Origin of the sequence: Caulobacter sp., assembly GCF_049283275.1 — a bacterium.
In the GTDB taxonomy this organism is placed as follows: Bacteria; Pseudomonadota; Alphaproteobacteria; order Caulobacterales; family Caulobacteraceae; genus Caulobacter.
Map to the genome: position 1 here is coordinate 1 of NZ_JBAPVS010000296.1, position 56,641 is coordinate 56,641.

The following is a 56,641-nucleotide window of genomic DNA, read 5'->3' on the forward strand; positions in this document are numbered from 1 at the left end:
CGACGAGACCGGCCTGCGCATGCGGGTGCTGACCGGCGAGGAGGAGGCGCGCTACGCCGCCCTCGGCGTCTTGGCCGGCACCCCCGACTCCACCGGCGTGGTCGGCGACCTGGGCGGCGCCAGCCTGGAGCTGATCCGGCTGGAGGCCACCGGCGCGGGCCTGGGCGTCACCCTGCCGCTGGGCCCGTTCAGCCTGGGCCTGCCGGACGGGTTCGACCTGGAGAAGGTGCGTCGGCTTTGCGCCCAGCGCCTGGCTCCGGCGGCCGAGGCCTTCAAGACCGACGTCTTCCACGCGGTCGGCGGCGCCTGGCGCAATATGGCCCTGCTGCACATGCGCCTGAGCGGCTACCCGCTGCATGTGGTCCACCAGTACACCATCGGCCGCGCCGAGGCCCTGGAGGCCGTGCGGCTGGTGGCCCATCAGTCGAAAAGCTCGCTCGAGCGTATCGAGGGCATGAGCAAGAAGCGCTCGGAGACCCTGCCCTACGCCGCCGTGGTGCTGGAGCAGCTGATCGAGAGCCTGGATTGCAAGCGCATCGAGATCTCGGCCTACGGCGTGCGCGAGGGCCTGCTGTTCGAAGCCATGCCGCCGGGCGTGCGCCGGCTGGATCCGCTGATCGAGGGCTGCGCCTCGTTGGGGGCGCGACAAGGCGTGGCCGACGAGCTGGGCGCGGCGCTCGACGCCTGGCTGGCCCCGGTCCTGGCCCAGCTGCCGCCCTGCTTCGGCGAGCGCGACGCCGTCTTGGCCTCGGCCGCCTGCCGTCTGGCCGACCTGGGCGCGCGGCTGCACCCCGACCATCGCGCCGATCTGGTGTTCGAGCAGGTGCTGCGCGCCCCGATCGCCGGCCAGACCCATCCCGAGCGCGCCTTCCTGGCGGCCGCGGCCTTCGCGCGCCACGCCACCGCCTTCACCCCGCCGGAGATGGATGTCCTGGAGCGGCTGCTCTCGCCCGCCCGGTTGAAGCGCGCGCGAGCCGTCGGGGCCGCCATCCGGCTGGGCTGCGATCTGTCGGGCCGAAGCGCGCCGCTCCTGGCGCGATCGAGACTCGCCATAGACAAGGGCGACCTGCTCCTGACCGCCGAGCCGGGCTACGCCGACCTGCTGCTTGGCGAGCAGACGGCCAAAAGAGCGGGCGCCTTGGCGTCGCTCCTGGGCCTGAAGCTCAAAATTACCGCACTGTGACAATTTAGCAGCGACAACCCTAAGGTTGTATATTTTCGACTTTTGCGCAGAATTTATCGATAAGCGTGATTGCGCATATCGAAAAGCGGCGACAATCACGCGTCAGCGTTGTGGAAATAACTTTCCAATTTGTAATGAAATAACGACGTTACATTTCAGCAATGTGATGATTGTTGACCGATATTCCCAATTGTCTGTAGCCCTCCTGCAACCGCGTTCAGAAAACCTGGATCGCTGGTCATCGAACACCGTCGGACGGCGTTCAGAAACAACGGGGACCATAATCTTGATCACTAAGCCTATGCGTGCGCGCCTCATGGCGTCGACGATGATCTGCAGCGCCGCTGTTGCTCTCCTCGGCGCCACCTCGGCTGCAGCCCAGACCGCTCCGGCCGCGCCGGCTGACGACACCGAAGTCGAAGCCATCGTCGTCACCGGCTCGATGTTCCGCCGGACCGACACCGAGACGCCTTCGCCGGTTACGGTCCTGACCTCCGAGACCCTGGCTCACGCCGGCATCAGCACGGCGGCCGACGCCATTCGCTCGATCTCGGCCGACGGCGCCGGCTCGATCCCCACGGGCTTCCAGGGCGGCTTCAGCGCCGGCGGCTCGGCCGTCTCGCTGCGCGGCCTGGGCGTCTCGTCGACCCTGGTGCTGGTCGACGGCCTGCGTTCGGCCAACTTCCCGCTGAATGACGACGGCCACAACGCCTATGTCGACCTGAACTCGATCCCGTTCAGCCTGATCGACCGCATTGAAGTTCTGAAGGACGGCGCCTCGTCGTCGTACGGCGCCGACGCCATCGGCGGCGTTGTGAACCTGATGCTGAAGAAGACCTTCGTCGGCGTCGCCGGCAGCATGGAAGCCGGCCAAAGCTGGAAGAGCGACGCCGAACACAAGCGCGCCGACCTGACCCTGGGCTACGGCGACTACGCCAAGAGCGGCTGGAACGTCTATATCAACGGCGAATACCAAACCGACGGCCGGGTCACGAACCACAGCCGCGGCTTCCCCTATAACACCCTCGACCTCACCCCGATCGGCGGAGTCGACAACAACACTGCCGACAGCAGCCTGACGCCGACCACCGGCACGCCGACCGCCGTCGTCACCCGCGTTGGCCAGACCGACCTGAACAACCCGCTGGCGGGCGCCGCCGGCGCTCCGTTCACCAACCAATACCAGGCGCTGAACCTGAACTGCCCGGACGGCACGTTCACCATCGCCTCGGGTTCGGCCCAGGGGACGAGCTGCAAGTACAATCTGGCTGACATGTACAACCAGATCGCGCCGCTGCAGAAGCGTTACGCGGTCAACGGCCGCCTGAGCGTCCGTCTCAGCGAGAACATCGAAGCCTACGCCACCGGCAGCTACTCGCGCAGCGACGTCAGCATCAAGGGCCAGCCGCAGAACACGCGTCTTCGCCAGCCGTTCGGCGCCCCCGCCTCCGTGGCCTCCAACAACCCGGGCATGGTCCTGCCGGTGTGGATCTGCCCGACCGGCGTGAACTGCGCCGATCCGGCCACCGCCGGCCGCACCCTGAACCCGAACAATCCGTTCGCGGCCGCCTACGCCAACGACCCGGCCAACGGCGCGGCGCGCATCTACTACGTGTTCGGCGACATCCCGTTCAGCAGCGATCGCACCAACGAAGTCATCCGCGGCACCGCCGGCCTGAGCGGCAGCTTCGGCGATGACTGGAACTGGCGCGTGGACGGCGTCGCCGCCCGGGACAACCTGCGTCTCGAGCAGCACGGCTATCTGAACATCGCCAACACGCTGCACGCCATCAACACCGGCGCCTACAACTTCGTGAACCCGTCGGCCAACACCGCGGCGGTCCGCAATTCGATCTCGCCGGACATCATCACGCCCTCGCACTCGTCGCTGGTCTCGCTGGAAGGCTCGATCACCAAGCGCCTGTGGACCCTGCCGGGCGGCGACATGCAGCTGGCCGTCGGCGGCCAGGTCCGTCGCGAGGAACTGGAAAACAACAACCAGAACGCCCGCCTGGACACCTGGACCCTGACCACCTCGTCGGCGTTCGGCAAGCACACCGTGTCGGCCGGCTACTTCGAAGTTCTGGCCCCCGTGCTTGAGAACGTTGAAGTGAACGTTTCGGGCCGTTACGACCACTACTCCGAAGGCTACGGCCACTTCTCGCCGAAGATCGGCGTGAAATATACGCCGATCAAGCAACTGGCCTTCCGCGGCACCTATGCCGAAGGCTTCCGCGCCCCGACCTTCGCCGAAGCCAGCCCGCGCTCGCAATATGCCGGCTTCTCGAACTACACCCCGCCGGTCAGCTTCCAGAACGCTCACGGCGGCACGGTCACCGGCGGCAACAAGAACCCCTATGCCGGCCAGTACTCGATCGGCGGCGGCTACAACGGCAACCCGGACCTGAAGCCGGAAATCTCGCGCAGCTTCACCGCGGGCGCCATCTATGAGCCGACCCGTTGGCTCAGCATGACGGTCGACTACTACAACGTGAAGAAGGACGGCCTGATCGTCGCCGGTCCGCTGCTCGCCCAGGCGCGCGCGGCCTACTACAGCAAGACGAACCAGACCGACGCCTGCGCCGCTGTCGCGGCCGTGGGTCCGGGCTATTCGTGCAACGTCGTCGACGGCGTCGATCCGCTGTTCCCCTCGGCTCTGCCGCGGGTGCTGATCATCAACGCCCCGTTCGTCAACGCCAACTACCAGATCACCTCGGGCGCCGACTTCGCCGTCACGGCCAAGGCTCCGGTCACCGAAGGCGTTCGCCTGGTCAGCCGTCTTGAAATCACCCACGTGTTCAACTCGGACCTGCACACCGCCGACGGCAAGGTGCAGAAGTACGCGGGGACCCTGGGCCCGAACGGCCTGTCGGCGGGCAACGGTACGCCCGATTGGCGCGGCAACTGGCAGAACACGTTCGAGTTCGGCGACAAGTACACCCTGTCGGCCACCGCCTACTATGTCGGCAAGATCAAGCAGGTCGCCGCCGACGTGTATGAGGACACCAGCTGCGCCAAGGGCAACCTGTACAACAACGGCGACGCGGCGATGGGCGAGAAGTTCTGCTACATCAAGAAGTTCATCAATGTGGACGTGAACGGCACCGCCCAGGTCAACGACCAGGTGCAGCTCTATGCCAACATCGGTAACCTCTTCGCCGAAAAGGCCCCGGTCGCGCCGGGCGCCTATACGTCCAACCCGAACTACCTGAGCGCCTTCCACTATCCCGGCCTGATCGGTCGGACCTTCAAGGTGGGCGTCCGCTTCCAATACTAAGCGAAGCGACCGTTACGAGAGATGGGGCCGGTTCCGAAAGGAGCCGGCCTTTTCTTTTGGAGCGCCCCCGCGACACCCCGCCGCACTGAACGCCGCTCGATGACGCACGGTTTGTTATCCACGGGCGTCGCAAGCTCCGCCATTCAAAGGGAGCTCATCCATGCAGAAGCAGCGGATCGTCGAAGTCGAATACGTCGAAGACCCTATCGTTGTCTCTTCTGCGCCGCTTGAGCGGTCCAGGCTGAGACTCGCCAACGAAAGCGACGTGTCCGTCGTCGGCCCGGCCCGCCGCCTGCAGAACGATCTGGCCCAGGCGTTCGCGGCCGAAGCCGGCTGGTCGGTCAAGCGCACCGTGATGGTCGGCTTGATCTTCCACGCCGTGATCCTGGGCTCCTTGGCCTTGGCGGCGAGCAACCTCATCCCACACATCAAGCCGTAGAAGCTTGAAACAGGTCTGATCGAACGGTGTTACGAAGCGGCGCGACCTTTACCGTTTCAACACGCGCGCATGCAAATGGGGGGCTATGGGCAGGGGGAATGGCATCTTGAACGGCCTGCCGGCGGGACGCCGCGCGGTGCGCAGCCTGCTGACCTTGGGGGCGATCGTCGTGACGATCGTCGTCTTGGGCGGCTGCGCCCTGCTGGCCTTCGCCGCCGTCTCCGTCGACCGTCTGCAGGCTCGCGAAGAGCGCGTCGTCGTCGAGCAGGCTCTTGAGCGCGCCCTCGACCGAATGGATAGCGATGTCGCCTCCGCCGCGGTCTGGAACCAGGCCTTCGACATCGTCCGCCCGGGTGTGGACCCGGCCTGGATGGACGCCGAAATCGGCTCCTACTACGCCAATAACCGCGGCGACGACCTGTCCGTCATCCTGGATTCCGCCGGCAGGCCCTTTTACGCGTGGTTGGAACAGGCGCGCACGACGCCCGAAAGCCAGGCCAAGATGGTCGCCGCGATCGCGCCTCTGATCGCCAGCGTCCGTCGCCAGGAGCGGCTCGCTCATCTCGCCCCAAAGCCGACTGATCCGACCGCCGCCACGGTGGCCGAGACGGCCCATGGGATCGTCTCGGTGGACGGACGGATCTATCTGGTCGCCGTTTCGACCATCTCACCGGAAACGGCCGGACGGCCGCGTCGCAAGACCCCGGCGATGATCGCGCTCTGCGCCCGGCGGCTCGACCGGCACCTGCTGCCCGCGCTCGCCAGCGAGATGCATATCCGCCAGCCGCGCCTGGTCCCGACCCCACCGAACGGCGCCGCGGCGGTCGCCCTGCGCGGCTCCGACGGCAAGCCCGTGAGCTGGCTGGCCTGGTCGCCCAAGCAGCCGGGCCTGGAAGCTGTCCGCCAGGCCGCGCCCCTGGTCTTGCCGGGCGTCCTGCTGCTGATCGTCGCCGGTCTGGCCCTGGCCCTGCGCATCCGCCAGGTGCTGCACGAACTGGACGCCTCGGAGGCCGGCGAGAAGGCGGCCCTGGCCGAGGTGGTCGAGGCCCGCGACCGCGCCCAGAGCGCCAGCCTCGCCAAGTCGCAGTTCCTGGCCAATATGAGCCATGAGATCCGCACGCCCCTGAACGGGGTGCTGGGCATGGCCCAGGTGATGGAGCAGAGCGACCTGGGCTCTCCGCATCGCGAGCACCTGAAGATCATCCGCGACAGCGGCGAGACCCTGCTCGCCATCCTCAACGACGTGCTGGACCTATCCAAGATCGAGTCCGGCCATTTCGAGCTGGACGACCACGTCTTCGACCTGGCCCAGACGGTGGCCGCCGCCTGCCGCCCCTTCGCCCTGCTGGCGGCCCAGAAGGACGTGGACTTCGTCACCGAGATCGCGCCCGACGCTGAAGGCGCGTGGTGCGGCGACAGCGTGCGCCTGCGCCAAGTGCTGTCGAACCTGGCGTCCAACGCCGTGAAGTTCACGCTCGGGGGGCGGATCCGGCTGAGCGTGGAGGCCGCCTCCCCGGGCCTGAGCTTCACCCTGACCGACACGGGCATCGGCATCGCGCCCGAGCGCATCGCCGCCCTGTTCGAGAAGTTCGTCCAGGCCGACAGCTCCACGACCCGTCGCTTCGGCGGCACGGGTCTGGGCCTGGCGATCTCGCGCGAGCTGGTCGAGCGGATGGGCGGGACGCTGCGCATGGACAGCGCGCCTGGCAAGGGCTCGACGTTCAGCTTTCGGCTGCCGTTCGTGCGGGCCGACGCGGCGGACCATCCGGATCCCGCGCCCAGCGAGGGCGACATCCGGTCGCTGCGCATCCTGGCGGCCGAGGACAACGCCACCAACCAGTTCATCCTGCGCGCCCTGCTCGAGCCGACCGGCGTGAAGCTCCACACCGTGGCCAACGGCCGCGAGGCGCTGGACGCCTTCCATGCCGACGACTTCGACCTGATCCTGATGGACGTGCAGATGCCGGTGATGAACGGGGTCGAGGCCGCGCGGGCGATCCGCGAGTGCGAGAGCGCCCACCACCTCTCCCCGACCCCGATCCTGGCCCTGTCGGCCAATGTCATGAGCCATCAGGTGGCCGAATACGCCCAGGCCGGCATGGACGGCGTGGTCGCCAAGCCGGTGGACGCCGGCAAGCTGATCGAGGCCATCGCCGCGGCGATGGAGCGCGGCGCGGCCTGATCTTTGTGGGCTAGTCCGGCTTGGGAGCCGCGCGGCGGACTTCGACGACCCGCACGCGGGCGCCGTCCAGCACCAGGGCCAGCTCGCCGCGCTTGATCTTCAGGGCGTCCGAACCGAAGGCCTCCAGACGCCAGCCCTGCAAGGCCGGCGTGTTGGCTTCATCGTCGGCGGCGATCTTTTCCAGGTCCGAGACCGTGGCGATCAGCTTGGAGGCCACGCCGGCTTCCTCGGCCCGGGCCTTCAGCAGCACCTTCAGCAGTTCGACGACCGCGCCGGCCGAGGCGGGCGGCGGCGGACCGGACTTTTCCAGCACCGGCGCATAGCCTTCCGGGTCGGCCAGGGCGGCCTTGATGGCGGCCAACAGGTCGGGACCGAACTTGGAGCCGCCGAAGCCCTTGGGCACGCTGCGCAGGGTGTTGAGGCCCTCCAGCGAGGTCGGGGCCTGGGTCGCCAGCTCGTCGATGGCCTCGTCCTTGAGGATGCGGCCGCGCGGCTGGTCGCGGGTCTGGGCGGTGCGTTCGCGCCAGGCGGCCACGGCCTTGAACACCGCCAGGTACTTGGCGGCGGTCTTGCGCGGACGCAGGCGGCGCCAGGCCTTTTCCGGATCAACGTCGTAGGCGGCCGGATCGTTGAGCGCCTTCATCTCCTCTTCCACCCAGGCCAGACGGCCGGCCTTGTCCAGGCGGTCGCGCAGGATGGGGAACAGGGTGGCCAGGTGGGTCACGTCGGCCACGGCGTAGGTCAGCTGGGCGTCGCTCAGCGGACGGCGGGCCCAGTCGGTGAAGCGGCTGGACTTGTCCAGCTCGATCTTCAGCATCTGGCGGACCAGGGCGTCATAGGCGATCTGTTCGCCGAACCCGGCGGCCATGCCGGCCACCTGGGTGTCGAACAACGGGGTGGGCATGGCGTTGAGATTGTTGAAGATCTCGACGTCCTGGCGAGCGGCGTGGAACACCTTCAGGACCGAGGGATCGCGCAGGATCTCGAGCAGCGGCTCCAGGTCCATGCCATCGGCCAGCGGGTCGATGCAGGCCTCGATGTCCGGAGAAGCCACCTGGATCAAGCACAGCTTGGGCCAGTAGGTGGTTTCGCGCATGAACTCGGTGTCCACCGCGATGAAGGGCTGGCCCTTCAGCTCATTACAGAACGCCGCCAGCGCGGCGGTAGTGGTGATCGTCGTCATCGGCTGCTAATAGCCTCGCGCACCCCCGAGTCTGCAAGCACAAGCTTGAGGTGTGCGGCAAGTTTCCTTTCAAAAACGGCCCGTTGGCCGTCTTCGAGCCAGAGCGAACGCATGAGCGACCCCCAGAACGGCCTCACCTACGCCCAGGCCGGCGTCGATATCGATGCGGGCGCCGCCCTGGTCGAGGCGATCAAGCCCCTGGCCAAGGCCACGCGCCGCCCCGGCGCGGACGGCGGGCTGGGCGGCTTCGGCGCCCTGTTCGACCTGAAGGCGGCCGGCTACGACGACCCGCTGCTGGTCTCGACCACCGACGGCGTCGGCACCAAGCTGCGCATCGCCATCGATGCCAAGATGCACGGCACGGTCGGCATCGACCTGGTGGCCATGTGCGTCAACGACCTGCTGGCCCAGGGCGCCGAGCCCCTGCTGTTCCTCGACTACTTTGCCACCGGCAAGCTGGACCTGGAGGTCGCCAAGAGCGTGGTCGCCGGCATCGCCGAAGGCTGCAAGCTGGCCGGCGCGGCCCTGGTGGGCGGCGAGACCGCCGAAATGCCCGGCATGTACAGCGACGGCGAATACGATCTGGCCGGCTTCTCGGTCGGCGCGGTCGAGCGCGACGGCGTGTTGCCCAAGCTGGACAAGCAAAGGGCCGGCGACGTCATCATCGGCATCGGCTCGTCGGGCCCGCACTCGAACGGCTACAGCCTGGTGCGCCGCGTGGTCGAGCGCTCGGGCCTGGCCTGGGACGCCCCCGCCCCGTTCGCCGAGGGCCAGACCCTGGCCGAGGCGCTGATGGCCCCGACCCGCATCTATGTGAAGTCGATCCTGCCCCTGCTGCAGTCGGGCCGGGTCAAGGGCGGCGCCCACATCACCGGCGGCGGCCTGATCGAGAACCCGCCGCGCTGCATCGCCGAGGGCCTGGTCCCCGAGTTCGACTGGAACGCCTGGCCCCTGCCCCCGGTCTTCGACTGGCTGCAGCGCGAAGGCGGCATTTCGGACCACGAGCTGCGCCGCACCTTCAACTGCGGGATCGGCTTCATCCTGGTGGTCGCCGCTTCGGACGCCGAACCGGTGCTGGCCGCCTTGCTGAACGCCGACGAGGACGCCTTCATCTGCGGCCAGCTGGTCGCGGCGTAGGCCTTGCGTGAAATCCTCGTCCTTCGACAAGCTCAGGATGAGGATTTCAATTCAGGCTTCCAGCAGCCGGCATCTCCGGTAGCCCTCATCCTGAGCCTGTCGAAGGACGAGGGCGGCCCCACGGAGCTTTCCGCATGACTTCGAAAACCAAGGTCGCCGTCCTGATCTCCGGCCGGGGCTCCAACATGGAGGCCCTGGTCCGGGCCGCCCAGGATCCCGCCTGCCCGTTCGAGATCGCCCTGGTGGTGTCGAACAAGCCCGAGGCCGGCGGGCTGGTCACGGCCGCCGCTGCCGGGATCGAAACCCTGGCCGTCGACCAGAAGCCCTACGGCAAGGATCGAGAGGCCCACGAGCGGGCCATCGACGCGGCCCTGCGAGAACGCGGCGTCCAGGTCGTGGCCCTGGCCGGCTACATGCGCATCCTGACGCCGTTCCTGGTGAACGCCTGGGAGGGCCGGATGCTGAACATCCACCCGTCCCTGCTGCCCGCCTATCCGGGTCTGGACACCCACGGCCGCGCCCTGAGCGCCGGCGAGGTCGAGGCCGGATGCACCGTCCACCTGGTCACCGCCGGCGTCGACGAAGGCCCAGTCCTGGGCCAGGCCCGCGTGCCGATCCTGCCGGGCGACACCGAGCACATGCTGAGCGATCGCGTCCTGGAACAGGAGCACAGGCTCTATCCGGCGACCCTGGCGGCGTTCGTTCAGGACCTCTGACGGCCGAACTTGCACCAGGACGAACTCGCGCGCGCTGGGCGCCGCGAAAAGCGGCGCGGGTTGCGTTTCGAGACGGCGCCTCGATCGGACGCGACCGCCAAGCCCCCTCGTGAATTGACGCAACATCGGTTGCGGATCTGAATAGCCACGCTCTCGCGGGAGAGATCGGGCTCAGGCCCGGCGCTGAAGGCGAAACCGCCCCGGAAACGCTCAAGCAAAAGGACCGCGACGGCCTCGAAACGCTGGAAAGCAGGGCGCGTCTGCGTGCGCCCTCGCCGAAGGAGCAAAGCGCCTGTTCGTCTATGGGACGAGGGTGCTGAATCTCTCAGGCGCCAAGGACAGCGGGGGTGCGGAAGGCGAGCCATCACGGTTCGCCACGACCCTCGCGTGGACCTTCATGACCTGAATCTCAAATCGGATATCGTTGTTTCGAATGCAAAGAGGTTTTGCGTGATAGTTTCCGTAACTATCGCGCCGAAATCGTTTGTGAGTATAAATATAGTATATGATCAATGGTCATAATTTATACATGAATGCGCCAATTTTGACCGTGCATATACATTTGCAAGTCCAAGAGTCTTTCTAAGTTTACCGAAATGGGCGGACCGTCGAGCTTAGCCTCAGTCAAAAGATTGGGGATAATCATGACGAACACGCGTCTTTCACCGGCTTCACGCCACTTCCGGGCCCTGCTGCTGGCCGCTTCGGTGCTTGGCGGCGCCACGCCCGCCCTCGCCCAGGAGACCTCGACCGTCGAAGAACTGGTCGTCACCGGGTCCCGGGTGTCCGAGGCCAGCGTCGCCATCGGCACCGACCACGCCACCGCCACGGTCTCGATCACCCGCGAGGCGCTGCTGTCGGCGCCGGCCGGCGTCACCGGCCTGAAGATGCTGGAGAGCCTGCCCGGCTTCAACGTCCAGGCCAACGACGCCCTGGGCATGTACGAGTTCGGCAACTCGGTCTCGGTGCGGGCCTTCAACTTCCAGCAGATCGGCTTCCTGCTGGACAACATCCCGATGGGCCGCAGCGACCAGTTCGGCGGCAGCCCGATCTATCGCTATGTCGACAACGAGAACCTGCTGCGGGTGACCGCTTCGGCCGGGGCCGGCGACGTCTCGCTGCCCAGCTACGCCTCGCTGGGCCCGATTGTCGACTACTTCACCCAGAAGCCGTCGGAGACCGCAGGCGGCTCGGCCAGCTTCACGCTCGGAAGCGACGCCCTCAAGCGCGGCTTCCTGCGCCTGGAGTCGGGCAAGGTCGGCCCGCTGTCGGGCTATGTCAGCGGCTCGTGGATCAAGGGCGACCTGTGGCGCGGCCCGGGCACGATCGATCGCAAGCACTATGAAGGCAAGCTGCGCTACGACCTGCCCAACGGCGGCGACCTCAGCTTCCAGACCGTTCACAACGACTACTACGACTTCGACAGCCCCTCGATCACCAAGGCTCAGTACGCAGGCACGGCCAACGATGCGTTCGGCCGCAAGGGTCGCGACTTCGCCTATCTGGGATATGTGCCGGCCGGCTTGGCGCCGGCCGTCTACAATGGCCTGACAGGGCCGACCTATTCCAACGTCGGCCATGCCCAGTACTACAAGTTTGCGGTCAACAAGCGGAAGGACCACCTCTACGGCCTGACCCTGAACACCCCGGTCACCGACGCGATCGACTTCACCACGACCGCCTATTACGAGGACAAGTCGGGCTACGGCGTCTCGCCCGAAGCTTGGGCCACCTCGCGGGCCAGCTACGAGGCCGAACTGGGCAAGGTCGCGGGCCTGACCGCGCCCAAGGGCATCCAGTACGGCCTGTCGGGCATCGACGGCACGCGCAAGGGGATCACGGCGAAGGGCGAGTGGCGCGTCGGCTTCAACACCTTCGAGGCCGGCCTCTGGCTCGAGGACGACGACTATCACCGCACCCAGGCGCGCTACAACGTCCTGGACGGCAATCCCGACGGGGCGCCGCTGCTGAACGAACCGGTTCACCTGCAGCGCAACTACGTCTCAACCCGTCAGACCACGCAGATCTTCGTCAAGGATACGCTGAGCCTGGTCGACGACAAGCTGAAGGTCGAGCTGGGCTTCAAGTCCACCGACATCGACTACAAGATCAGCGGCTACCGCAATCCGGCCGACTATATCAATCTGCGGCAGCCGACGATCAAGGATAACTGGAAGGACAACTTCCTGCCGCAGGTCGGGGTGGTCTACAACCTTAACAGCCGCGACCAGATCTTCTCGTCCTATTCGGAAAACATGGCCCTGCCCCGCGGCGCCGACGACGTGTTCTCGGCCGCCAGTCCGACGGTGGCCGGACCCAAGCCGGAGACCTCGAAGAACCTGGAACTGGGCTATCGCGCCAACCGCCCGACCTTCAACGCCTCGGTCGTGGCCTACAAGACCACCTTCAAGAACCGTCTGCAGCAGTTCAACACCGAGGTGCCGGGCGGCGGCGGCGCGGTCGAGAGCTTCTTCCAGAACGTCGGGGCGGTCGACGCCCAGGGCGTCGAGTTCAGCGGCCAGTGGAAGCCGAACCTGCTGGGCGGCAAGATCTATTTCAACGCCAACGCCTCGTACAACAAGTCGGAGTTCCAGGACGACGTCCCAGGCTACCGCTCCAGCGCGACGGCGACGCCGGTCACCCTGGCGATGAAGGGCAAGTCGGTGCCGGACTTCCCCGAATGGCTGTTCCAGGGCGGGGTGACGGTCGAACCGACGGACGGGTTCGTCTTCAATGTTTCGGCCCGCCACATCGACGACCGCTTCACCAACTTCGTCAATAACGAGACCACCAAGGGCTACACCATCGTCAACGCCTATCTCGACCTGGGCGACGGGTTCGGGGCGGGTCCGTTCGAGCAGATCAAGGCGCGGGTCAATGTCGATAACATCTTCGACAAGGACTATCTGGGCACGATCAGCACCACGGTGAACACCCCGGCCAGCTTCCGGCCCGGTTCGCACCGCACGATCCAGTTCACCCTCTCCGCCGACTTCTAGGTCAACGATCCGGCCGGTCTCGAAAGGGGCCGGCCGGACAGTTTCAGAGTATCCGCATGACCCGCACCCTGCTCCTGGCCGCCGTCTCGGCCCTGGCCCTCGCCACGTCCTCGCCCCCCTCTTCAGCCCGGGCCGCCGAAACCGCCGCCTCGGTCCGCAAGATCCACGAGGGCCTGCTGACCCTCGACACCCACCTGGACACCCCGGCTCATTTCAGCCGCCCTGGCTGGGACATCCTGGATCGCCACGACACGGCCAAGGACGGCTCGCAGATCGACTATCCGCGCATGGTCGAGGGCGGTCTGGATGGCGGCTTCTTCGCCATCTACACGCCCCAGGGCCCGCGCACGCCCGAGGCCACCCGCGCCGCGCGCGACGGCGCCCTGATCCGCGGGGTCGAGATCCGCGAGATGGTCGCCAAGCACGGCGACAAGTTCGGCATGGCGCTGAAGGCCGACGACGCCGCCAGGATCGCCGCTCAAGGCAAGCGGGTGGTCTTCATGAGCGTCGAGAACAGCTATCCGATGGACGGCGACGTCACCCTGCTGTCCAGCTTCTACGCCTTGGGCGTACGGATCTCGGGGCTGGCGCATTTCAAGAACAACGACATGGCCGACAGCGCCACCGACAAGCCGGAATGGAATGGCCTGTCGCCGCTCGGAAAGTCGTTCGTGGCCGAGGCCAACCGCCTGGGCGTGGTGCTGGACGGCTCGCACTCGTCCGACGCGGTGCTGGACCAGCTGATCGCCCTGTCCAAGACCCCGGTGATCCTGACCCATTCGGGCTGCAAGGGGGTGTTCGACCATCCCCGCAACGTCGATGACGCCCGCATCAAGGCTCTGGCCGACAGCGGCGGAGTGATCCAGATCGACGCCTATTCCAGCTATCTGATCGACACGCCCAAGAACCCCGACCGCGAAGCCGCCATGGCCGCCCTGATGGCCAAGGTCGGGGCGCGCAACAAGATGACCGAAGAGCAGCGCGCCGCCTTCATGGCCGAGCGCAACGCCATCGACGCCAAGTGGCCGATGACCAAGGCGACCTTCCAGGACTTCATGAACCACCTCAACCACGCCCTGAAGGTGGCTGGGGTCGATCACGTGGGCATCGGCATCGACTTCGACGGCGGCGGCGGCGTGACGGGCCTCAACGACGCCTCGGACTACTGGAAGATCTCCCAGGCCCTGCTGGCCGAGGGCTACACCCCGGCCGACCTGGAGAAGATCTGGAGCGGCAACGTCCTGCGCCTGCTGCGCGCCGCCGAGGCGGCCAAGGCCCCGACGGGGTGAGGCGTCAGGCGTTCGTCCATTCCCGCCAGGCCTTGACGGCGGCCAGGAGCGCGACCAGCGCCGCCGCCGCCCACAGGGCCAGGACGCCGACCCGCAGATAGGCGCCCGCGCCCAGGGCGCCGCCCAGGCTCAGTCCGGCCCACAGCAGCGCATAGGGCCCCCAGGCCCAGCGATCGCCGCCGGTCAGGGCCGCGGCGATCCGCTGTCCGGTCTTGACCAGGGCCCCGGTCATGTAGGTCAGCCCCACCCCGACATCGCCGTCGCGCTGGAACACCGCGTTCTCGGCGCCCATGGCCAGGACCATGGCCGCGACGCCCGCCGTGTCGAAGCCGCAGGAGATCAGTCCGGCGGCGGCGGTCAGCAGCCCGGCCTCCAGCGCCAGGATCACCGATCGCCGCCCCTCGCCCGCCTTGCGCACGACGAGCGCCCCCAACACCACGCCGACGACGAACAGCCCGATCAGCGCCAGGGCCGTACGGGCCATCGCCCACTGCCCCGTGGCGATGCCCACGCCCAGCCGGGTGGAGTTGCCGCTCATGAACGAGACGAAGAACCCGCCCAGCTTGAGAAAGCCGATGGCGTCGACATAGCCGGCGACGCCCGACAGGCCCACCGCCAGGGCGACGTCGCGGCGGCGATAGTCCTTCATGGCGCGGCTCCCGATGACGACCGTGATCGTCGTCGGTCCGAGCGTGTCCTGTCACTCAAAATCTTGAAGCGGGCCTAGACCTCCGACGAAGTGTCGATAGGACGCTTGCCGCCAATCAGGCCATCAAACGAAGATGAAGTCCGACGCGTGCAGTGTGGGGTTGCTGGCCATCTGGGCGATCAGAACCCCCTGGCCGGCGCCGACGCCGTCGATGTCGTACCAAAGAGCGTGGCTGGTGGTGTCGTAGTAGAAGGTGGCCGTCGCGGCGGTCGGGGTGACGCCGGGTCCAGACAGGAAGCCGAGACCCGGGGTCAGCTGAAACCCCGCCGGGGCTCCGAACGCGGCCCCGTTGACGATGATCCGATCACCGTCGGCGCTGTTGAAGTCGATGATGTTGTCGCCGCCCTCGGTCATGTCACCGTAGTAGAATACGTCCGCCCCCGCCTGGCCGATCAATTGATCCGCGCCCGCGCCGCCGTAGAGGAAGTCCTCGCCGGCCTCTCCCCACAGGGCGTCGGCGCCTTCCTGGCCGGCCAGGAAGTCGTTCCCCGTCCCGCCGTAGAGGGCGTCGACGCCATCCTCGCCGAACAGGGTGTCGGCGCCGTCTTCGCCATAGACGGCGTCGTTCCCGCTTCCGCCCATGACGAGGTCCGCGCCGATCCAGCCGTAAATTTGGTCGTTCCCCGATTGGCCATGGACGAGGTCGTCGCCGGCTCCGGCGTAGAGCTGGTCCTGGCCGTCGCCGCCATACAGCGTGTCGTTGCCGTCCAGGCCCTGGAGGTTGTTGTCCAGGGCGTTGCCGGTCAGCACGTTGTCCAGGGCGTTGCCGGCCCCGTTCACCGCGCCGTCCGTCAGGACCAGCGCCTCGACATTGTCGGGCAGGGTCAGGTCGACGCTGGTGTGGATCGCGTCATAGCCCTTGGCTGGGTTTTCGATCACGTAGGTCGCGCTGTCGACGATCTCGTAGGTGTCGTCGCCATTCCCGCCATACAGGGAGCTGGCGCCCGGCCCGGACACCAGCAGGTCGTCGCCATCGTCGCCGAAGAGATCGTCGACGCCGCCGTTGCCGATGATGACGTCGTTCCCCCCGGCGCCGTGGATGAGGTTGGCGTCGCTCGTACCGGTCAGGACGTCCGCCCCTTCCGTGCCGTAGACCGCGTCGCCGGGATCGGGTTGCAGGGTGATGATCTGCCCCTGGACGACTCCCGCGTTGTGGGTCGAGGTGATCAGGAAGCCGCCATCGTGCAGGGCGGTGATGTCGTTCTCGCCCCCCCAGCTGATCTGACCGGCCGCCTGGGCGTCGAGAGAGATGCGCTGGCTGCCTTGGAACGAGTCCAGGTGTTCGCCCTGGGCGTCGGTGTAGTGGATCAGCGTGTTGACGCCGTTGGTCGCCAGCTGGAAGTCCAGATGGGGCGTCTCGAAGTTCGGAAAGGCCACCAGAGTGCTTGTCGACAGGGGCTGGCCAGACGCCGAGATCGTGTCGAGCCTGATGCTGAAGTACGGCGGCAGATGCCGGATGGTGGTCGTGGCGATGTAGGCCACCGAGAAGCCGCCGTCGGCCTGCTGCACCACCTGGAAATCGGTATAGGCGGTCGTGGGCTGGTCGGGATCGGCCGGCGTGGACGGAAGATCGATCAGGGTGATCGCCGCACCCGCCACGCCCGAGGCCGAGTAGGTCTGGAGATAGATGTCGGCGCCGAGGCTGACCACGCCGAATCCCCCATCGTTCAGGGCGACGATCTGGCGGCCGTCTCCGGCGGTCGTCAGGGGGGTGACGGCCAGACCGTTCGGCGCGAACACCTGCCAGCCGGAATTGGAGCCGAGGACATAGTTGCCGCCGGTCAGGGCGAGGGCGACCGCCTCGGGATTCCCAGCGACGCTGCGCACCGATGTTTCACCGCCGACCGTCGTTCCAGCGGCGCTGAAGGCCTGGCTGCGGATCAGCTGGCTGTCCTGATCCCACCAGATCGCCACGAAGCCGCCGTTGGCGAGGCCCGCCACCACCGGCCAGAACTGGTTCCCGACCGTGGTCGAGCTGAGCGTGAACTCCGGCACGGAAACTGATCCGTCCGCATTCAGGATCTTGGCCTTGACGTCAACATCGCCGCCGGCGGTTTCCTGCCAGACGCTGACCGCCCGCCCGTCAACCAGGATCGTGTTCTCCGGGTAGGCCGGCAGGGCCCCTGCGCCGGGATCGATGACGAACGGCGGGCTTTCGGTGATGACGGGCATGACGCTCTCCCTGCTTGCCTTGGCGCCGGCGACCGCGCCGAGCGTCTTGGCCTAAAGCTAGAACCGGGAGATTGATCCTGCCAGCGCTCCTGCGACCGCCCAAACGAAAAGGCCGGCGGATCGCTCCGCCGGCCTCTTGCGATCGGTAAGGCGAAAAGCCTTAGCCAACGATCTCTTCGTCCTTGAAGAACTGGGCGATTTCGATGGCCGCGTTCTCGAGGCTGTCCGAACCGTGGACCGAGTTCTCGCCGATCGACAGGGCGAACAGCTTGCGGATCGTGCCGGCGTCGGCGTTTTCCGGGTTCGTGGCGCCCATCACTTCGCGGTACTTCAGGACGGCGTTGGGGCCTTCCAGAACCTGGACGACAACCGGCTCGGCGGTCATCTGGGCGACCAGCTCACCGTAGAACGGGCGCTCGGCGTGGACTTCGTAGAACTTCTTGGCTTGAGCGTCGCTCAGCTTGACGCGGCGCTGGGCCACGATGCGCAGACCGGCTTCTTCGATGACGGCGTTGATCTTGCCCGTCAGGTTGCGACGCGTGGCGTCAGGCTTGATGATCGAGAAGGTACGTTCGGTCATGATCCGAAAATCTCACAGAGAAAGTTTGTAGATTGGGAGGTTGCGGGCTTATAGCCGGGCGCCTCCTCCCCGCCAACCCGCCGCGTACCTTTAAATCAAATGCTCCAGATCAAAGACCTGACCTTCAATGCCTGGGGTCGGAAGTTCTTCGACCACGCCAGCGTGAGTCTGCCGCCCGGCGCCAAGGTGGGGCTGATCGGCCGCAACGGCGTGGGCAAGTCCACGCTGTTCAAGCTGATCCTCGGCCAGTTGCAGGCCAGCGACGACGAGATCAGCCTGCCCAAGAGCGCCCGGATCGGTTCGGTGGACCAGGAGCACCCGGCCACGCCCTTCACCCTGCTGGAGACCGTGCTGGAGGCCGACGAGGAGCGCCACCGGCTGCTGACCAGCCTGGACACCGCTGAGCCCGAGGACATGGGCGAGATCTGGGCCCGGCTGATCGAGATCGACGCCGACGCCGCGCCGGCCAAGGCCTCGGAAATCCTGGTCGGCCTGGGCTTCAGCCAGGAAGACCTGGCCCGGCCGATGGCCGAGTTCTCCGGCGGCTGGCGCATGCGCGTGGCCCTGGCCGCGGCGCTGTTCGCCGAGCCGGACATGCTGCTGCTGGACGAACCGACCAACTATCTCGACCTGGAAGGCGCCCTGTGGCTTGAGGCGCGCCTGCAGAAGTATCCGCACACCGCCCTGATCGTCAGCCACGACCGCGAGCTGCTCAACAACAGCTGCACCCACATGCTGCACCTGGCCGGCGGCAAGCTGGAGCTCTACACCGGCGGCTACGACGACTTCGAGGAGCGCCGCGCCGAGAAGGCCCGCCTGCAGCTGTCGGCCAAGGCCAAGCAGGACGCCGAGCGCGCCCACCTGCAGGCCTTCGTCGACCGTTTCAAGGCCAAGGCCTCCAAGGCGGCGCAAGCGCAGTCGCGGATGAAACGCCTGGCCAAGATGCAGCCGGTGGCCACCACGATCGAGGAGCGCGTCGCCCCCTTCACCCTGCCCTCGCCGCCGCGCCCGCTGCCGCCGCCGCTGATCCGGCTGGAGCGCGCCAATGTCGGCTATGAGGAAGGCCGCTCGATCCTCAAGAACCTCAACCTACGCATGGACCTGGACGACCGCATCGGCCTGTTGGGCGTCAACGGCGCGGGCAAGTCGACCTTCGCCAAGATGATCGCGGGGGCGCTGGGCGTGCAGTCGGGCGAATTCCATCGCGACCGCAAGATGAAGGTCGGCTGGTTCCACCAGCACCAGATCGAGGCGATGGATCCGGACGACACGCCGCTGGAGATCATCCGTCGGGCCATGCCGGACGCTTCGGAATCCTCGCGCCGCTCGCGTCTGGCCCAGTTCGGCCTCGGCTTCGAGAAGCAGGAGACCACGGTCGCTAATCTGTCGGGCGGCGAACGGGCCCGCCTGTTGCTCAACATGGTGGCGATGGACGCGCCGCACATGCTGATCCTCGACGAACCGACCAACCACCTGGACATCGACAGCCGCCGGGCCCTGCTGGACGCGCTGAACGACTACGAGGGCGCGGTGATCCTGATCACCCACGACCGTTCGCTGATGGAGTTGGTCGCCGACCGCCTGTGGCTGGCCGCCGACGGCACCGTCAAGCCGTTCGACGGCGACATGGACGAGTACGCCAAGTTCGTGCTCGACCGCGCCAAGCAGGCGGTGAAACCCACCCAGGTCGCGCGCGAGCCGGCCAAGGCCGATGTTCCCGCCGCCGCACCGCCCAAGAAAACCGTCGCCATCGAGCCCCTGAAGCGCAAGATCGAGGCCGCCGAGCAGGTCGTCACCCGCACGACCCGTCAGGTGGCCGAGCTGGACGCCCAGTTGGCCGATCCGCAGCTCTACAAGAACCCGACCAAGGTCGCCGAACTGACCAAACGCCGCGACAACGCCAAGGCCAAGCTGGACGAGGCCGAGGCGGTGTGGATGGGTCTGGCCGAGGAACTGACGGCGGCCGAGGCCTAGACCTGCGTCAACGGCCGAGCGGGAACGGGTTCCGCTGAGTCCATCGCGGCTTGGAAGGCGGCCATGGCGGCGCGATACGGCGCCATCACCTGGTCGCGCTTGGCTTGCTCGGCGGCGTAGGTCACCTGCCACTGGGATTGGGTCTGGGCGGTGGCGGCCATCTTGACGGTTCCGCCCATGGCCGCCGCGATCTTGTTGGCGCGCCATTGAGCCAGTTGCGGCCCGCCATCATAGGGTTCGTCGGCGCCCGTGATAATGCCGTCGGCCTTGCCATAGGTCACCGAGCTGCCGCCGTTGTAGAGCCGAGCCACCACCTGGCCGTTCTTATAGACTTCGGCGAACAGCTTGGACGGATCGTCGTCCGACACCACGCCGGCCTTGTCCATCGCTTGGATCAGAGTCTCCGGGTCGAGCGGCTGCAGCATCGGAAAGCTGCGCGGCGTGACCTGAAGCGGCGTCGCGTTCAGCCGCTTGAGCTCGGAAACCGGGATGCCCCCTTCGGGACGGAGCGACGTCGCCGTCGTCATGCGCGCCAGGCCGCTGGTCGAATTCACCGCGCTGATCGTCATCGGTCGCTCTCCGGGTTTCGCTGAGCCGAGGGGAGCAATCCCCATGCCAGAGCTAAAACCGTCGGAAATTCAACGCACGGCCTGGAAGGCTGGCAACCTTGGCGGGCATCTATTGCCCAGCTGCGGCAAAAACGCGCGGGCGGGTTTCGCGCACGGTTTGGTTAAGGGTCGCGAAACCACATCTCTTAGCCATTATGTGAGACAACGGCGATATTTCTGCGCTCATGAGCCCAGGAAATTCATCGCGAAACCACATCGTCGCCAATCCGGAAGGCCTGTCGGCCCACTCGGTGCTGGCGGCCTTCGGTCAATGGCTGGACCAGCGTCTGGCCGAGGCCATGCGGCTGGACATGGACCTGGCCTTCCGCGACCGTCCATTCGACGTCGAGATCGGCCGCACGCCCGCCCTGGTCGGCTGGGAGCACCGCTTTCTGCAGCCTGGCGCCCCGGCTCCGCGCGGCAAGATCTGGACCGTCTATCGGCTGCAAGACCAGCTCGGCCGCCCCGCGCTCCTGCACGGGCATGCCGACGACTATGCCGACACAGTGACCCCACTGCTGGGCGAGCTGGGCTATCTGGGCGTGTTCGACGGCGAACCGGCCTTGTTCCCGGGCGTCGGAACCCGCTAAGCGGCCCGTCCTATCCGCACTTGACCTGCTGGACGACGCCGGTGTCGGGATTGAACAGGATGTTCAGCCGGTCGGGGCGGTAATCCATGGTCACCGGGCAGGTGGTGCAGGCCACCCGCCAGCGCGAGGGATCGACCGGGGCCGGCAGGTCGGTGCGGTTCTTGCCGACGAAGGCCTGGGCCTCCTTCAGACCGCACTGGTCCTTGTCGGGCTCGGACGGCTTGGGAAGGGCGATGGCCGGCGGCGCGGTCCGGGTTTCCGGCGGCGGCATCGGCGCGGGTTCGGGCGCGCTGGAGCACGAGGCCAGGACCAGGACGACGCCCGTCAACAGCAACCGATTCATGCCTGCTTCTCCCATCCGCGTTCGGCGCCCTGACGCCAGTAGGACACGGGATGACCCGCGCCCTTGAAAGCCTTCCATCGACCCCGCGCCAGGCGCAGGGCCTCTTCGTCGCGACCGTCGAACAGCAGGATGCAGCGTTCGAACGCCGCAAGATCGCCCGGCTCGGCCCCGTCGAGCAGGAACAACGCCTGACCGTCGTTCGGGTTGTCCAGCTTGTCGGTCAGCAGCACCGGCTGGCGGTCGGCCATCGGCTCGTCAGCCAGGCCGTGCGGCAGGAAGCTGTCCTCCCGCCAGGTCCACAGATGGGCGTCCAGGGCCCGCAAGCGGGCCGGATCGTCGCTACGCACCAGCGCCCGCCAGCCGCGCCCCAGGGTCTTTTCCAGCAGTCCGGGCAGCACCTCTTCCAAGGGGCTGCGCTCGAGGTGATAGAACCAGATGTCGCAGGGCGCGGCGGTCAAGGTCAGCCTTCGTAGGCGTCGGCTACGAGGCGGTTGAGCAGACGCACGCCGAAGCCGACCGCGCCGTCCGGGACGGTCGGATCGGTCGAGGGCTTCTTCCAGGCCACCGAGGCGATGTCCAGGTGAGCCCAGGGCACGCCGTTGACGAACTTCTGCAGGAACAGCGCCGCGGTGATCGAACCGGCCGGGCGGCCGCCTATGTTCTTCAGGTCGGCGATCGGGCTTTCGATCTGCTTTTCGTAGGCGGCCGGCATCGGCATGCGCCACAGCGGCTCGCGCTCGGCCTTGCCGGCGGCCAGAAGCTTTTCCGACAAGCCGTCGTTATTGCTGAACAGGCCGCCCAGATCGTGACCCAGCGAGATGATGATCGCGCCCGTCAGGGTGGCCAGGTCGACCATGAACTTGGGCTTGAAACGGTCCTGGCAGTACCAGAGGGCGTCGGCCAGAACGAGGCGGCCCTCGGCGTCGGTGTTGATGACCTCGATGGTCTGGCCCGACATCGAGGTGACCACGTCGCCCGGGCGCTGGGCGTTGCCGTCCGGCATGTTCTCGACCAGGCCCAGGACGCCGATGGCGTTGACCTTGGCCTTGCGGCCGGCCAGGGCGTGCATGACGCCGGTCACGGCGGCCGCGCCGCCCATGTCCCACTTCATGTCCTCCATGCCGTCGGCGGGCTTGATGCTGATGCCGCCGGTGTCGAAGGTCACGCCCTTGCCGACGAAGGCCACGGGCTGAGCCGACTTGTCGGACGCGCCCAGCCACTTGATCACCACCAGCTGGCTCTCGCGACGGCTGCCCTGCCCCACGCCCAGCAGGCTGCCCATGCCCAGCTTGGCCATCTGCGCCTCGCCGAGGATCTCGACCTCCAGACCCAGCTTCTCCAGGCCCTTCACGCGAGCGGCGAAGCTCTCGGGATGCAGGATGTTGGCCGGCTCGGAGACCAGGTCGCGGCTGAACAGGACGGCGTCGGCCACGGCTTCCAGGCTTGCGAACGCCTTTTGCGCCTTGGCGGGATCAGCGGCCGCGACCTTGACCACGGTCACGGAGGGCTTCTTCTCGGCCTTCTCGGTGGTGCGGTACTTGTCGAAACGATAGGCCGCCAGCTTGACGCCGAAGGCCGCGCGGGCGGCCGTCTCGGCGTCGCCGCCCAATTTCAGCAACAGTTCGGTGACGCCCGAGGCCTTCAGCGCCTGAAAGGCGTGACCGGCGGCGAGCTCGACCGCCTCGGGCTCGACGGCGCCGTCGCCGTCGACGCCGACCAACAACACCCGAGCGGCCTCCAGGCCGGCGGGGGCGACCAGGTCCAGGGTCTGACCCTTGGCGCCGGTGAAACGTCCGCCGGCGACGGCGCGGGCCAGGGCCCCGCCGGTCGCCTCATTGACGGCCTTGGCTTCCGGCGACAGGGCGGCGGCCTCGTAGGCGAGGACGGCCAAGGCGGCGTTGGCGCCGGCCTGGGTGTCGGCGGTGACGAACTCGATACGCATGACGCGCTCCTGAAAACCGATGGAGCCCTAGCGGGACCTTCAGTCCGTTGGATTGACCCAAACCTGAACCGAAGAAAAGCACCAATCGTCGGGCGCGTCGGCGCGATGGTCGTCCCATGGGAAGCCGCGCCGCTTTTCCGCCTGACTTGAGCGGTTGTGCGCACGCGAACACGCCGTGTAGAAGAGACCGACATTTGGGGGCCGCACCGCGCGACTCCGCCCTTTTTCCCTCCCCGTCGGTCTCCTGCCCCAACCGCGATGCGCCTGATCGAACGCTACCTCTTCCGCCAGCTGCTGGGCCCGACGCTGCTGGCGACGTTGGCCCTGGTCGCGCTCGCCCTGTTGGCGCGCAGCCTGTCGGAGTTCGATGTCATTATCGAGCAACGCCAAAGCGCAGGGGTTTTCCTGAAGATCATCGCCCTAGCCCTGCCCCAGTTGCTGGCCATGGTCCTGCCGATCGCCGTGTTCGTCGCCACCCTCGTGGCCCTGAACCGGCTGCACACCGAGCAGGAAATCGTCGTCTGTTTCGCGGGCGGCATGAGTCGCTGGCGGGTGATCTCGCCGGCTGTGCGGTTGGCGGTCTATGCGACGCTGTTGTCCCTGGTCATGAGCCTGTGGGTGGCGCCGTGGAGCTCCCGGGCGATTCGCGAAACCTTCTTCGACATGAAGTCCGACCTGGCCTCGATCCTGGTGCGCCCGGGCGAGTTCACCGAGCCGGGTCCGAACCTGACGGTCTACGCCCAGACTATCGACCGCGACCAGGTCATCCACAATCTGTTCATCCACCAGGAAAAGGCCAACGGCGGCTCCATCACCTACACCGCCCGCGAAGGCGTCATCGGCGAGCGCAAGGGGTTGCCGGTGCTGATCCTGCGCAAGGGCTCCAACCAGGAGTTTTCCAGCTCGGGCGTGCTCCAGTACCTGTCCTGGGACGAATACACCTTCGACCTCAGCTCGCTGTTTCAAAACGACGAGCTGCTTCACTACAAGATCGCCGATCGCTACCCGCATGAACTGTTCTTCCCCGACCTCACCCAGACCTGGGAGCAAAACAACCAGGTAAAGCTGCTGTCGGAAGGCCACTGGCGCCTGACCAGCCCGCTCTACAACCTGGCCATGATGTCGATGGCCTTGGCGGCGGTGCTCGGCGGATCGTTCAGCCGTATGGGCTACAGTAAGCGGATCGCCGTCGTCGGCGCCGCCGCCGCCATGGTTCAAATTCTGGGCTTTGGCGTGAAGGCGGCCTGCGACAACGACGCCGCACTCAATCCGCTGCAGTACGTCGTGCCGCTCGCAGCGATCTGGTGGGGCCTGAGCCAGATTTTCCGCCAGAAGGTCGGACGCTACATCGCGATCGGCGGACGCACCGCGCTCCAACCGCTGGAGGGGCGATGATCGGCGTCGGCATGATCGAACGCTATGTGCTCAGAAAGACCCTGAGCGGTCTCGCCAGCGCCTTGGCGGTTGTCAGCGTGTTGGTCATGCTGATCGCCTTCGTCGACATTTCCAAGAATGTCGGGACCCGAACCGAGGCGGGCTTCGCCCAACTGCTGTTCCTGACCTTGCTGCAGGCGCCCGCCACGATCTTGGTGCTGACGCCCTTCATCTTCCTGTTCGGCACCTTGGGCGCCTTCGTCGGACTGAACCGGCGCAGCGAACTGATCGCGATGCGGGCCGCGGGTGTTTCGGCCTGGCGCTTCATCATGCCCGCGGCCGTCGCCGCCTTCGTGATGGGTCTGCTGACCCTGACCCTGCTCAATCCCCTGACCTCGGCGATGAGCGCCCAGTTCGAGACCTCGCGCAACGCGCTGATGGAAAACTACCTGAAGTCGGCGCCCAAGGGTCTGTGGCTGCGCCAGGGCGATGATAAGACCCAGGTCGTCATCCGGGCCCGGGCGCGCGACCAGGTCGATGACTCGGTTCGCCTGCGCGGGGTGTCGTTGTTCGTCTATGCGGTGCAGCCCAACGGCGCCCTGCAGTTCTCGCAACGCATCGAGGCGGACGAGGCCCGGCTGGAACCGGGTTTCTGGCGGCTGTCGGGTGTGCGCGTGGCCATGCCGGGCTCCGGCGCGATCCGCTCCGAGACCTACACGATGCCGTCCGATCTGGACGACCGCACCGCGTCCGAGCGGTTCAACAATCCCCAAGCCATCGTTGTCTGGCGGCTGCCCGAGACCATCAAGCGCACGGAAGCGGCGGGCTTCTCGTCGATCCCCTTCCGGCTGCGCCTGCAACAGGTTCTGGCCACCCCGTTGCTGTTCGCGGCGATGTCGGTGCTGGCCGCCGCCTTTTCGCTGCGGCTGATGCGGCTGGGCGGCCTGGCGAGCCTTGCCGGCGCCGGGGTGACGTTGGGCTTTGGTTTCTTCTTCTTTAACGAGCTGTGTGGCGCACTGGGCAAGGCTGATGTGCTGACGCCGGTCATGGCCGCGTGGACGCCGCCGATCGTGGCGCTTTTGGCGGGTCTGACCCTGCTTTGCTATACCGAGGATGGTTGAGTCTGTGTCCGGATCGAGGTCGTTGATGTTGGAGCTTCGCTGGGGGGCGACAGAAAAGGGCCGCGCGGTCCTGCTGGCTGGAGCGGCTTGGCTCGCCCTGGCCGGCTCGGCGCAGGCTCAGCAACCGCTCGCCACGATCCCGGCCGCTCCTGCGCCGCCCGGGGCGCCGGTCAATACGGCCGACGACGCGGGCTATTATCTTGAGTCCGACCTTCTGATCCGCGACGACGTCAATCAGACGATGACCGCCCGCGGGAGCGTGGAGGCTCACTATCAGGGCCGCACCCTGCGGGCCGATGAGGTGGTTTACGACACCAAGACCGACGTGGTCACCGCCCACGGTCACGTCACCCTGATCAATGAAGACGGCACCGCCGAATTCGCCGACGACATGACCATGGACAAGGACCTGAAAGCCGGCTTCGCCCGCGGCTTTTCGGCCCGTCTGGATCAGAACATCAAGATCGCCGCCGACAGCGCCGTGCGCCGCAACGAGCGGATCACCGAGCTGAACAGAGCCGTCTACACCCCTTGCGAGGTGTGCGCCGAAAAGCCCAAGCCGACCTGGAGCATCCAGGCCGACAAGGTCGTTCAGGACAAGAACAAGCACCTGATCTACTACCACGGCGCGACGATCCGCGTTCGGGGCGCGCCCCTGTTCTACATGCCGATCTTCTGGCATCCGGATCCGCAAGCCGAACGCGGCTCCGGGTTTCTGGCCCCCAAGATCGCCATCTCCGACAAGCGCGGCCTCGTCTACCAGCAACCCTATTTGTTCGTGCTTTCGCCGTCTCAGGATCTGGTGGTGGCGCCTCAGTTCCACACGAAGGTCAATCCCTTTCTGAACGCGACGTACCGCAAGCGCTTCTATTCGGGATACGTCGAGGCGCGGGTCGGGGGCACCTATGAAAAGGATTTCGACAACAACGGCGACCGGTTCGGCGAGGCCACGGCCAAGAGCTACATTCTAGCCAGGGGCCTCTTCGATATCGACGACAAGTGGAAATGGGGCTTTACCGCCGAGCGGGCCTCGGACGCGCTGATCTTCGATGACTATGACGTCAGCGGCGTCTACGCGCAGCGCGGCCAATTCTCGGCGGAAGACCATCGTCTGATGTCGCAGGTTTACGCGACTAGGCAATCGGACCGGTCCTACTTCTCGGCCTCGATGATCTCAATACAGGGCCTGCGCGTCGTGCAGGTCGATCCCGGCACCGGCCTGGCCAACAAGTTCGAGAACAGCGGCGCCTTCCCGCTGATCGGGCCGCTGGTCGAGGCGCGGTGGGAGCCGGAATCCCAAGTCCTTGGCGGTCGACTTCGCGTTCAGGGCTCCGGTGTCGTGCTTGGCCGCTCGGAGTCCCAGTTCGGCGAGCCGCCCTACGGCTTTGGCGCCTATAGCGAATACAAGGGCCAGAGCGGCGTGGATTCCGCCCGCGGAACGGTCCAGGGGGACTGGCGGACCAGCATGATCCTGGGGCCGGGCCTGCGCGTCGAACCCTTCGTTCAAGCGCGGGGCGACGCTTATCGGGTGAACGATGTTTTCCTGGCAACGGGCGCTCTGGCCGCTGGGGACAACGGTAACCTGAACTACTCACGCGGACTTGGCGTGGCTGGGTTTGATCTGAGCATGCCGATGTTCAAGCCGCTGAAGAATGGCGGCAGCATCGTGCTCGAGCCGTTGGTTCAAATCGCCTCGGGATCGGATAGCTCGCGGGTGCCTATCGTGGTCGCCCGCGGCCCCGCCACGCCCGAGCATCCCGAGGGTGCGCCGATCTATTTCAACGAAGACAGCACCAGCTTCGATCTCGACGAAACCAACCTGTTCGACGTCAACAAGTCGCCAGGCTTCGACCTTTATGAAGGCGGCACGCGGATGAACGTCGGCGGCCGCGCCACGGTGAAGTTAGCGGACGGACGCAGCGCCAGCGTCTTGGTGGGCCGGAGCCTGCGTACAAAGGTCGATCCCCTGCTGCCGACCCGCGCGGGCCTGGACCAAAAGGCCTCGGACTGGAATGTGGCGGCCACAGCCGTCCCGATCCGCGGAGTCGGCGCCTTCATGCGCGCCCGTTTCGACGACAAGACCAGCAAGCTCAACCGGTTGGAGGCGGGCATTGATGCCTCGATCTCTCGCGGCTACGGCAGCGTGCGTTATCTGAAGGACAACATGGACACTTCGGGTTTCCGCCAGGAAAATCTCGACTTCGGGGGCGACTACAAGATCAACAAAAACTGGGGCGTCACCGCGCTGGGGCGGCTGGCCTATCAGGACGCCCGCGCCTTGGGCCGTCCGGTCAGCGACAGCCAGTGGTCCTGGACTCGGCAGGATCTGGGCGTTTACTATACCGACGACTGCGTTCGACTGGATGTCATCTACCAGAACGAGGATCGTTATACCCAGACCGAGACCGGCCTGAGGCTGAGGTCCGATAAGTCCATAGTGCTGCGCCTAACGCTCGCCACATTGGGCGACACACTGTACACCGATTAGAATGTCATCGCGTCGGGGGACGCGCGGTTAAACGCGCGCCTTCCTTTGGACGCGTCTAGAGGAACGACAATACCGATGCGGTCTGCGCGTAGCGTGACAATACTGGCGGCCAGCGCCGCCTCCATCCTCGCCTTGACCGTGGTGGGCCTCGGTTTGCCGACCCAAGCTCAGGAAGCCTCCCCCGCGAAGGCTCCGCCGGTTGCCGCGCCCGTCAATCCGCTGTCCGAAAGCGTCGCGGCGGTCGTCAATGACGACATCATCTCCAGCTACGACCTGATGCAGCGCATGCGCCTGCTGATGGTGACGTCGGGCATGCAGCCGACCCAGGAGAACCTGCCTCAGCTTGAGCAGGAAGCCCTGCGTTCGCTGATCGACGAGCACGTCCAGATGCAAGAACTGCGTCGGGTCGAAAAGGATCAGAAGACCACGATCATCTCCACCGACAAGGAGGTCGAGGAGCAGATCCAGGACATCGCTCGCGGCAATAACATGACCGGCGAGCAGTTGACCCAGTCGCTGGCGGCTCAGGGCGTCGGCATCGACACCTGGAAGGCGCAGATTCGCGCCGACAGCAGCTGGCAAGCCTGGATCAGCGGCCGCTACGGCTCGCGCCTGCGGATCGGCGACGACCAGATCAAGGCCTTTGAACGCCGCCAGAGCGAAGCCGCCAGCAAGCCACAGTACCAGGTCAGCGAAGTGTTCATTGACGCCTCGCGCGTCGGGGGCATGGAAATCGCCGAGAACGGCGCCAAGCAGCTGATCACCCAGATGCAGCAGGGCGCGCCCTTCCCGGCCGTCGCCCGCCAGTTCTCGGCCTCGCCGACCGCGGCCAACGGCGGTGACGCCGGTTGGATCGGCCCCGGCGAAATGCCGCCCCAGGTCGACGCCGCGCTCGAACAGCTGCGTCCCGGCCAGCTCTCGGCCCCCATACCGGTGCGCGACGGCGTCTACATCATCTATCTGCGCGAGAAGCGCTCGGGGGCCAAGACGGCCCTGGTCGACCTCAAGCAGATCGCCGTGGCCCTGCCCAAGGACGCCCCCCAACCGCAAGTCGACGCCGCCGCCAAGCTGTTGGCCGAGCTGAAGCCCAAGATCACCAGCTGCGAGACCCTCGAGGCCACGGCCGGCAAGGTCGACGGCGTGGTGGCCGGTGACCTGGGCGAGGCCGAGATCACCGACCTGGCTCCGGCCTTCCAGGAGGCCGCCAACAGCCTCAAGGTCGGCCAGATCTCGGATCCGATCCGCACCGACGCCGGCCTGCATCTGATCGCCGTCTGCGGAAAGCGCCAGTCGGGCGCCCAGGCGCCGACCCGCGATCAGATCGAAAATCGCCTGCGCGGCCAACAGCTTGCGCTGATCTCCAAACGCTATCTGCGAGACCTGCGCAACTCGGCGACCATCGAGACCCGGTGAAGACCACGGCTCTCGCCCTGAGCGCAGGCGATCCCGCCGGCATCGGGCCGGAGATCATCGCCAAGGCCTGGTCGGTCCTGCGCGCCGAGGGGCCGACGTTCATGGTGGTGGGCGACGCTCAGCTGCTGGCCTCGGCCGGCGGCGGGGTGAAGGTCCGCACCGTCACGGGGCCGGTCGAGGCGATCAAGGTGTTCGGCGAGGCCTTGCCCGTCCTCGACATCCCGCTGCAGGCGCCCGTGGTGTCCGGCAAGCCCTCCAGCGCCCACGCCGCCCAAGTGATCCGCTGGATCGAGACCGGGGCGGGCCTGGCCCTGTCGGGCGCCGTGGCCGGCCTGGTCACCGCCCCGATCGCCAAGGCGCCGCTCTACGACGCCGGCTTCGCCTTTCCCGGCCACACCGAGTTCCTGGCCGAACTGACCCATGTGGGCGAGCGTCAGCCGCCGCACGGTCCGATCATGATGCTGGCGGCCCGCGACCTGCGCGCCGCCCTGGTGACCATCCACACGCCGCTTTCAGCCGTTCCCTCGGCCTTGTCCATCGAAGCGATCGTCAATGCCGGCCTGGTCACGGCCGAGGCCTTGCGCAAGGACTTCGGCATCGCTGTCCCGCGCCTGGCGGTGGCCGCCCTGAACCCGCACGCCGGCGAAGGCGGCGCCCTGGGCGGCGAGGAAGCGGCGATCATCGAGCCCGCCGTCCGCGCTCTTCGCGCCGCCCTGAGTGATTGGGGCGTCGAGGTCAGGGGCCCCTCCCCCGCCGACAGCCTGTTCCACGCCGAGGCTCGCGCCACCTACGACGCGGTGCTGTGCATGTATCACGACCAGGCCCTGATCCCGGTCAAGATGCTCGACTTCTGGGCCGGGGTGAACGTCACCCTGGGCCTGCCGATCGTGCGCACCTCGCCCGACCATGGTACGGGTTTCGACATCGCCGGTCGGGGCCTGGCCCGGGCCGACAGCCTGATCGCCGCCATCCGCCTGGCGGCCGAGATCGCCGACCGCCGCGCCATTGCCTGAACGATTCAGGCCTAATTTTAAACGACGGTGAACCGCCCCCGTCCTTCGACAGGCTCAGGATGAGGGCTAAGGCGAAGGCCGTTCAGTTGAGATCCTCATCCTGAGCTTGTCGCCCAGACAGTTTTAGGGGACGGGGATTACGGTCCAAGACCTGCGAACCAGAGCATTTTGACATGACGTCGCCCACCCTCGCCGACCTGCCGCCGCTTCGCGAGGTTCTCGCCGAGCATGACCTGCTGGCCAACAAGAGCTTCGGCCAGCACTTCCTGCTGGACCTGAACATCACCCGCAAGATCGCCCGCCTGGCTCAGGTCGGCGACGGCGACGTGGTGATCGAGGTCGGTCCCGGCCCCGGCGGTCTGACCCGGGCGCTGCTGGAGACTGGCGCGCGGGTCGTGGCGGTCGAGATGGACAAGCGTTTCATCCCGCTGCTGGAAGACCTGTCCGTCGCCGCCGACGGCCGACTTGAGATCGTCCAGGGCGACGCCCTGAAGGTCGACATGGCCGCCATCGCCGGCGGTCCGGCCCACATGGTCAGCAACCTGCCCTACAATGTCGGCACGCCGTTGCTGATCAACTGGCTGACCGGCCCCTTCCGGCCGCTGTCGATGACCCTGATGTTCCAGAAGGAGGTCGCCGACCGCATCGCCGCCGATGTCGACGACGACGCCTATGGCCGCCTGGCCGTGGTCTCCCAGACCGTCTGCAGCGCCAAGGTGGTGATGGACCTGCCGGCCCGCGCCTTCACCCCGCCGCCCAAGGTGGCCTCGGCCGTGGTGCGTCTGGTCCCGTTGGAGCCCGCGCCCGACAAGGCGATGGTCGCGGCCCTGGAGAAGGTCACCGCCGCCGCCTTCGGCCAACGCCGCAAGATGCTGCGCTCCAGCCTCAAGGGCCTGGGCGGCGGCGCGCTGTGCGAGAAGGCCGGGATCAATCCGGATGCGCGGGCGGAAACCATCGACGTGGCGGGATTTCAGGCGCTGGCGCGGGCGATAATGGGCTGAAACGCCGCAGACCGCCCCGCGCGAAGGCTGGATGAAGGAGTTAGCCGACCCGCTGCAAAGCACGCGCGGGCTCCGCCCGTCTTGAGGTCGCCGTGCGAGCGCCGTCTTTCACCGTGAAGCGTGACACGACGGCCGTGAGGTCCGACGCCTCCCCGGTCAGGGCATGGCTGGCGGCGGTGGCTTCCTCGACCATGGCGGCGTTTTGCTGCACCACCTGGTCCATCTGGTTGATGGCGACGTTGACCTCCACGAGACCCGTGGACTGCTCCTGGGCCGAGACGGTGATCTCGGCGACCAAGGCGTCGATCTCGGCGACCTTGCCGACGATGGATTCAAGCGCCTTGCCCGTTTCGCCGACGAGGCCCACGCCGCGACCGACCTCTTGGGACGACGCCGAGATCAGCGTCTTGATCTCCTTGGCCGCGTCCGCGGAGCGTTGGGCCAGGGCCCGCACTTCCTGGGCGACGACCGCGAAGCCTCGGCCCGCATCACCCGCTCTGGCCGCCTCGACGCCGGCGTTGAGCGCCAGAAGGTTGGTTTGGAAAGCGATCTCGTCGATCACCCCGATGATCTGGGTGATCTGCCGCGAAGACGCCTCGATGCGCGCCATGGCCTCGACCGCCTGGGCCACGACCTGCCCCGAATGCTCCGCCTCCTCCCGGGTCAACGACACCGCCGCGTTTGTTTCCCTGGCGCTTTGGGCCGAGCGCTTGACCGTGGCGGTGATCTCGTCGAGCGCCGCGGCGGTCTCTTCCAGACTGGCGGCCTGGTGTTCCGTGCGACGCGACAGGTCCTCCGAAGCCCTTGCGATATCATCCACGCCGGCGTGGATCGCCGAGGCCCCTTCCGAGACCTGGGCCAAGGCCGCGTGCAGGGCCTCGGCCGCGGCGTTGAAATCAATGCGCAGCTGATCCAGCGACGGCATCAACGCCTGTTCGACACGCGCCGTCAGATCTCCCCGGGCAAGCCGGGCCAGGGCCGCGCCAACGAAGGCGACGTTGCTCATCCGGGACGTAAGGTCGGTCGCGAACTTGATGATCTTGGTGACCTTGCCATTGGCGTCAAAGATTGGATTGTAGGACGCCTCCAGCCAGACTTCCCGACCGTCCTTGCCGAGGCGGCGAAACTCGTCGGCCAGGAATTCGCCCTTTCGCAGCCGCTCCCAGAACGTCGCGTAGGCGGCGCTCGCCGCATAGGCCGGCTCGGCGAGGATGCGGTGATGGTGGCCGACCAACTCCGGGCGGCTATAGCCCGTGACCTTCTGAAAATTGTCGTTGGCCTCGAGGATCACGCCGTCCAGGTCGAACTCGATCACCGCCTGCGAGCGGAAAATCGCCTGCAGGATGCTGGCGTCCTCGGCGGCCTTGACCTTGGCCTTGGTGATGTCCAGCGCCAGCTTGACGACCTTGACCACCTTGCCGCCGGCGCCGAGCACCGGCGTGTAGGAGGCCTGCAGCCAGACCTCCCGACCACCCTTGCCGAGGCGCTTATATTCACCGGAGTCGAATTGGCCGGCGCCCAGTTGAAACCAGAAATCCTTATAGGCTTGGCCCTGCACGTCGACGGGGTCGGCGAACAGGCTGTGAGGCTGGCCTTGAATCTCCGCCAGGCTGTAGCCCATGGTCTGGCAGAACAACGGATTGGCCGTGTTGATCTTGCCGCTCGGGTCGAATTCGATGATCGCGAAGGATTGTTTCAGAGCGTCGAGCGTCGCACCCGCATCATTCGACCACGGAAAGATCGCCATTTTCGTCCCTCATCCCTGACGCGGCGAGCCACTTGCGCGCCGTCATCGAGCGCCGCCAAGGCCCCGCACCCTTCACAGGACGCCTGAAGCCTTAACAAGCACCGCCGCAAAGGCGGGGATGCGACGGATAGCGCTCCCAAAGCGTCAGCGGCACGATGTCGCAAGGGCGTGGCGGGGCGCGGAAAGCACCAGCGTTCCCTCAGGGGGGCGCCAGCAGGGTCGCGATGTTCGACGACGACCGTCGTGCCTGATGAGGCGCCCCTAGATCTCTTCCTTCAGCAGATCCCCCACCAGGTTGCCGATCCACGGGTTGCGCGTCCGCTTCTGGCGTTCGGCGTGGTAGATATGGGCCAGGTCGGAATAGGCCTTGTCGAAGTCGTCGTTGAGGATGACGTAGTCGAACTGCTCCCAGGCGGCGACCTCGTCCTTGGCGCGGGCCAGACGGCGGTGGATGACCTCTTCGCTGTCCTGGCTGCGCGCGTGCAGGCGGCGGCTCATCTCGGCCAGGGACGGCGGCAGGACGTAGATCAGCACCGAGTCCTCGGGCAGCTGGGCGTGGACCTTCATCGCGCCCTGGAAGTCGATGTCGAACAGCACGCTCTCGCCGCGGTCCAGCGCCTCCATGATCGGCCCGCGCGGGCTGCCATAGTGGTTGCCGTAGACCTCGGCCCATTCCAGGAAGGCCTGGTCCTGGATCATGGTCTGGAACTTGTCGTCGCTGACGAAATGATAGTCGCGGCCGTCGTGCTCGCCCGGGCGCGGCTCGCGGGTGGTGGCGCTGATCGACAGGTGCAGGTCGTTGTGGTCTGCGACCAGGCGGCGGGTCAGCGAGGTCTTGCCGACGCCGGACGGCGCCACGACCATCAGCAGCAGGCCGCGCGTGCGTCCATGCGGATTATTCGACATTCTGAACCTGTTCTCGGAATTGCTCGATCGTGGCCTTCAGATCCAGGCCGTGGGTGGTCAGCGCCGTCAGCGCCGACTTGCTGCAAAGGGTGTTGGCCTCGCGCATGAACTCTTGGCTGAGGAAGTCCAGGCGACGGCCGGCGGCCGCGTCGGCGGCCAGCAGGGCCCGCGCCGCGTCCACGTGGCTGGCCAGGCGGTCCAGCTCCTCGCGCACATCGGCCTTCACGGCCATGGCGGCGGCTTCCTGGACGATGCGGTCCTCTGAGGCGGCCTCGCCGATCAGTTCGGTCAGCTTGCGCGCGTAGCGGTCCTTCAGCACGGCCGGCTGGCCGGCGGCTTCCTGCGAGGCCAGGACGGTCAGGGTCTCGATCCGGTCGACGGCGCCCGCCAGGATCGGAGCCAGGGCCGCGCCCTCCTCCAGCCGCGCCGCCTTCAGCCCGTCCAGGGCCTGGGCGATCGTGGCGGCCATGGCGGCCTCGACCTCGGCGCGGTCCTCGGCGGCCTCGTCCTCCTCGCGGGCGTCGATCACGCCGCGCAGGGCCAACAGGCCATCCAGGGTGGGCTTGGCGACCATGCCGGTGGCGACATAGGGGCCGCCGGCCTTCAGATAGCGCTCCAGCACCTCGACATTGACCTGGGTCGCCACCAAGGTCTCGACTCGCTTGGCCTGCAGGTTGACGGTCAGCTGGCCGCGCTGGAAGCGGGTCTGGGCGCCGTCGCGGGCCGCGCGGTCCAGGCTTTCGAAGCCCGGCGGACCGCGAAAGCGGGTCTCCAGGTTGCGGCCGTTGACGCTGCGCGCCTCAACCGCCCACGCCCAGGCCCCGTGCGAGCCCTCGACGCGGGCGAAGCCGGTCATGCCTGACAGCGCCATCCTAGCCTCCCCATCCCCTCTAAAGACTTGGCGGGGTCTTGGACGTCACGGGGGCCGCCGCTTTCGCACGTTCCACCTGCCGCCACCGGGCGACATTGCGCTCGTGCTCTTCATAGGTCGAGGCGAAGACATGGCCGCCGGTGCCGTCGGCGACGAAATAGAGGTCGTCGCTCTTGATCGGATTGAGCACGGCCTCCAGGGCCGCCCTGCCCGGATTGGCGATCGGGGTCGGCGGCAGACCGTCGATCAGATAGGTGTTGTATGGCGTCTGGCGCTGCAGTTCCGACTGCAGGATGCCTCGGCCCAGCGGCCGCCCGCGGGTCAGGCCGTAGATGATCGTCGGGTCGCTGCCCAGGCGGACGCCCTGGCGCAGGCGGTTGATGAACACCGCCGCCACGTGCGGACGCTCGCTGGCTAGGCCGGTTTCCTTCTCGACGATCGAGGCCAGGGTCACGGCCTGGTCCTTGGTCTCGAACGGGAGACCCGGCTGGCGCGTCGCCCACAGCGCGTCGAGCAGGGCGTCACGGTCGTCCATCATCCGCTGCAGCACCGCCGCGCGGTCTTCGCCGCGCTGGACCTGGTAGGTCTCGGGCAGGATCGAGCCCTCGGGCGGGGTCGGAACGGTGCCGGTCAGCTCGGGGGCCCGCATCAGGATGTCGACCACCATCTCCGAGGTCAGGCCCTCGGCGATCGTCACCTTGTGGCGGACGATCTTGCCGTCGCGGATCTTGATCAACACCTGGCGAAGCGAGGCGTGCGACGGAAACTCGTACTCACCGGCCTTCAGCTTGCGCGCCGCGCCGGTCGTCTGGGCGGCGGTCAGGAACAGGGAGGACGAGCGGATCACCCCGGCCTGCTCCAGGGTGGAGGCGATCTCGGGCAGGCTGGCCCCGCGTCGCAGGACCACGGTGGTGACCTCGCCCGACCGCGCGGCCGGCCCTGGGCCCTGATAGACCCACACCGCGCACAGCACGACCACCAAGGCCACTAGGCCCAGAACGGTCAGCAGGCCCGCGCCCATGGCCGCGATGCGGCGGCCGATGGGAGCCGATTCCCGTCGGCGCGGGCCGGCCCGGCGAGGAGCCCCCGTTTTCGAGGTCCGCCGTTGGGACCCATTCCTGGTCGGAGAGGGCTTGCGGCTCACGAGACTTTGCGGAACACGACGGAGGCGTTGGTGCCGCCGAAGCCGAAGCTGTTGGACACCGCCACGTCGATCTTGTGCGGCACGGCCTTGTTCGGCGCCAGGTTCATGGCGACGTTCACGTCCGGATTGTCCAGGTTGATGGTCGGCGGCGCGATCTGGTCGCGGATCGCCAGGATCGAGAAGATCGCCTCGATCGCACCGGCCGCGCCCAGCAGGTGGCCGGTCATCGATTTGGTCGACGACATCACCACGTTCTTGGCGTGATCGCCCAGGAAACGCTCGACGGCCCCGGCTTCGATGCCGTCGGCCATGGTCGAGGTGCCGTGGGCGTTGACGTAGTCGATGTCCGAGGGCTGCAGGCCCGCGTCCTTCACGGCCGCCGACAGGGCCCGGAAGCCGCCGTCGCCGTCTTCCGACGGGGCGGTGATGTGATAGGCGTCGCCCGACAAGCCGTAGCCGATGACCTCGGCGTAGATCTTGGCGCCGCGCGCCTTGGCGTGTTCGTACTCTTCCAGCACCAGGGCGCCGGCGCCCTCGCCCATCACGAAGCCGTCGCGGTCCTTGTCATAGGGCCGCGAGGCCTTTTCCGGGGTTTCGTTCCAGTCGGTGGAGACGGCCCGGCAGGCGATGAAGCCGGCCATGCCGACCTTGCAGACGGCCGCTTCCGCGCCGCCCGCGACCATCACGTCGGCGTCGCCGTACTTGATCAGCCGGGTGGCGTCGCCGATGGCGTGTGCGCCGGTGGCGCAGGCGGTGACCACGGCGTGGTTGGGGCCCTTGAAGCCGTAGCGGATCGAAACCTGGCCCGAGATGAGGTTGATCAGGGCCGAGGAGATGAAGAACGGGCTGACCCGGCGCGGACCCTTGGCCTCCAGTTCGAGCGCCGTGTCGGCGATCGTCGAAAGACCGCCGATGCCCGAGCCGAGAATCACCCCGGTCCGGTACCTGTCTTCTTCAGTTTCCGGGACCCAGCCCGAATCCTTCACCGCTTCGTCCGCGGCGGCGATGCCGTACAGGATGAAGTCGTCGACGCGCTTCTGGTCGCGCGGGCTCATGGTCAGGTCGGGGTTGAACGCGCCTTCGACATCCGGACCGCCGCCGCCACGACCGTCGACGCGCGGCACTTCGCAGGCCACCTGACAGGCGTATTCGGTCGGGTCGAAGGCCGAGATCCTGTTCGCGCCGGACTTGCCGGCCAGGATGTTCTTCCAGGTGATATCGACGCCCTGCCCCAGAGGGGTCAGGAGGCCAAGCCCGGTGACGACGACTCTACGCATGGATCACTCCTAACCTTCGCATCGCGGACATATGGGGATGCTGGACCCATTCGGTGTCCTGCTGTCGCCCCCATCTGCGCCGCGAATCTCGGCCACATACGAAAACCGCCGCGCGCACGATGGCAAGAGCCCGTGCGACGCGGCGGTTGATAGTCCTGTTCGCGGAAATACGCGAACCCGACGCCTTAGGCGCCGGTCTTTTCCGTGATGAACTTCACGGCGTCACCGACGGTCTGGATGTGCTCGGCGGCGTCATCCGGAATTTCGATGTCGAATTCTTCTTCGAACGCCATGACCAGCTCGACGTTGTCGAGGCTGTCGGCGCCGAGGTCGTCGATGAAGCTGGCCTTTTCAGTGACCTTTTCCGGATCGGCGTCCAGGTGCTCGATGACGATCTTACGCACGCGCTCGAGAATGTCGGACATTCTGTTAGTCCCTCGTTTTGAATCTTGCAGTTCCGCGGACGGCTCGGACGAACCTGCACCCCCCACGGCAATTGTCGGGCCACCGCCTATCACGTTCTTTTTCGAGTGACTAGCGGCACGTCTTCTTAGAAATCAGGGCTTTCGTCTTTCCAAGCAGAAAGGCGAAGGGCCTAGGAAAAGGCGACCCCTCAGATCATGGCCATGCCGCCGTTGACGTGCAAGGTCTGACCCGTGACGTAGCCGCCCTGATCACTGGCCAGGTAAACGCACGCTGCGGCGATATCGCTCCCCTCGCCCAGGCGACCGGCCGGGATTGTCGACAGGATGCCCGCCTTCTGCTGCTCGTTCAGGGCGTCGGTCATCGGGCTGGCGATAAAGCCGGGAGCCACGCAGTTCACCGTCACGTTACGGCTGGCCAGCTCCTGGGCCAGGGCCTTGGAGAAGCCGATCATGCCGGCCTTGGAGGCGGCGTAGTTGGTCTGGCCCGGATTGCCCGTGACCCCGACGATCGAGGTGATGCCGATGATCCGGCCTGACCGGCGCTTCATCATGCCCTTGGCGGCGGCGCGCGACAGACGGAAATAGCTTTCCAGGTTCACCTTGATCACGGTGTCCCAGTCCTCGTCCTTCATGCGGACGATCAGGCCGTCGCGGGTGATGCCGGCATTGGCGATCACGATGTCCAGCGGCGCGCCGGCGGCCTCCTCGGCCTTGGCGACCAGGCCGTCGACCTGTTCGGCGTCCGACAGATTCGCGGCCACGTACGAGACGCGCTCGCCGAACTGGGCGGCCAACTCGGACAGGGCTGATTCGCGGGTGCCCGAGAGCACGACATGGGCGCCCTGCGCGTGCAGGGCCTTGGCGATGGCCCCGCCGATGCCGCCCGTGGCGCCGGTGACGAGGGCGGTCTTGCCGGTGAGATCGAACATGTTGGTTTCTCCGTCCGGAGGATAGTGGGTGAAACCCTCGTCCTTCGACAGGCTCAGGATGAGGGTTTCAAATGAACCGCCGCGTCAGTCGTCCTCATCCTGAGCTTGTCGAAGGACGAGGACGCCACCACGGCGTTGAAGCTAAAGCGACTTGGCGAAGGCTTCGAGGTCGGCCGGGCCGTTCAGGGGAACGGCCTCGGCGTCCGGGGCGATCCGCTTGGCCATGCCGGACAGCACCTTGCCCGCGCCGGCCTCGGCGAAGCGGGTGACGCCGCCTTCATTGGCCAGCCAGGTCATGCTTTCGCGCCAGCGGACGCGGCCGGTGACCTGCTCGACCAGCAGCTTGCGGATGACGTCTGGATCATGGACCGGCGCGGCGGTGACATTGGCCACCAGCGGGGCGCGCGGAGAGATGATCGTGGTCTTGGCCAGCGCTTCGGCCATCTCGTCGGCGGCCGGCTGCATCAGCGGGCAGTGGAAGGGCGCGGAGACGTTTAGCGGAATGGCCCGCGCGCCCAGCTCCTTGGCCTTTTCAATGGCTTTGTCGACGGCGGCCTTGGCGCCGGAGATCACCACATTGCCGTTGTTGTTGTCGTTGGCCACGACGCAGACGCCGACTTCCGAGCCGGCCGCGGCGGCCGCTTCGGCCAGGGCCAGGTCGGTCTTGGGTCCGATCAGCGAGGCCATGGCGCCCTCGCCGACCGGCACGGCGCGCTGCATGGCCTGGCCGCGCAGCTTCAGCAGGCGGGCGGTGTCGGCCAGGGTGATCGCGCCGGCGGCGGCCAGGGCGCTGTATTCGCCCAGGCTGTGGCCGGCCACGAAGGCGGCCCGGTCGATCCCGACGCCGAATTCCTTTTCCAGCACCCGGGTCACGGCCAGGCTGACGGCCATCAGGGCCGGCTGGGCGTTCTCGGTCAGGGTCAGGTCGCCTTCGGGACCCTCGACCATCAGCTTGAACAGCTTCTGGCCCAGGGCGTCGTCGATCTCCTGGAAGACCTCGCGGGCGGCGGCGAAGGCCTGGGCGAGATCACCGCCCATGCCGACCGTCTGGCTGCCCTGTCCCGGGAAAATGAAAGCGATGCTCATGGAAGCTCGCGCCTCTTTCTAAAGATTAGCTTCTCAAAGATTCTGGCGCGGAGGGTTAGGCCATCGAACGCGGGGCGGCAAGTCAGCCCTGCCAGGGTCCGCCCGGCGGTCCCCAGCCCCAGACCGGCATCGGCGGATCGTCGACGGGAGCCTCGACGCCGGGCGCGGAGTTGATCACCGCCAGGCGCGTGCCCCACTCCAGATAGCCGACGAAGGCGGCGCGGAACTCGGGATCGGCCGGCAAACCCACCGCGTCGGCGGTGTCCAGCATCAGCGACACCCAGGCCCGGCGCTGCTGTTCGGTCAGATGTCGCCCCAAGTGGTGGCCGATCATCGAAGCGTGGCCGCCGCTGGCCTCGCTATAGGCCTGGGGGCCGCCGAACACCTCGGTGACGAAGGCGGCCACGTGCTCGGCGTGGCGCGGATTCATGCCGGCGAACACCGGGGCCAGAACCGGATCGTTCGGCACGGCGGCGTAGAACGCCTCGAACAGCGCCCGGAAGCGTTCGGGCCCGCCCGCCCAGGTCGCCAGGGTGGGGATTTCCGTCTCGCCGAGCGCCATGTCCGCCTCCCGTTTACGCCTTTGGTCTTAAGGGCGCAGGTTGACGTTTGGAAGGTCGAGGAATGGCGTTATTGAATTGATGACGCACTTGGCTGCGCCCCCGTCTTCCCCTGGAGCCTACGCATGCAACGCCTGCTTATCGGTCTCGTTCTGAGCGCCGCCCTGATGGCCGCCTCTCCCGCCCTGGCCGCCCTGAAGGTCGGCGACAAGGCGCCCGACTTCACCGCCCCCGCCGCCCTGGCCGGCAAGGACTTTTCCTTCACCCTGTCCCAGGCGCTGAAGAAGGGTCCGGTGGTGCTGTACTTCTTCCCCGCCGCCTACACCTCGGGCTGCACGGCCGAGGCCCACGAATTCGCCGAGGCCACGCCCGAGTTCGAGAAGTTGGGCGCGACGGTGATCGGCGTCACCGGCGGCAATGTCGACCGCATCAAGGACTTCTCCAAGGAGCACTGCCGCGACAAGTTCGCGGTGGCCGCCGCCAACCCCGCCTTGATCAAGAGCTACGACGTCAACCTGCCGCTGAAGGACAACATGTCCAACCGCACCTCCTACGTCATCGCTCCCAGCGGCAAGATCCTGCTGACCTACAGCAACCTGAACTTCCAGGGCCACGTCACCAGCACCATGGACGCGGTGAAAGCCTACAAGGCCGGAAAGCTGAAATAAGTCCGGTTTCGGCCCGTCGGCGCGCGCGGATCATCGGTTCGCGCGCGGCTTCGCAAGCCGCCTGACGCCTACCAGGTGGTGCGGACCAGCTTGACCATCAGCCGGCCGTCCTGGACCCGCTCGTCGGCGGCGCGCAGGCTGACGGTGAACTCGGCGGGGAGATCGAAGGGCCGGGTCAGGCTGATGTCGACGCCCTCCTGGCCCATCGTGCCGCCGCCCAGGGCGATCGAGGCGACCGGACGGCCGTCCAGCGTCAGCTCGGACCGGACATTGGCCCGGGTCACCGGCCCGACGCCGCGCACATAGACCGGCTGAGTGGCGTTCATGTCCATCGACAGCCGCACATAGTTGGCCTTGGGCAGCAGCCCGAAACCGAACGAGCGAGCCAGAGACGAGCGGATCGCCGCCTCGCGGGCGTTCCAGGACGCGCCGACCCCGACCGCGCGATTGGCGGCGGCGTGCTCGTTGGGCTTCTGGTTCAGGTTCAGTTCGAAATTATAGGTCGGATCGTCGATGGCTCCGGCCACCTTGGCGGTGAAGATCGCCTTCTGGGCGTCGCTGGACAGGTCCAGCGTCTGGGCCGCCGAGTAGCCCTGGAAATGGCCGTCCGAAGCCCACACCGACAGGTCGGGCTTGCGAATGATCTCGCCGGCCGTCGCCTGGGCGGCGAAGACGGTGGTCGCGGCGGTCGCCACGATCAGGGATGCAATGGTTCGAAACCCCATGAACGCCCGATAGCACAAGCCTTTGCGCGTCCAAAGGACCTGATCGCCAAATTTGTGTGACAAGTGTTCGCCGGCCGGTTTCCGAGCGGTCCGCGGACGCGCGGCGCCGCTGCGCGGATCGGGCCAGGCGAAACCGCAGGGTTTCCTTGCCTTCTCGCGGCCTTTCGGCTATTAGCGCGCCCTCTCACGGATGGCGGTCTTGCACGCAGCCCTTTGGGTCGGGATTTCCCGCTCGGCATGCAGGATCCATCGTGATCGACGGACTTCCGCCGTCGTTCGCGCCGCCTTCCAAGCCGGAAGAAGGAAAACATGGCGTTCTACGAACACGTGGTCATCGCGCGGCAGGACATCTCGCCGCAACAGGCCGAAGCTCTGAACGAGCAACTCAAGGCCCTCCTGGAAGAAAATGGCGGTCACATCGCCAAGATCGAATACTGGGGCCTGCGTAACCTCACCTATCGCATCAAGAAGAACCGCAAGGGCCACTACTCCCTGCTCGCCATCGACGCTCCGGCCGCGGCCGTGAAGGAGATGGAACGTCAGCTGCTGATCAATGAAGACGTGCTGCGCTTCATGACCATCCGCGTCGAAGAGCTGGACCTGGAACTGTCGCCGGTTCTGGCCCGTCGCGATCGCGAACGTGGCGAGCGCAGCGAGCGCCCGCGCGACGACTTCGCGCCGGCCGCGTAAGGGAGAAGAGAGATCATGACCGATACCACTGCTCCCGAAGCCGGCGCTCCCGCCGCCGGTGCTGGCGGCGCCCGCCGCCCGTTCTTCCGTCGCCGCAAGGTGTGCCCGTTCTCGGGCGCCAACGCGCCGAAGATCGACTACAAGGACGTGAAGCTGCTGCAGCGTTACGTTTCCGAACGCGGCAAGATCGTGCCGTCGCGCATCACCGCGGTGTCGGCCAAGAAGCAACGCGAACTGGCCAAGGCCATCAAGCGCGCCCGCTTCCTGGCTCTGCTCCCCTACGTCGTGAAGTAAGGGAGACACCACGATGAAAGTCATTCTGCTCGAACGCGTCGAAGGCACCGGCGTCCTCGGCGACGTGGTCACGGTGAAGGACGGCTTCGCCCGTAACTTCCTGCTGCCGCGTCACAAGGCCCTGCGCGCCAACTCGACCAACCTGAAGACCTTCGAAGCTCAGCGCGCTGAGATCGAAGCTCGCAACGTCAAGAACCGCGAAGCTGCCGGCAAGTCGGGCGAAGGCCTGGACGGCAAGCAGTACGTGATGATCCGTCAAGCCGGCGAAAGCGGCCAGCTGTACGGTTCGGTCGCGGGCCGCGACGTCGCCGACGCCATCAAGGCCGAAGGCGGCAAGGTCGACCGCTCGATGATCGTGCTGGATAAGCCGATCAAGACGCTGGGCGTCCACGAAGTGAAGGTGAAGCTGCACGCCGAAGTGACCGTCACGGTCACTCTCAACATCGCGCGCAGCCAAGACGAAGCCGATCGCCAAGCGCGCGGCGAAAACGTCATCGCTTCTCAGTTCGAAGAAGATCGCGCCGCTGACGCCGAAGCTGCCCAAGACATGGCCGCGGGCGGCGCCGGTTCGTTCGAAGGCGATCACTACGAAGCCTAATCCGGCTTAGTAGCGTCTAGAAAAACTGGAAAAGCGGCGCGGAGAAATCCGCGCCGTTTTTTTCTGCGCATCCGTCAAGAATTGCTCAGCTTGTGGGCGAACGCACGCATCCCCATCCTCTAGCTAAGGGGGAGACGGGCTCCTCCGCTTCCGGACAAAAAGGCCTAAAGCCGCTGGAAGCCATGCGAGGGGATTTCGCGATGCGTTTCAAAAGTTTTCTGCTGACCGCCACGTCGTTGGCGGCCATCGCCGGCGCCGCCCAAGCCCAGGACGCGCCATCCGCCGATGACGCCAACGCCGTCGAGCAGGTGGTCGTCACCGGCACCCGCACCACCGGCCGCTCGCGCCTCGACACCTTGGCGCCGGTCGACGTCGTGACCGCCAAGTCCCTGCAGCAGCGCGGCGCCACCGACATCTCGACCGCCCTGGCCGCGACCGTGCCCTCGATCAACTTCCCGCGCCCGTCCAACACCGACGGCACCGACGCCATCCGCCCCGTCGTGCTGCGCGGCATGGGTCCCGACCAAACCCTGGTGCTGGTCAACGGCGCGCGCCGGCACACCTCGGCCCTGATCAATGTCAACGGCTCGGTCGGCCGCGGCTCGGCCGCCGTCGACCTGAACGCCATCCCCAGCAGCGCCATCGACCGGATCGAGGTGCTGCGCGACGGCGCCTCGGCGCAGTACGGCTCGGACGCCATCGCCGGCGTCGTCAACCTGCGCCTGCGCGAAGCCGACCACGGCGGCGGCGTGACCGTCACCTACGGCCAGTATGTCACCAGCTTCGACGGCTACTACGGCGGCAAGAACGACATCAGCGACGGCGCCGCGGCCACGGTGGCGGCCTGGCAGGGGTTCAAGCTGGGCTCCGACGGTTTCCTGACCGTCTCGGCCCAGTATCGCGATCTGGACCCGACCAATCGCGCCGACAACGACCCCCGTGTCACGCCGAGCCGCATCACCGGCCGCACCGGCGATCCCAAGACCGAGGACGTCTCGATCTATCTGAACGCCGCCAAGCCTCTGGCCGCCGGCTGGGAGGCCTATGGCTGGTACGGCTATCAGCAGCGCGACGCCAATTCGGCCGCCAGCTTCCGCCTGCCGGGCGACGCCAGCCAGAATATCCCGTCGGTCTATCCCAACGGCTACCTGCCGCTGCTGACCACCGACACCGAGGACGTCACCGCCGCCGCCGGCCTGCGCGGCGAACTGGGCGGCTTCAAGATCGACACCAACCTGGTCTATGGCAGGAACGACATCGACTTCGGCGTCGAGAACACGCTGAACCCGTCCTACGGCCCGACCTCGCCGCACAGCTTCAAGGCCGGCGGCCTCACCTATGACCAGTTGGTCTTCGGCCTGGACGCCAGCCGCGAGGTCGAGGTCGGCCTGGCCGGTCCGCTGAACGTCGCCTTCGGCCTGGAAGCCCGTCGCGAGGGCTTCCAGATCAACGCCGGCGAGGAGGCCTCCTATGCGCGCGGCACGGTCTCGCCCACCCTGGCCTTTGGCTCGCGCGGCTTCACCGGATTCGCGCCCAGCAACGCCGTCGACGAGGATCGCCACGCGGTCGGCGTCTATGTCGACCTGGAAGGCAAGGTCACCGAGGGCCTGACCGTCGGCGTCGCCGGCCGCTACGAGGACTATTCGGACTTCGGCACCAGCACGACCGGCAAGTTCACCGCCCGCTACGACTTCAGCCCGTCGTTCGCCCTGCGCGGCGGCGTCTCCACCGGTTTCCGCGCCCCCAGCCTGCAGCAGCAGTACTACACCGCCACCTCGATCACCTACGTGGCACAGCCCGACGGTTCGGGCGGCACGGTGCTGGTGCCGTTCGAGTCCGGCACCTATCCGTCGATCAGCCCGGTGGGCCTGGCCTTGGGCGGCAAGCCGCTGAAGGCCGAGAAATCGACCAACTACTCGCTGGGCGCGGTCTATCGCAAAGGCGCGTTCGAGCTGACGATCGACGGCTACCAGATCGACGTCGAGGACCGCATCGTGCTGTCGGAGCTGTTCTCCAACGCGGCCGGCGCCTCCAACCCCAACGCCGCCCAGATCGGCGCCCTGCTGGCCCCCTACGGCACGACGGCCGCGCGGTTCTTCATCAACGGCGTCGACACCTCGACCAAGGGCGTGGACATCGTGGCCCGCTACCGGATCAACGACGAGCAGGCCGGCGTGTTCGACCTGACCCTGGCGGCCAACGTCAACGACTTTAGCGTCGACAAGACGCCGGTCACCACAACCCTGGCCACGCCGCAGTCTCTGTTCGCCCGCCAGGCCACTCTGCGCTTCGAGAAGGGCACGCCGCGCGAGAAGGTCACCCTGCAGGGCGACTGGAGCAAGGACCAGTGGGGCGCGACCCTGCGCTCGACCTTCTATGGCGACGTCCTGGCGCCGGGCACGGCCAATGACGGCAGCACCGACTGGAAGACCGGGGTCAGCGGCCTGATCGACGCCGAGGCCCGCTACACCTTCCCGATCGGCCTGACCGTATCAGCGGGCGCGGACAACCTGTTCGACCAGTACACCAACCAGATCCCGCCGAACCTCAACACCAGCGGCGCGGGACCGTTCTCGAACTTCTCGCCCTACGGCTTCAATGGGCGCTTCCTCTACACCCGCCTGAGCTACAGCTGGTAAGCCTCTGAGCGGCTTGAACTAAGCGAAGGAAGGGCGCGGCGAGCGATCGTCGCGCCCTTGCCATGACCGTTTCTGTCGTAATCGGATGCTACAGAACATACACAAAACATCCCCGTTCATCTGAGCTGCGACCGGTCGCTCCCAACGGCTGTTCGCGTTAACTTCCGCCGATGTCTCTCGTGCCTGCTCTAGACCTCCGCCCACCCTCGCCGATGGGCGACGTCGTCGTCTCCGTCGCGCCTCACAACCTGGAAGCCGAACAGGCGTTGCTGGGCGTGCTGCTGTACGACAACGCCGCCTATGAACGCCTGACCGACAGCCTGCAGGGCCGCCACTTCTACGAGCCCTTCCACGCGCGCCTGTTCAGTGCGATCGAGACCCATATCCGCAAGGGTCAGTTGGCCGAGCCGATCCTGCTGGCCGACGAGTTCAAGCACGATGCGGCCTTCGAGGAACTGGGCGGCCTGCGCTACCTGGCCGATCTGGTCGACCGCGCCCCGCCCGCCGCCAATGTCGGCGACTACGCGCGCGCCGTATTCGACCTGGCCCTGCGCCGCGACCTGATCCGCATCGGCGGCCAGATCGCCTCGACCGCCCACGGCGGAGTCGACAAGGACGACGTCAAGCTGCCGGCCCGCGACCAGATCGAACAGGCCGAGCAGCAACTTTACACCCTGGCCGAAAGCGGCGCGGCCAGCTCCGGCTTCGTCAGCTTCGGCGACGCCCTGCGCGGCGCGGTCGAGATGACCGCCGAGGCCTACAGCCGCGACGGCGGCATGTCGGGCCTGGCCAGCGACCTGATCGATCTGGACACCAAGATCGGCGGCCTGCACCCCTCCGACCTGATCGTGCTGGCCGGCCGCCCGTCGATGGGCAAGACGGCGCTGGCCACCAACATCGCCTTCAACGTCGCCAAGAAATACGCCTGGGAGCCCCAGCCCGACGGCAGCAAGAAGACCGTCAGCGGCGGCGTCGTGGCCTTCTTCTCACTGGAAATGAGCGCCGAGCAGCTGGCCCTGCGTATGCTGGCCGACGCCTCGGGCGTGTCGGGCGACAAGCTCCGCAAGGGCGAGATCGACGCCAGCGAGTTCGGCCGGGTGCGCGACGCGGCCATCGAGCTGCAGGAAGCCCCGCTTTATATCGACGCCACCGGCGGCATCTCGATCGCCAAGCTGACCGCCCGGGCCCGCCGTCTGAAGCGTCAGGTCGGCCTGGATCTGGTGGTCGTCGACTATCTGCAGCTGGTCACCGGCTCGGATCTGGGCTCCAACGCCAACCGCGTGCAGGAAGTCTCGCAGATCACCATGGGCCTGAAGGCCCTGGCCAAGGAACTGGCCTGCCCGGTCATCGCCCTGTCGCAGCTGTCGCGTCAGGTCGAGCAGCGCGAGGACAAGCGTCCCCAGCTGTCCGACCTTCGCGAATCCGGCTCGATCGAGCAGGACGCCGACATGGTCTGGTTCGTGTATCGCGAAAGCTATTATGTCGGCCGCGCCGAGCCGCGCGAGGGCACGCCCGAGCACCTGCAATGGCAGGAGGACATGGACCGCCTGCAGGGTCTGGCCGAGGTGATCATCGCCAAGCAGCGTCACGGCCCCATCGGCACCGTGCGCCTGTCGTTCAACAGCGACACCACCCGCTTCGGCAACCTGGCCCGCGACCACTATTTCCACCAGATGCGCAGCGGCAGCGAGGAATAGGCCCTTCATCGCCCCAGCGCGTTTGACGCGGACGGGCGGTCTCGGCCACGGTGTCAGCTCGCAAACGAGGCCGCCCGATGGATTTCACTCCCCTGCCGACCTCGACGGTGGTCGGCGCCTTCCTGCTGGCCTTCCCGGCTCTGTTCTCGATCGTCAATCCGGTCGGCGCCTCGCTGATCTTCCATCAGGTTCTGGCCGATCGCACGCCGCGGGAGCGCCACAGGCTGGCCTTCCGCATCGCCACCTACGCCCTGGCCATTCTGCTGGGGTCGCTGCTGCTGGGCGGCTACATCCTGAATTTCTTCGGCGTCAGCCTTGGCGCGCTTCGCGTGGCCGGCGGCCTGGTGGTGGCGATCCGCGCCTGGGGTCTGCTGATGCAGCCGGAAGCCCATGAGGACCGCAAGAGCGACGCCGCCTCACCGGCCGAGCGAAAGACCGACGACATCGCCTTCTTCCCGCTGACCATGCCGTTCACGACCGGCCCCGGTTCGATCGCCGTCGCGATCGCCCTGTCGTCGCAGCGGCCGGCCGGCGGTCACACCGTTCTCCCCTTCTTCCTCGGAACCAGCCTGGCCGCGGTGGCCGTCGCCCTTATGATCTGGGGTCTCTACCGCGCCTCGGACCGGGTCATGGCCCTGCTCGGCGTGTCGGGCGCGCGGGTCATGTCGCGGCTGGTCGCTTTCCTGCTGCTGTGCATCGGCGTGCAGATCCTGGCGAGCGGCGTCGAGAGCCTGGCGGCCGACTTCCTGGCGCGGGTCGGGTCCCTGAACTGAAACATCTCGGGATCCGCACTGGCTTTGCGCGGCGCGCTCGGCTACGCCCTGCGCCGTGACCGAAGCCAGCCTCCTCACCCTCGATCTGGACGCCCTGGCGTCCAACCACGCCGTGCTGAAGGCCGCCGCCGGCGGGGCCGAGATCGCACCGGCCGTGAAGGCCGACGGCTATGGCCTGGGCGCGGCCCTGGCGGCCGGACGGCTGTGGGACGAAGGCGCGCGCGGCTTCTATGTCGCCCGCCTGTCGGAAGGCTTGGCCCTCCGTCGGGCCCTGGGCGATCGCGCCGCCACGATCTACCTGCTGGACGGCGTCACGCCCGGCTCGGCCCCGGCGATCGAGGCGGCCGGCCTGACCCCGGTGCTCAACAGCCTGCCGCAGATCGAGGCCTGGAACAGCCACGCGCGCGGCCGCACCCTGGACGCGGCCCTGCACATCGACACCGGCATGAACCGGCTGGGCCTGCGTCCCGAGGAAGCCGTGGTCCTGACCGGGGCCATGGACCGGCTGAAATTCCTCAACATCACCCTGGTGATCAGCCACCTGGCCTGCGCCAGCGAGCCTGATCACCCGCTCAACGCCCGTCAGCTGGCCCGCTTCACCGAGGCCGCCGCCCTGTTTCCAAACGCTCGCCGCAGCCTGGCCAATTCGGGCGGGATCTTCCTGGGCGCCGACTACCACTTCGACCAGTGCCGGCCAGGCATCAGCCTCTATGGCGGCGGTCCGCGCGACGTGGCCGACCCGAGGATCAAGGCCGTGGCGACTCTGGAGGTCCCGATCCTCCAGGCCAGGGTCGTGCCGCGCGGCGAGAGCATCGGCTACGGCGCGGCCTTCACGGCCAAGGACACCACCCGCGTCGCCATCCTGGCGGCCGGCTATGCCGACGGCGTGCCGCGCGCCGCCCATCCGCGTGGATCGGTGTGGTTCGACGGCGCCCTGCGGCCGATGCTTGGCCGGGTGTCGATGGACCTGATCGCCGTGGACATCACCGACTGCGACGCCGCCCGCCCCGGCGCGATGATGCAGATCATCGGCCCCGACCTGCCCGTCGACGACGCGGCGGCGGCGGCTGGGACCACGGCCTATGAGCTGCTGACCCGCATCGCGCCGCGGGCGCGGCGCATCGTGAAGGGCTGACCCGCCCACGTCCGCCTTTGGCGCACCCGCGCGCCACTGTACGCTCCAGTCACTCTCGAATCAGGAGCATCCATGGCCCGTGACGGCGCCGTCTACGCCTGCCAGTCCTGCGGCGCGGTCACGACCAAGTGGTCCGGTCAGTGCTCGGCCTGCCAGAGCTGGAACAGCCTGGTCGAGGAAACCGGCGTCCGCGCGCCCGGCGCGCTGTCGGTCACCAAGGCCAGCCGCACGCGCGGCCTGCAGTTCACCGGCCTGGAGAGCGACACCCCCGCTCCGCCCCGGATCATCACCGGCGTCGACGAGTTCGACCGGGTCTGCGGCGGCGGGGTGGTGCCCGGCTCGGCGATCTTGATCGGCGGCGATCCCGGCGTGGGCAAGTCGACCCTGCTGCTGGAGGTGGTCGCCAAGGCCAGCCTGAAGGGCGTCAACTGCGCCTACATCTCGGGCGAAGAGGCCGTGGCCCAGATTCGGGGGCGGGCCGAGCGCATGGGTTTCGCCCAGGCCCCCGTGAAGCTGGCCGCCGAAAGCAGCCTGCGCGACATCCTCGACGGTCTGAAGCGCGACAACTTCGACCTCGTCGTCATCGATTCGATCCAGACCATGTGGAGCGACGCCCACGAGGCGGGACCCGGCACGGTCACCCAGGTGCGCGCCTGCGCCCAGGAACTGGTGCGCCTGGCCAAGAAGAAGGGCGTGGCCATCCTGCTGGTCGGCCACGTCACCAAGGACGGCCAGATCGCCGGCCCGCGCGTGGTCGAGCACCTGGTGGACGCGGTCCTCAGCTTCGAGGGCGAGCGCGGCTATCCGTTCCGCATCCTGCGCGGGGCCAAGAACCGTTTCGGGGCCACCGACGAGATCGGGGTGTTCGAGATGGGCGACTCCGGCCTGCGCGAGGTCAAGAACCCCTCGGCCCTGTTCCTCAACGAGGGGGGCGAGCGGGCGGCGGGCGCGGCGGTGTTCGCCGGCATCGAGGGGTCGCGGCCCGTTCTGGTGGAGTTTCAGGCCCTGGTCGCGCCATCCGCGTACGGAACACCCAGACGCGCCGTGGTCGGATGGGATTCCGGACGCCTGGCCATGGTCCTGGCCGTGCTTGAATCGCGTTGCGGCCTTGGTTTTGGCAACAAGGACGTCTATCTGAACGTCGCTGGCGGCCTGCGGATCACCGAGCCGGCGGCGGACTTGGCGGCGGCGGCGGCCTTGGCCTCTTCGGCCCTCGACATCGCCCTGCCGCAAGACTGCGTTGTGTTCGGCGAAGTCAGCCTGTCCGGTGAGGTGCGGCCCGTGAGCCGTATGGAGACACGTTTGAAAGAGGCCGCGAAACTCGGCTTTGGTCGAGCTCTGGGACCGCTGTCGGGCCTGCCCGAAGGCGGCGGAGCCCTGCCCGTGGCGGGCGTGGCGCGATTGGCCGACGCGGTGCGCCGCATCGGCGACGAGATCTGGGGCCAGCTGACGTGACGCCGTTCGACATCATCTTCGGCCTGATCCTGCTGGTCTCGGCCCTGGTCGGCCTTGCCCGCGGCGCGTCGCGGGAGCTGACCTCGGCCCTGTCTTTCATCATCGCCGCCCTGCTCTCCCTGCTGGCCCTGCGCGTTACAGGCCCGCTGTTTCGGGGCATGATGGATCCGGACTGGGCGGCCACGGCGGCCGCCATCCTGGTCGCCTTCGTCATCATCTTCGTGCTGCTGCGGCTGATCGGCGCCCAGATCACCAAGACCCTGCACGCCGACGGCGCCCTGGGCACGCTGGACCGCCTGATGGGCCTGGTGTTCGGCCTGCTGCGCGGCCTGGTGGTGCTGGGGGTGTTCAGCCTGGTGTTCCACATGGCCACCCCGCCCGACCGCGTCCCCAGCTGGATGTCGAAGTCGGCGCTGTATCCGCTGTCCAACGCCGCCGGCCGCGTGCTGAAGGTGTTCGCGCCCAAGGGCGCCGGCCTGGCCGGAAAACTAGCCCCCGCCATTGAAGACGCCGTCCACGACGGCGCCAGCGACAAACCGTCCGACCGAAAGTCAGGCGAACCGGGTTATGATAAAAACCAGCGTCGCTCGGTCGACGATCTGGTGGAGAAATCGCGATGACGTCCTTCGGCCAGTCGACCGACCGCTTTTCGTCCACGCCCTGGCGTGATCCCGAGGACGACACCCTGCGGCTTGAATGCGGGGTCTTCGGCGTCTACGGCGTGCGCGACGCCGCCGCCGTCACCGCCCTGGGCCTGCACGCCCTGCAGCATCGCGGCCAGGAAGCCTGCGGCATCGCCGCCTTCGACGGCCAGCGCTTCCACACCGAACGCCACATGGGCCACGTGGGCGACGCCTTCACCGGCAATGACCTGGTCGAGCGCCTGCCCGGCGGCATGGCCATTGGCCACACCCGCTATTCCACGGCCGGCGGCGCCGGCATCCGCAACGTCCAGCCGATGTTCGCCGATCTGGAGACCGGCGGCGTGGCCATCGCCCACAACGGCAACCTGACCAACTTCCTGACCCTGCGCGAGCGCCTGGTCCAGGAAGGCGCGATCTTCCAGTCCACCAGCGACAGCGAGGTGATCCTCCACCTGATCGCCCGCTCGCGGAAGGCGCGCATCGTCGACCGTTTCATCGACGCCGTCGGCCAGATCGAGGGCGGCTTCGCGATCGTGGCCATCACCAACAAGAAGATGATCGGCCTGCGCGACCCGCTGGGCATCCGCCCGCTGGTCCTGGGCGACCTGGACGGCCAGCCGATCCTGGCGTCCGAGACCTGCGCCCTGGACATGATCGGCGCCCGCTTCGTGCGCGACGTCGAGCACGGCGAGATGGTGGTGATCTCCGAGACCGGCGTGAAATCGCTGCGCCCGTTCCAGAATGTCGCCGCCCGCCCCTGCGTGTTCGAATATGTCTATTTCGCCCGTCCCGACAGCGTCGTGAACGGCCGCTCGGTCTATGAGGTGCGCAAGCGCATGGGCCAGCGCCTGGCCATAGAAACCGGCGTCGAGGCCGACGTCGTGGTGCCGGTTCCCGACAGCGGCGTGCCGGCCGCCATCGGCTACGCCCAGCAGAGCGGCCTGCCCTTCGACCTGGGCATCATCCGCAACCACTATGTGGGCCGCACCTTCATCCAGCCCACCCAGGGCGTGCGCGAACTGGGCGTGCGCATGAAGCACAGCCCCAACCGCGCCGTGCTCGAGGGCAAGCGGGTGATCCTGATCGACGACTCGATCGTACGCGGCACCACCTCGCTGAAGATCGTGCGCATGGTCCGCGAGGCCGGCGCCAAGGAGGTCCACCTCCGTTCGGCCAGCCCGCCGATCAAGTGGCCCGACTTCTACGGCATCGACATGCCTGAGCGCGACCAGCTGCTGGCGGCCAACAAGTCGCTGGAGGAAATGGCCAAGTTCCTGGAAGTGGACTCGCTGGGCTTCCTGTCGGTCGACGGCCTCTACCAGGCGCTGGAGGCCGGTCCCCGCGACCCGGCCCATCCGCAGTTCACGGATCATTATTTCACCGGCGATTATCCGACGCGTCTGACCGACCGCGAGATCGCCGAGGGCCGCAATGACCAGGCCGAGAAGCAGCTGTCGCTGCTGAGCGCGTAGTCCGCAAACAGCGGGACGCCCTCGTCCTTCGACAAGCTCAGGATGAAGGCGAACTGAACGCCCCGCCTGTTCCCCACGATCGCATTCGAAATCCTCATCCTGAGCCTGTCGAAGGACGAGGATTTCGCCTCACTAGGTTGCCGCCTTGCTCAAAGACCTCCTCGCCAAGCTGAAAATCGACGGCTACATCGTCGCCCTGTTCGGCATGGTCGTGCTGGCCTCGATCCTGCCGGTGCGCGGGGAAGCCGCGACCATCGTCGGCTGGGTGGTCAAGATCGCCATCGCCCTGCTGTTCTTCCTTCACGGCGCCAAGCTGTCGCGCGAGGCCGTGGTCGCCGGCATCACCCACTGGCGGCTGCACCTGACGATCCTGGCCTTCACCTTCGTGCTGTTCCCCGTGCTGGGCCTGGCGATCAGCAAGTCGGGCCTGCTGTCGCCCGCCCTGGCCAGCGGCATGCTGTTCCTGTGCTGCCTGCCCTCGACGGTGCAGTCGTCGATCGCCTTCACCTCGATCGGCCGAGGCAATATCGCCGCCGCCGTCTGCGCGGCCTCGGCCTCGAACCTGCTGGGCATCTTCCTGACGCCGGTGCTGGTGGGTTTGCTGATGCAGGCCCATGGCGACGTCGGCGGCTGGGACTCGATCAAGTCGATCGTCATCCAGCTGCTGGTCCCGTTCGTGGCCGGCCAGCTCTTGCGGCCCTGGGTGAAGGGCTGGATCGAGAAGCACAAGGCCCTGGTGGGCCAGGTCGATCGCGGCTCGATCCTGCTGGTGGTCTATTCGGCGTTCAGCGCCGCCGTGGTCGGCGGCATCTGGAAGGTCGTCTCGATCCCGGAGCTGGGGATCCTGCTGGCCGCCTGTGTGATCCTGCTGGCCGTCGTGATGACCATCACCGTGTTCGGCGCGCGGGCCATGGGTTTCTCCAAGCCCGACGAGGTGGCCATCGTCTTCTGCGGCTCCAAGAAGAGCCTGGCCACCGGCGTGCCGATGGCCGGCATCCTGTTCCCGGGGGCCGCTGCCGGCGTCATGGTCCTGCCGCTGATGCTGTTCCATCAGATCCAGCTGATGGCCTGTTCGGTGATCGCCCAGCGCTATGGGGCCCGGCCCGCGGACGAGCTTTCGACCGACACCCCTTAAGGGGGTCGTCGCGGTTCCCATCGCACCGCTTAGCCAGTAGAACCCGCCCATGACTTCCGACCCCGAAAAGCCGCTGGCCGGCCGCATCGCCCTCGTCACCGGCGCCACCCGCGGCATCGGCGAGGCCATCGCCCTCGGCCTGGCCCAGGCCGGCGCCCATGTCATCGCCCTGGGTCGCACGCAGGGCGCCCTGGAGGCCCTGGACGACGCAATCTTCGCCGCCACGGGCGAGCACGCCACCCTCGTGCCGCTGGACCTGCGCGAGCCCGACGGCTTGGACCAGTTGGGCGCGGCCCTCTACGAACGGTTCGGCAAGCTGGACATCCTGATCGGCGCCGCCGGCGTGCTGGGCGCCCTGACCCCAGTGGGTCACCTGGACCCCAAGGGCTGGGACATGATCATGGCCACCAACCTGACGGCCAACTGGCGGCTGATCCGATCGATGGACCCGCTGCTGCGCCGCTCTGAGGCGGGCCGGGCCATTTTCCTGACCAGCAGCGTGGCCAAGACTCACCGCGCCTTCTGGGGCGGCTACGCAGCGTCCAAGGCCGGTCTGGAAGCCATCGTCGCCTGCTATGACGACGAAATGGAGAACACCACGGTGCGCGCCGTCTGCGTCGACCCCGGCGCCATGCGCACCCGCATGCGGGCCGGCGCCTTTCCGGGCGAGGATCCGCAGACCGTCCCGGCGCCCGAAACCATCGTCCCGCTGATCATCGACCTGGTTCGCCCCGACCGCGCGCCGCCCAAGGGCGTGGTGCGCTTCAAGGAACGCGGTCAGGAATCCGACAGCATCAGCTAGCCGCCGCGGCGTCGGCTCCAAGCCGGCGTGCGTGCAACCCTTGGCGGGCTGGCGCGTCTATCGGCGTCGGAGAGCTCATGACGCCAAACCCGCCTGCCCCCGCCATGCCCTCGGAAGGCCTGGACGCGATCATCGTCGGCGCGGGACCTGCGGGCCTGACCGCAGCGCTGTATATGGGACGCTTCCGGCGGCGGGTGCTGGTCATCGACGGCGGCGACAGCCGCGCCGCCTGGATCCCGACCACCCACAACCACCCCGGCTTTCCGGATGGCGTGTCTGGAACGGCCTTGCTGGAGCTGCAGAGGACCCACGCCCTGCGTTACGGGGCGCGGATCCTGTCCGGCGTCGTCCAGACGCTGTCGGTGCTGGACCCGGGCTTCGAACTCCGGATCGACGACCAAGTCCTGCACGCCTCGACCGTGCTGCTGGCCTGCGGCGTGGAGGACAACGCCCCGGCCTTGCCCGAGGTCGATGAGGCCGTCCGCCGAACCCTGCTGCGAATCTGCCCGATCTGCGACGGCTTCGAAGTCACCGGCCAGCGGGTCGGGGTGATCGGCGATGGCCCGCTGGGTGCGCGCGAGGCGCTGTTCCTGCGCACCTACGCCGACCAACTTTCGCTGATCCACGTCGCCGCGCCGGACGCCCTGCCCGCCGAGGAGCGCGCCTTATTGGCCCAAGCCGGCGTGACGGTGATCGAGACCCCGATCGACAGCGTCGAACTCCAGCCCGATCGGCCGCGCGCCCTGTGCTTTTCCGGGACCGGCCGGGTCGAATTCGACGCGCTGTACAGCGCCCTGGGCGTGACGCCGCGAACGGGCCTGGCCCTGGCGGCGGGAGCGCGCCACGACGACCAGGGCCGGCTGGTGGTCGACGACCACCAGCAGACCTCGATCCCAGGCCTCTATGCCGCCGGCGACATGGTGCGCGGGCTGAACCAGATCACCACCGCCCAAGGCGAGGCGGCGATCGCGGCGACAGCGATGCACAACCGGTTGCGGGGCGTCTAGCGCCCCTTCGGCGGCGCCTTGTTGCCGCGAACGGTGCGGGCCCCAGCCACGGGACGACGCGGCGCGGACTTGGAGCCGGCCGCCTTGCCCCCCGCGGCCTTGAAGCCGACCTTGTAGCTGGGCGTGGTCGACTTCTTCTGAGCCCTAGGGCCCTGCTTCTTGACGGACTTGACCGCGCCCTTGCCGGGCTCGACGGCTGGGTTGGCGGCGGTCTCGGTCGGCTTGGGCG

The 56,641-nt window shown here is 67.3% G+C and carries 48 protein-coding genes, 2 pseudogenes and 1 riboswitch; of the genes and pseudogenes, 31 read left to right on the forward strand and 19 right to left on the reverse strand.

Annotated features, from left to right (window positions below; translation table 11 throughout):
• From WAL33_RS16740 to WAL33_RS16755, 4 genes are all read left to right on the forward strand, one after another.
• Window positions 1-1,183: Ppx/GppA family phosphatase (locus WAL33_RS16740; RefSeq protein WP_422182658.1), on the forward strand; the 1,183-nt coding region annotated here is incomplete at its 5' end.
• Window positions 1,184-1,511: 328 nt separating this feature from the next.
• Complete coding sequence (locus WAL33_RS16745; RefSeq protein WP_422182659.1) at window positions 1,512-4,460, forward strand: TonB-dependent receptor plug domain-containing protein; 2,949 nt, start codon at window positions 1,512-1,514, stop codon at window positions 4,458-4,460.
• A 160-nt stretch (window positions 4,461-4,620) separates the two neighbouring features.
• Window positions 4,621-4,899, forward strand: coding sequence for a hypothetical protein (locus WAL33_RS16750; protein WP_422182660.1), 279 nt, complete (start codon window positions 4,621-4,623; stop codon window positions 4,897-4,899).
• Between the two features lie 106 nt (window positions 4,900-5,005).
• Window positions 5,006-7,081 (forward strand): ATP-binding protein, encoded by a 2,076-nt coding sequence (locus WAL33_RS16755; protein WP_422182661.1) that lies wholly within the window; start codon window positions 5,006-5,008, stop codon window positions 7,079-7,081.
• 10 nt (window positions 7,082-7,091) lie between these two features.
• On the opposite strand, the gene rnd is transcribed toward WAL33_RS16755, so the two are convergent.
• Entirely contained in the window at window positions 7,092-8,264 is a 1,173-nt protein-coding gene (rnd, locus tag WAL33_RS16760) for a ribonuclease D (protein ID WP_422182662.1), read from the reverse strand.
• 111 nt (window positions 8,265-8,375) lie between these two features.
• Here rnd and purM point away from each other — a divergent pair, with 111 nt between their 5' ends.
• The 5 genes and pseudogenes from purM to WAL33_RS16785 all read left to right on the forward strand — a co-directional run bounded on the left by purM (window position 8,376) and on the right by WAL33_RS16785 (window position 14,405).
• On the forward strand, window positions 8,376-9,401 hold the full coding sequence (gene purM, locus WAL33_RS16765) for a phosphoribosylformylglycinamidine cyclo-ligase (RefSeq protein WP_422182663.1): 1,026 nt from the start codon (window positions 8,376-8,378) through the stop codon (window positions 9,399-9,401).
• A 3-nt stretch (window positions 9,402-9,404) separates the two neighbouring features.
• A pseudogene (locus tag WAL33_RS16770) lies at window positions 9,405-9,517 on the forward strand (hypothetical protein); the annotation flags it as partial.
• 18 nt (window positions 9,518-9,535) lie between these two features.
• Window positions 9,536-10,117, forward strand: a complete 582-nt coding sequence (gene purN, locus WAL33_RS16775; protein WP_422182701.1) for a phosphoribosylglycinamide formyltransferase — start codon at window positions 9,536-9,538, stop codon at window positions 10,115-10,117.
• Window positions 10,118-10,263: 146 nt separating this feature from the next.
• Window positions 10,264-10,353: riboswitch (glycine riboswitch) on the forward strand.
• Between the two features lie 408 nt (window positions 10,354-10,761).
• Window positions 10,762-13,116: a TonB-dependent receptor gene (locus WAL33_RS16780; protein WP_422182664.1), complete on the forward strand. Its 2,355-nt coding sequence runs from the start codon at window positions 10,762-10,764 to the stop codon at window positions 13,114-13,116.
• A 56-nt stretch (window positions 13,117-13,172) separates the two neighbouring features.
• Complete coding sequence (locus WAL33_RS16785) at window positions 13,173-14,405, forward strand: dipeptidase (protein WP_422182665.1); 1,233 nt, start codon at window positions 13,173-13,175, stop codon at window positions 14,403-14,405.
• A 4-nt stretch (window positions 14,406-14,409) separates the two neighbouring features.
• Here the strand turns inward: WAL33_RS16785 and WAL33_RS16790 are convergent, their stop codons facing one another.
• The 3 genes from WAL33_RS16790 to ndk form a co-directional block, all read right to left on the reverse strand.
• The gene (locus tag WAL33_RS16790; protein ID WP_422182666.1) at window positions 14,410-15,054 is read right to left on the reverse strand and encodes a YoaK family protein; all 645 of its coding nucleotides are present in this window, start codon (window positions 15,052-15,054) and stop codon (window positions 14,410-14,412) included.
• 123 nt (window positions 15,055-15,177) lie between these two features.
• Complete coding sequence (locus tag WAL33_RS16795; protein WP_422182667.1) at window positions 15,178-17,286, reverse strand: calcium-binding protein; 2,109 nt, start codon at window positions 17,284-17,286, stop codon at window positions 15,178-15,180.
• 160 nt (window positions 17,287-17,446) lie between these two features.
• Window positions 17,447-17,866 carry a nucleoside-diphosphate kinase gene (gene ndk / locus WAL33_RS16800; RefSeq protein ID WP_422182668.1) on the reverse strand — a complete coding sequence of 140 codons (420 nt, stop codon included), beginning with the start codon at window positions 17,864-17,866 and terminating at the stop codon, window positions 17,447-17,449.
• A gap of 99 nt (window positions 17,867-17,965) precedes the next feature.
• On the opposite strand from ndk, the gene WAL33_RS16805 reads away from it, so the two are divergent.
• The gene (locus tag WAL33_RS16805) at window positions 17,966-19,840 is read left to right on the forward strand and encodes an ABC-F family ATP-binding cassette domain-containing protein (protein ID WP_422182669.1); all 1,875 of its coding nucleotides are present in this window, start codon (window positions 17,966-17,968) and stop codon (window positions 19,838-19,840) included.
• Here the strand turns inward: WAL33_RS16805 and WAL33_RS16810 are convergent.
• A complete protein-coding gene (locus WAL33_RS16810; RefSeq protein ID WP_422182670.1) occupies window positions 19,837-20,409 on the reverse strand; it encodes a hypothetical protein in 573 nt (190 codons plus the stop codon). The genes WAL33_RS16805 and WAL33_RS16810 overlap by 4 nt on opposite strands.
• A 224-nt stretch (window positions 20,410-20,633) precedes the next feature.
• On the opposite strand from WAL33_RS16810, the gene WAL33_RS16815 reads away from it, so the two are divergent.
• Complete coding sequence (locus tag WAL33_RS16815) at window positions 20,634-21,038, forward strand: hypothetical protein (protein ID WP_422182671.1); 405 nt, start codon at window positions 20,634-20,636, stop codon at window positions 21,036-21,038.
• A gap of 10 nt (window positions 21,039-21,048) precedes the next feature.
• On the opposite strand, the gene WAL33_RS16820 is transcribed toward WAL33_RS16815, so the two are convergent.
• From WAL33_RS16820 to WAL33_RS16830, 3 genes are read right to left on the reverse strand one after another with little or no spacing between them, the layout of a single operon-like run.
• On the reverse strand, window positions 21,049-21,381 hold the full coding sequence (locus tag WAL33_RS16820) for a peptidase inhibitor I78 (protein WP_422182672.1): 333 nt from the start codon (window positions 21,379-21,381) through the stop codon (window positions 21,049-21,051).
• Window positions 21,378-21,839 carry a DNA polymerase III subunit chi gene (locus WAL33_RS16825; RefSeq protein ID WP_422182673.1) on the reverse strand — a complete coding sequence of 154 codons (462 nt, stop codon included), beginning with the start codon at window positions 21,837-21,839 and terminating at the stop codon, window positions 21,378-21,380. The genes WAL33_RS16820 and WAL33_RS16825 overlap by 4 nt, the downstream gene beginning before the upstream one ends.
• Window positions 21,840-21,841: 2 nt before the next feature.
• Window positions 21,842-23,323, reverse strand: coding sequence for a leucyl aminopeptidase (locus WAL33_RS16830; protein ID WP_422182674.1), 1,482 nt, complete (start codon window positions 23,321-23,323; stop codon window positions 21,842-21,844).
• Between the two features lie 258 nt (window positions 23,324-23,581).
• Here WAL33_RS16830 and lptF point away from each other — a divergent pair, with 258 nt between their 5' ends.
• The 6 genes from lptF to rsmA all read left to right on the forward strand — a co-directional run bounded on the left by lptF (window position 23,582) and on the right by rsmA (window position 31,733).
• A complete protein-coding gene (gene lptF / locus WAL33_RS16835) occupies window positions 23,582-24,718 on the forward strand; it encodes an LPS export ABC transporter permease LptF (RefSeq protein WP_422182675.1) in 1,137 nt (378 codons plus the stop codon).
• Window positions 24,715-25,818, forward strand: a complete 1,104-nt coding sequence (gene lptG, locus WAL33_RS16840) for an LPS export ABC transporter permease LptG (protein WP_422182676.1) — start codon at window positions 24,715-24,717, stop codon at window positions 25,816-25,818. Before lptF ends, lptG begins: the two co-directional genes overlap by 4 nt.
• Before the next feature lie 25 nt (window positions 25,819-25,843).
• Window positions 25,844-28,306: an LPS-assembly protein LptD gene (locus WAL33_RS16845; protein ID WP_422182677.1), complete on the forward strand. Its 2,463-nt coding sequence runs from the start codon at window positions 25,844-25,846 to the stop codon at window positions 28,304-28,306.
• Window positions 28,307-28,381: 75 nt separating this feature from the next.
• Window positions 28,382-29,719, forward strand: a complete 1,338-nt coding sequence (locus WAL33_RS16850; protein WP_422182678.1) for a peptidylprolyl isomerase — start codon at window positions 28,382-28,384, stop codon at window positions 29,717-29,719.
• A complete protein-coding gene (gene pdxA / locus WAL33_RS16855) occupies window positions 29,716-30,732 on the forward strand; it encodes a 4-hydroxythreonine-4-phosphate dehydrogenase PdxA (protein ID WP_422182679.1) in 1,017 nt (338 codons plus the stop codon). The genes WAL33_RS16850 and pdxA overlap by 4 nt, the downstream gene beginning before the upstream one ends.
• 173 nt (window positions 30,733-30,905) lie before the next feature.
• Window positions 30,906-31,733, forward strand: a complete 828-nt coding sequence (gene rsmA / locus WAL33_RS16860; protein WP_422182680.1) for a 16S rRNA (adenine(1518)-N(6)/adenine(1519)-N(6))-dimethyltransferase RsmA — start codon at window positions 30,906-30,908, stop codon at window positions 31,731-31,733.
• 40 nt (window positions 31,734-31,773) lie between these two features.
• Here rsmA and WAL33_RS16865 read toward each other — a convergent pair whose 3' ends face one another.
• The 9 genes from WAL33_RS16865 to WAL33_RS16905 all read right to left on the reverse strand — a co-directional run bounded on the left by WAL33_RS16865 (window position 31,774) and on the right by WAL33_RS16905 (window position 40,680).
• Complete coding sequence (locus WAL33_RS16865) at window positions 31,774-33,480, reverse strand: methyl-accepting chemotaxis protein (RefSeq protein ID WP_422182681.1); 1,707 nt, start codon at window positions 33,478-33,480, stop codon at window positions 31,774-31,776.
• Between the two features lie 261 nt (window positions 33,481-33,741).
• Complete coding sequence (gene gmk, locus WAL33_RS16870) at window positions 33,742-34,386, reverse strand: guanylate kinase (RefSeq protein ID WP_422182682.1); 645 nt, start codon at window positions 34,384-34,386, stop codon at window positions 33,742-33,744.
• On the reverse strand, window positions 34,376-35,257 hold the full coding sequence (locus WAL33_RS16875; RefSeq protein ID WP_422182683.1) for a YicC/YloC family endoribonuclease: 882 nt from the start codon (window positions 35,255-35,257) through the stop codon (window positions 34,376-34,378). Before WAL33_RS16875 ends, gmk begins: the two co-directional genes overlap by 11 nt.
• A gap of 19 nt (window positions 35,258-35,276) precedes the next feature.
• Window positions 35,277-36,278 carry an endolytic transglycosylase MltG gene (gene mltG / locus WAL33_RS16880; RefSeq protein WP_422182684.1) on the reverse strand — a complete coding sequence of 334 codons (1,002 nt, stop codon included), beginning with the start codon at window positions 36,276-36,278 and terminating at the stop codon, window positions 35,277-35,279.
• 119 nt (window positions 36,279-36,397) lie between these two features.
• On the reverse strand, window positions 36,398-37,678 hold the full coding sequence (fabF, locus tag WAL33_RS16885; protein ID WP_422182685.1) for a beta-ketoacyl-ACP synthase II: 1,281 nt from the start codon (window positions 37,676-37,678) through the stop codon (window positions 36,398-36,400).
• 185 nt (window positions 37,679-37,863) lie between these two features.
• Entirely contained in the window at window positions 37,864-38,103 is a 240-nt protein-coding gene (locus tag WAL33_RS16890; RefSeq protein WP_007672577.1) for an acyl carrier protein, read from the reverse strand.
• A gap of 188 nt (window positions 38,104-38,291) precedes the next feature.
• The gene (gene fabG, locus WAL33_RS16895; RefSeq protein ID WP_422182686.1) at window positions 38,292-39,032 is read right to left on the reverse strand and encodes a 3-oxoacyl-[acyl-carrier-protein] reductase; all 741 of its coding nucleotides are present in this window, start codon (window positions 39,030-39,032) and stop codon (window positions 38,292-38,294) included.
• A 141-nt stretch (window positions 39,033-39,173) separates the two neighbouring features.
• Window positions 39,174-40,118, reverse strand: a complete 945-nt coding sequence (gene fabD, locus WAL33_RS16900) for an ACP S-malonyltransferase (protein WP_422182687.1) — start codon at window positions 40,116-40,118, stop codon at window positions 39,174-39,176.
• Window positions 40,119-40,200: 82 nt separating this feature from the next.
• The gene (locus tag WAL33_RS16905; protein ID WP_422182688.1) at window positions 40,201-40,680 is read right to left on the reverse strand and encodes a group II truncated hemoglobin; all 480 of its coding nucleotides are present in this window, start codon (window positions 40,678-40,680) and stop codon (window positions 40,201-40,203) included.
• 123 nt (window positions 40,681-40,803) lie between these two features.
• On the opposite strand from WAL33_RS16905, the gene WAL33_RS16910 reads away from it, so the two are divergent.
• Window positions 40,804-41,346, forward strand: a complete 543-nt coding sequence (locus WAL33_RS16910) for a peroxiredoxin (protein WP_422182689.1) — start codon at window positions 40,804-40,806, stop codon at window positions 41,344-41,346.
• Window positions 41,347-41,414: 68 nt separating this feature from the next.
• On the opposite strand, the gene WAL33_RS16915 is transcribed toward WAL33_RS16910, so the two are convergent.
• Window positions 41,415-42,071: a hypothetical protein gene (locus WAL33_RS16915; RefSeq protein WP_422182690.1), complete on the reverse strand. Its 657-nt coding sequence runs from the start codon at window positions 42,069-42,071 to the stop codon at window positions 41,415-41,417.
• Window positions 42,072-42,380: 309 nt separating this feature from the next.
• Between WAL33_RS16915 and rpsF the strand changes: the two genes are divergently transcribed.
• The 13 genes from rpsF to WAL33_RS16980 all read left to right on the forward strand — a co-directional run bounded on the left by rpsF (window position 42,381) and on the right by WAL33_RS16980 (window position 56,412).
• A complete protein-coding gene (gene rpsF, locus WAL33_RS16920; RefSeq protein ID WP_012286543.1) occupies window positions 42,381-42,761 on the forward strand; it encodes a 30S ribosomal protein S6 in 381 nt (126 codons plus the stop codon).
• A gap of 15 nt (window positions 42,762-42,776) precedes the next feature.
• Window positions 42,777-43,055, forward strand: coding sequence for a 30S ribosomal protein S18 (rpsR, locus tag WAL33_RS16925; protein WP_019848089.1), 279 nt, complete (start codon window positions 42,777-42,779; stop codon window positions 43,053-43,055).
• A 13-nt stretch (window positions 43,056-43,068) separates the two neighbouring features.
• Window positions 43,069-43,653, forward strand: coding sequence for a 50S ribosomal protein L9 (gene rplI / locus WAL33_RS16930; RefSeq protein ID WP_422182691.1), 585 nt, complete (start codon window positions 43,069-43,071; stop codon window positions 43,651-43,653).
• Window positions 43,654-43,853: 200 nt separating this feature from the next.
• Window positions 43,854-46,292 carry a TonB-dependent receptor plug domain-containing protein gene (locus tag WAL33_RS16935; RefSeq protein ID WP_422182692.1) on the forward strand — a complete coding sequence of 813 codons (2,439 nt, stop codon included), beginning with the start codon at window positions 43,854-43,856 and terminating at the stop codon, window positions 46,290-46,292.
• Between the two features lie 170 nt (window positions 46,293-46,462).
• The gene (locus WAL33_RS16940; protein WP_422182693.1) at window positions 46,463-47,989 is read left to right on the forward strand and encodes a replicative DNA helicase; all 1,527 of its coding nucleotides are present in this window, start codon (window positions 46,463-46,465) and stop codon (window positions 47,987-47,989) included.
• Window positions 47,990-48,066: 77 nt separating this feature from the next.
• Entirely contained in the window at window positions 48,067-48,762 is a 696-nt protein-coding gene (locus WAL33_RS16945; RefSeq protein WP_422182694.1) for a MarC family protein, read from the forward strand.
• Window positions 48,763-48,817: 55 nt separating this feature from the next.
• Window positions 48,818-49,897: an alanine racemase gene (gene alr / locus WAL33_RS16950; RefSeq protein ID WP_422182695.1), complete on the forward strand. Its 1,080-nt coding sequence runs from the start codon at window positions 48,818-48,820 to the stop codon at window positions 49,895-49,897.
• A 72-nt stretch (window positions 49,898-49,969) separates the two neighbouring features.
• Window positions 49,970-51,352 carry a DNA repair protein RadA gene (gene radA, locus WAL33_RS16955; RefSeq protein ID WP_422182696.1) on the forward strand — a complete coding sequence of 461 codons (1,383 nt, stop codon included), beginning with the start codon at window positions 49,970-49,972 and terminating at the stop codon, window positions 51,350-51,352.
• Window positions 51,349-51,972: a CvpA family protein gene (locus tag WAL33_RS16960; protein WP_422182697.1), complete on the forward strand. Its 624-nt coding sequence runs from the start codon at window positions 51,349-51,351 to the stop codon at window positions 51,970-51,972. The genes radA and WAL33_RS16960 overlap by 4 nt, the downstream gene beginning before the upstream one ends.
• Window positions 51,969-53,468, forward strand: a complete 1,500-nt coding sequence (gene purF, locus WAL33_RS16965) for an amidophosphoribosyltransferase (protein WP_422182698.1) — start codon at window positions 51,969-51,971, stop codon at window positions 53,466-53,468. The genes WAL33_RS16960 and purF overlap by 4 nt, the downstream gene beginning before the upstream one ends.
• A gap of 205 nt (window positions 53,469-53,673) precedes the next feature.
• The gene (locus tag WAL33_RS16970) at window positions 53,674-54,603 is read left to right on the forward strand and encodes a bile acid:sodium symporter family protein (RefSeq protein WP_422182702.1); all 930 of its coding nucleotides are present in this window, start codon (window positions 53,674-53,676) and stop codon (window positions 54,601-54,603) included.
• A 49-nt stretch (window positions 54,604-54,652) separates the two neighbouring features.
• Window positions 54,653-55,405, forward strand: coding sequence for an SDR family NAD(P)-dependent oxidoreductase (locus WAL33_RS16975; RefSeq protein ID WP_422182699.1), 753 nt, complete (start codon window positions 54,653-54,655; stop codon window positions 55,403-55,405).
• A gap of 77 nt (window positions 55,406-55,482) precedes the next feature.
• Window positions 55,483-56,412 carry an NAD(P)/FAD-dependent oxidoreductase gene (locus tag WAL33_RS16980; RefSeq protein ID WP_422182700.1) on the forward strand — a complete coding sequence of 310 codons (930 nt, stop codon included), beginning with the start codon at window positions 55,483-55,485 and terminating at the stop codon, window positions 56,410-56,412.
• On the opposite strand, the pseudogene WAL33_RS16985 reads toward WAL33_RS16980, so the two are convergent.
• Window positions 56,409-56,641, reverse strand: a pseudogene (locus WAL33_RS16985) (ribosome biogenesis GTPase Der); the annotation flags it as partial. The gene WAL33_RS16980 and the pseudogene WAL33_RS16985 sit on opposite strands and share 4 nt — an antisense overlap.

Bases quoted from the DNA above. Each gene is read 5' to 3' on its own strand.
- WAL33_RS16790 (WP_422182666.1), bottom strand. From the start codon at position 15,054: ATGAAGGACTATCGCCGCCGCGACGTCGCCCTGGCGGTGGGCCTGTCG.
- WAL33_RS16850 (WP_422182678.1), top strand. From the start codon at position 28,382: ATGCGGTCTGCGCGTAGCGTGACAATACTGGCGGCCAGCGCCGCCTCC.
- fabF (WP_422182685.1), bottom strand. From the start codon at position 37,678: ATGCGTAGAGTCGTCGTCACCGGGCTTGGCCTCCTGACCCCTCTGGGG.
- WAL33_RS16785 (WP_422182665.1), top strand. From the start codon at position 13,173: ATGACCCGCACCCTGCTCCTGGCCGCCGTCTCGGCCCTGGCCCTCGCC.
- rpsF (WP_012286543.1), top strand. From the start codon at position 42,381: ATGGCGTTCTACGAACACGTGGTCATCGCGCGGCAGGACATCTCGCCG.
- radA (WP_422182696.1), top strand. From the start codon at position 49,970: ATGGCCCGTGACGGCGCCGTCTACGCCTGCCAGTCCTGCGGCGCGGTC.
- WAL33_RS16945 (WP_422182694.1), top strand. From the start codon at position 48,067: ATGGATTTCACTCCCCTGCCGACCTCGACGGTGGTCGGCGCCTTCCTG.
- WAL33_RS16780 (WP_422182664.1), top strand. From the start codon at position 10,762: ATGACGAACACGCGTCTTTCACCGGCTTCACGCCACTTCCGGGCCCTG.
- WAL33_RS16820 (WP_422182672.1), bottom strand. From the start codon at position 21,381: ATGAATCGGTTGCTGTTGACGGGCGTCGTCCTGGTCCTGGCCTCGTGC.
- WAL33_RS16830 (WP_422182674.1), bottom strand. From the start codon at position 23,323: ATGCGTATCGAGTTCGTCACCGCCGACACCCAGGCCGGCGCCAACGCC.
- purM (WP_422182663.1), top strand. From the start codon at position 8,376: ATGAGCGACCCCCAGAACGGCCTCACCTACGCCCAGGCCGGCGTCGAT.
- lptF (WP_422182675.1), top strand. From the start codon at position 23,582: ATGCGCCTGATCGAACGCTACCTCTTCCGCCAGCTGCTGGGCCCGACG.
- rpsR (WP_019848089.1), top strand. From the start codon at position 42,777: ATGACCGATACCACTGCTCCCGAAGCCGGCGCTCCCGCCGCCGGTGCT.
- WAL33_RS16865 (WP_422182681.1), bottom strand. From the start codon at position 33,480: ATGGCGATCTTTCCGTGGTCGAATGATGCGGGTGCGACGCTCGACGCT.
- fabD (WP_422182687.1), bottom strand. From the start codon at position 40,118: ATGAGCATCGCTTTCATTTTCCCGGGACAGGGCAGCCAGACGGTCGGC.
- WAL33_RS16810 (WP_422182670.1), bottom strand. From the start codon at position 20,409: ATGACGATCAGCGCGGTGAATTCGACCAGCGGCCTGGCGCGCATGACG.
- WAL33_RS16905 (WP_422182688.1), bottom strand. From the start codon at position 40,680: ATGGCGCTCGGCGAGACGGAAATCCCCACCCTGGCGACCTGGGCGGGC.
- purF (WP_422182698.1), top strand. From the start codon at position 51,969: ATGACGTCCTTCGGCCAGTCGACCGACCGCTTTTCGTCCACGCCCTGG.
- lptG (WP_422182676.1), top strand. From the start codon at position 24,715: ATGATCGGCGTCGGCATGATCGAACGCTATGTGCTCAGAAAGACCCTG.
- rnd (WP_422182662.1), bottom strand. From the start codon at position 8,264: ATGACGACGATCACCACTACCGCCGCGCTGGCGGCGTTCTGTAATGAG.
- WAL33_RS16750 (WP_422182660.1), top strand. From the start codon at position 4,621: ATGCAGAAGCAGCGGATCGTCGAAGTCGAATACGTCGAAGACCCTATC.
- WAL33_RS16795 (WP_422182667.1), bottom strand. From the start codon at position 17,286: ATGCCCGTCATCACCGAAAGCCCGCCGTTCGTCATCGATCCCGGCGCA.
- WAL33_RS16805 (WP_422182669.1), top strand. From the start codon at position 17,966: ATGCTCCAGATCAAAGACCTGACCTTCAATGCCTGGGGTCGGAAGTTC.
- WAL33_RS16910 (WP_422182689.1), top strand. From the start codon at position 40,804: ATGCAACGCCTGCTTATCGGTCTCGTTCTGAGCGCCGCCCTGATGGCC.
- mltG (WP_422182684.1), bottom strand. From the start codon at position 36,278: ATGGGCGCGGGCCTGCTGACCGTTCTGGGCCTAGTGGCCTTGGTGGTC.
- rplI (WP_422182691.1), top strand. From the start codon at position 43,069: ATGAAAGTCATTCTGCTCGAACGCGTCGAAGGCACCGGCGTCCTCGGC.
- purN (WP_422182701.1), top strand. From the start codon at position 9,536: ATGACTTCGAAAACCAAGGTCGCCGTCCTGATCTCCGGCCGGGGCTCC.
- WAL33_RS16845 (WP_422182677.1), top strand. From the start codon at position 25,844: ATGTTGGAGCTTCGCTGGGGGGCGACAGAAAAGGGCCGCGCGGTCCTG.
- rsmA (WP_422182680.1), top strand. From the start codon at position 30,906: ATGACGTCGCCCACCCTCGCCGACCTGCCGCCGCTTCGCGAGGTTCTC.
- ndk (WP_422182668.1), bottom strand. From the start codon at position 17,866: ATGACCGAACGTACCTTCTCGATCATCAAGCCTGACGCCACGCGTCGC.
- WAL33_RS16975 (WP_422182699.1), top strand. From the start codon at position 54,653: ATGACTTCCGACCCCGAAAAGCCGCTGGCCGGCCGCATCGCCCTCGTC.
- fabG (WP_422182686.1), bottom strand. From the start codon at position 39,032: ATGTTCGATCTCACCGGCAAGACCGCCCTCGTCACCGGCGCCACGGGC.
- WAL33_RS16970 (WP_422182702.1), top strand. From the start codon at position 53,674: ATGGTCGTGCTGGCCTCGATCCTGCCGGTGCGCGGGGAAGCCGCGACC.
- WAL33_RS16935 (WP_422182692.1), top strand. From the start codon at position 43,854: ATGCGTTTCAAAAGTTTTCTGCTGACCGCCACGTCGTTGGCGGCCATC.
- gmk (WP_422182682.1), bottom strand. From the start codon at position 34,386: ATGTCGAATAATCCGCATGGACGCACGCGCGGCCTGCTGCTGATGGTC.
- WAL33_RS16940 (WP_422182693.1), top strand. From the start codon at position 46,463: ATGTCTCTCGTGCCTGCTCTAGACCTCCGCCCACCCTCGCCGATGGGC.
- WAL33_RS16815 (WP_422182671.1), top strand. From the start codon at position 20,634: ATGAGCCCAGGAAATTCATCGCGAAACCACATCGTCGCCAATCCGGAA.
- WAL33_RS16980 (WP_422182700.1), top strand. From the start codon at position 55,483: ATGACGCCAAACCCGCCTGCCCCCGCCATGCCCTCGGAAGGCCTGGAC.
- WAL33_RS16915 (WP_422182690.1), bottom strand. From the start codon at position 42,071: ATGGGGTTTCGAACCATTGCATCCCTGATCGTGGCGACCGCCGCGACC.
- WAL33_RS16875 (WP_422182683.1), bottom strand. From the start codon at position 35,257: ATGGCGCTGTCAGGCATGACCGGCTTCGCCCGCGTCGAGGGCTCGCAC.
- WAL33_RS16890 (WP_007672577.1), bottom strand. From the start codon at position 38,103: ATGTCCGACATTCTCGAGCGCGTGCGTAAGATCGTCATCGAGCACCTG.
- WAL33_RS16745 (WP_422182659.1), top strand. From the start codon at position 1,512: ATGATCTGCAGCGCCGCTGTTGCTCTCCTCGGCGCCACCTCGGCTGCA.